Raw genomic sequence first — 56,587 nt, 5'->3', positions numbered from 1 at the left:
GACGCTGAGCTCCTGGACATGACCGCCCGGCCTGGCATCGACGCCCTGTCGCAGCAATTGCCGGACGAGATCGGCGGGAATGAACTTGCGGAACGACGACAGGCCGCCGGCCATTTCGGCGATGGCGCCGGACAGGCTGGCGATCTCGCGCAGCCGCGACGGATGGCGGCGCACCTGCTCGAGCGCGAAGGCCTCGACGTGGCGCAGTTCGGCCACCACGCGCCCGAGCGGCGCGGCGATCACGGCACGCGCCAGCGCGGCGGAGACCAGCGCCGCGAGCACGGCGCCGATGCCGAGACCGATGATCACGCGCCGCAGCGCCGCGTCGACCGGGCCGAGAAACTCCGCTTCCGGAATCACCGTGACCAGCGACCAGCCGGGAAACGGCAGCGCCGTGCGCGCCACCTCGAAGGCGCCGTCGCCCGATTGCACGCGGCCGCGCCAGGCGTCGCCGCCGTCGCGCGAGGACCGCATCGCCTGCTGCGCGATCGGCAGCAGCGGCTGGCGGCCCTGCCCGGCATTGACCTCGTCGGCGGTCTCGTCAGGCGCCGCGACCAAGCCGCCGTCATGCGTCAGGATGAACGCGCTGCCGGTACGTCCGACCTGAAGCTGGGCGAGAAAGCGCGCGATGCGCGCGTGCTCGATGATGATGGCGAGCACGCCCTGCCGCTCCTGATAGACGTCGATCGGGCCGGCCAGCGCGATCGCCGGGCGTTCTCCGCTCGGGTGATGATCGACGCTGAACCAGCGCGGCTCGTCCGCGGCGAGGCTCTCCTTGAACCAGGGCTGGTCGGCGACCTTGAAACGGGTCGGCTCGAAGCGGCGTGACGCGAACTCGATGTCGCCGGGCACGACGTCGTATTCATCGACGCGGCGCTGGCCGGGGTGATCGGTCAGCGAGATCTCCATCATCTCCAGGCGCCGGTCGCCGAGCTTGTGGGCAGCGAAGAACGAGCCGTCGGGCCAGCCGAACGCCGCCGATGAGATCGTCGCCTGCGACTGCAGCTGCGACAGGAACACGAATTCGCGCTTGTCCGCCTCGCGGGTGTCGAGCACGTTCTGCAGGAACAGCGTGCGGATGGCGGTGTGCGCCGCGCGCGCCTCGCTGACGATCGCGCTCACCTCCTTGCGCACGGCGCTCGCGATCTGCGCATTGATGGTGCTGGCGAGCTGACGGCTGATCGCCTCCGAGGTGCGCCACCACAACAGGCTAGAGGCCAGCGCCGTCAGCAGGATCGCGGTCAGCACCAGCGCCGACACGACGAAGCGGATGCTGACGGTCAACCGCTCGCCGGCGGCGTCTCGGCGCGGCACTCGGCTGTTTTCGCTCGCCATCATCGCAGGTCGATCTCCGATCGGACCGATCGGCGCGCGGGGCTGCGCCCGACGGGGAGCCGCCAGACTGCGCTCTCATGACGTGCGCCACCAATGCCGGCTGGCTAAGTCGATGATGCCTGCAAAGCATTGGCACTTCGAACCCGCCTGCGTTCGACTGGACGCAGCTCCGAAGCACGCAATACCGCTCACAGGGTCGTGAGCGGAATCGCCGCGTAACATTCTCGTGGCTGCGGGCGAAGGAGAGATGCGCATCGCCAAGCGAGCGATGCAGAACACGAGAGGAATCGTCATGCCCGCCAAGAGAACCGTCACCACGCTGGCGCTCGCCGGCGCCGTCAGCACCGCGCTCGCAAGCCTCGCAATGGCTGGGCCACTGACCAAGGCCGAAGCGGAAGCCGCAATGGCCGCCAAGAAGGAGAAATGCTTCGGCGTTGCCCTGAAGGGCCAGAACGATTGCGCCGCCGGTCCCGGCACGACCTGCCAGGGCACCTCCACGATCGACTTCCAGGGCAACGCGTGGAAATTCGTCCAGGGCGGCACCTGCACCAGCATCGACGTGCCCGGCGGCCGCAAGGGCTCGCTGAAGCCGATCTGATCGCTCTCGTTCACCCCAAGCGGAAAGCGGAGACGCAGCATGCGCACCGATGCCCCCCCTGCACCGTGCCCCACCATGCCGCTTCGCTTTCCGCCACCTCTCGGCGGCGTCGCCGGGACCAGCTTCAAGCCGTCGCACCTGACCGCCATCCTGGCCGAGGCGCCGCAGCGCGGCTTCTTCGAGGTCCATGCCGAGAACTACATGGGCGCCGGCGGGCCGCCGCATCGTCAGCTCGAGGCGATCCGCAGGGATCATCCGCTGTCGATCCACGGCGTCTGCATGTCGATCGGCGGCCCGCAGCCGCTCGATCGCGACCACCTCGCGCGCTTCCGCAAGCTCGTCGCCCGCTATCAGCCAAGCCTCGTCTCCGAGCATCTGGCATGGTCGACGCACGATACGACGTTCTTCAACGACCTGCTGCCGTTGCCCTACACGACCGCCACGTTGGCACGGGTCTGCGACCATATCGACGAGGTGCAGGCCGCGATTCGCCGGCCGATCCTGCTGGAAAATCCGTCGACCTACGTCGCCTTCCACGACTCGACGATGAGCGAGACCGACTTCATCCGCGCCATCGTCCGCCGCACCGGCTGCGGGCTCCTGCTCGACCTCAACAACGTGTTCGTCTCCGCGATCAATCATGGCTTCTCGCCACAGGACTATCTGGCCGACTTTCCGCTCGCCGCTGTCGGCGAGATTCATCTCGCCGGTCACGCCGTGCAGGCCGACGATGAAGGTGAGCCGCTGCTGATCGACAGCCATGACGGCCCCGTCGCCTACGATGTGTGGGCCCTGTTCGCCAGCGTGATCGCGCGCAACGGTCCGACGCCGACGCTGATCGAATGGGACAGCAACATTCCGGACTGGCCGGTGCTGAAGGCAGAGGCCACGGCCGCGCAGACGATTCTCGATGACCACGCTCCCGGCTGCTCGCAGGAGGTGCGCGATGCCGCAGCCTGAGCAGGTTTCCGGCTACGCCGCCCAGTTCGCCGCGGCGCTGCTGACGCCGGATCGCGCGACGCCTGTCGCCGTCAGGGGTCCGCTGGCCAAGGCGGCCGGGCGTCGGTTCAACGTCTACCGCAACAACGTCACGGTCAGCCTGATCGAGTCGCTCATCGCGATCTATCCGGCGGTGCAGCGCATCACCGGCCCCGACTTCTTCCGCGCGATGGCGCGGGCGCATGTGCGCGAAACGCCGCCGGCGTCGCCGCTGCTCTTTGACTATGGACGCGACTTCCCCGCCTTCATTGCAGGGTACGAGCACGCCCGAACGATGCCGTTCCTGACGGACGTCGCACAGATCGAGCGGGCCTGGCTCGACGCCTATCACGCGGCAGACGCCGCGCCGCTCGACGGCGCCACGCTGGCGACGGTGCCGCCCGAGCGGCTGCCCATGCTGCGCTTCGCCGCTCATCCCGCCACCCGCATCGTGCGCTCGGATTTCGCGGCGGTCACGATCTTCTCGGCCAACCGCGGCGATGCCCCGGTGCCGCGCATTGATGGCTCGGTTCCGGAGGACGCGCTGATCACGCGGCCCGCGCTCGACGTCGTCGTGCGTCACCTGCCACGAGGCGGCGCGATCTTCGCGAGCCTGCTGGTCGCGCGGCAGCCGCTCGACGTCGCTGCGGAAGCCGCGTTCGAGGCCGCGCCGGAGTTCGATCTCGCCGCCAACGTAGCCGGCCTGATCGAGGCCGGCGCCTTCACGGACATCACTTTCGAGGACGCATGATGACGACGGACCACTCCATGGCGCCGACCCCGACGCTGTCGTTGCCTTCCCTCGTCGGCCAGGCCGTGCGGCTGCTGCAGAGCGCGACCCCGCTCACCCTGGTCCAGCTCGTCACTCGCATTGCGCTCGCCGTGCCGTTCTGGCGCTCGGGCATTCTCAAATGGGACGGCTTTCTCAGGCTGAGCGACACCGCCGTGACCCTGTTCAGCGACGAGTTCATGCTGCATCTACCCGGCGGGCCATATCACTTTCCCATGCCGACGGTGATGGCGTTCCTGTCGGGCTGCGGCGAGGTCGGCTTCCCCGTCCTGCTCATTCTCGGCCTCGGCACCCGCTTCGCGGCGCTCGGCCTGCTGTTCATGACGTGCATCGTCGAGCTCACAGTGCCCGACGGCTGGCCGATCCATCTGACCTGGGCGGCGATGGCGCTGGGCCTCATCGCCCATGGCGGCGGAAAGATCTCGCTCGATCACGTTCTCGGCGGGCTGTTCGGCGGCGCGCACCAGGGCAGCGCCAGCCGTGGCATGTAGTAGCCGCGCCACTCGCAGACCTCCTCGGGCCCCCTGCGCTTGAGCGCCATCTTGACCGGCTCGGCCTGGCTCATGCCGACATGGAGCGCGAGCAGCGCCGCGCCGATCGGATAGGCGAAGCGGGAGAAGCGCAGGTCCGACAGACGATCGAGCAGGACCATGCCGGCGATGATGATCAGGGGATCGGTGAAGACGAAGTACTCGACCTTCAGCCCGCGGCGGACGCCGAGCGTGTCGATGCCGATGGCCGCCAGCATCAGGAGGACGGCCTGGATGGCCGCCTGCCGCTCACCGCGGCGCCAGGCGATGACGATGCCGGGGATGACCAGCCAGGTCAGGAACACCGCGGGGCGGGCCGACGATTGCAGCACGAAGGTGTAGCGCCGGATGACCCCCAGCACCCCCGATAGCAGCAGGCCGACTGCCCCGGCGAGGCTGCCGGCGGCCTCGGGCGCGTCGACATAGGTGATCATCTTCTCGAGAGGATTGAGCACGACCACGACATCGTTGATGTCGTAGCTCAGCTTCAGTGCCAGCACGCCGAGGCTTGTGCCGGCCACCGCCGCCAGCAGTGCCGCGACAGTCTCGGCCGCGCTCACCCGCCACCGCCACGCGAAGCCGACCATGCAGGCCGCGACCACGCCGAGCAGCGCGAACTGATAGATGCCGAAGCGGCCGAACAGTATCGGCTTGAGCCCGGCAGCCGTTGCATTGACAGGATCGAAGCCGGCGGCGATCAGCGGCCAGGCGGCGATCGCGGCGACGATTGCCGCCACGGCTGCAACCATGACGGCCGCCCACGCGCGCGAGCTTTGCCAGAACGCCACGCTTGCGCTCGCCGCCGTCCCGAACGGCAACACCAGCACAGGAATGGCGGCGATCAGCAGGATCGCATGCACCTTGTTCTCCAGGCCGAGCATGCAGAGCAGCGCGGCGAGTCCGACGGCGAGCGGCCGCGCCAGGCTGGCGCGGCGCGCCACAGCGATCAGGATCATCAGCGCGAGGATGCAGAACGACGCCGCGATCATCTCGCTGCGCAGGATGCGCAGATGCATCTGCACGCCGCCGGAGAAGGCGAAGGCGGTGACGGCGAGCATGGCGATGCGCCAATCGGACACCAGCCGGCGCGCGGCCCAGGCAAAGGCGAGGATGATGCCGGCGGCCGTCAGCAGCGCGGCGACGCGTCCGGCATGGACGGCGCTGGTCATCGCCGCGTCGAAAGCGGCGCGGTCGGCGGGGATCGCCGACAACGTCCAGGCGTCGAGCAGGCCGAGCCGGTGCAGCAGCGCGAACCAGGTCTCGACCGAGAGGATGGTGAGATAGGCCGGGTGGTCGAAGAACACCTGCGCGCCGCCGTCGTTCATGGCGAACGCGCTGTAGATCACCATGAAGTCCATGTCGGCATTGCGCCAATAGACGGTGAAATAGCCGGCGGTCAGGAACGACACGAGCGAGAGCAGCAGCGCGACCGCAACGCCGCCGCGCCAGCCGAACGGGGTGAGGCGGTCGAGCGCGTCGCGGCGCGGCATGTCCTTTGTCGCACAGTTCTGGCCGGCATCTTGGGAAGGGCCGTCACCGCGGATCACAAGCAGCTCCGGCGGGAACTCCAATGAAGCGCATCGGCGCCACCTCGCAGGCGTGGTCCGCGCGCGCACGCCATCCTCAGATCGCCTTGATCTTGAAGAACGCGAACACGACCATCTTCAGCAGCATCCAGCCGTGGCGAAAGCGGGAGATCTGGGTTTCGCCATAGCTGCGCGCGGCGTAGCGGATCGGCAGGTCGATCGATTTCAGGTTGAGCTTCGAGGCGCCGAAGATCAGGTCGAAATCGCCGAACGGATCGAAATCGCCGAAATAGGCCTTGCCGGCCTTGAGCCTGACATAGTCGCTGCGGCGGAGCACCTTGGTGCCGCAGAGCGTATCGGTGTAACGCTGATTCAGGAGCCACGAGAACAGGTAGGAGAAGGTCTTGTTGGCGATGAGGTTGAGGAAGCGCATCGCGCCCTCGTCCATCGGATAGACCAGGCGCGAGCCGTTGATGAACTCGCCTTTGCCGGAACGCAGCGCCTCGAAGAATTTCGGCAATTGCTCCGGCGGCATGGTGAGGTCGGCATCGAGGATCATCAGCACGTCGCCGCGCGCGGCGTCGAACGCGGTGAACACCGCGTCGGCCTTGCCCTTGCCGGGCTGGCGCATCAGCTTGATGTCGTGATCGGGGAACGCCGCGCGCACCCGCTCCATCTCCTCATAGGTGCCGTCCTGGCTGTGGCCCTCGATGAAGATGATCTCGATGTCGTTGCAGAACGTGGCGATGCGCCGGACCGCCGGCTCGATGTTGCCGCGCTCGTTGCGCGCCGGGATCACCACCGTCGCCGAGCGGACGTCGTCGCTGACGCAGCGCATCGATCGCGATACCAGATAATGTCGCAGCGCCAGCGCGCGCAGGCCCGGCAGCACGCTGAGGAAGCGATTGGCGAAGCGGCCGAGGCCGTAGAGCCGGAGCGGCGACAGCACGCGCTGCTCCGATTTGACGGGATCGAAATCGGCCAGGTGCGCCAGGCTGCGCAGGTCGGCCGGCGACAGCACGTTCTGCTCCGGCTGCGGCATCCGCAGGCCCAGTGCTTCCGCAGCCTTCAGCAGCGGATACCAGAGGTGCGAGAAGTAGCCGATGACGAGTCGCGTCTCGCGCGTGCACAACGGGTGCAACTGCGCGATGAACTGCTGGCAGTCGTCGAGCGAGCCGATGGTGTCGAGCACCAGGATGACATCGAACGGGCCGGTGGCGGCGGCGAGCGTGGCCGGATCCTCCGCGTCGCCCAGAATGAAGGTCAGCTCGGGATGCCGGCTGCGAGCGATCGCGATCTGCTTTTCGCTGAAGTCGATGCCGACGCCGTAGGACGGCGCGAGCGAGGCCAGCGTATCGCCGAGGCCGCAGCCGATCTCCAGCACGCGGCTGCCCGGCGGAATCAGGAAGCGCAGATAGCACGCATCCTCGCCGTGAAAGAACGCCGCCTTGTCGCGCCAGTCGGCGCGCGCATCGGCGAAATGGTTGGCATGGTCGAGGATGGCCGCCTTGCGCGGCGACAGCGCCTTCGTTGCCGGCGACAGGGTTGCGGCAACCTGCGGCCGCTCGCGTTCGTCCTGCCGGACCGCCTCGTCCAACTCCGCCACCTGATACCACCCCCGCTAGGAACTACGTCCTTCTAGGCCAGCCCGGTTGGGCGGAGTCAAGGCGGTGGCAGAGAAGTCCTCCGCTCTGTTGGCATCGTGACGCCCCGGCTCTGACGCGCGACGGAAACGAGCAGACATCCGCCGGCCACAATGAGGCCCGCGCGATCGTTCGCGCCGCATGCGTCCGATCTTTGCTTCTCATTCGCGCTCGCAACTAAGCGGGCGCGGGAAGACCGGCGACGCGGGACCGTCGTCGCGAGATTGGCGCCGGCGCCAGCGGCTGGAGCGCCGGCGCGCCGGCCTGCGCGGGGGCACGGAAGCACCTGACGAGTCCGCAGTCGCGGCTCCCCCCTCCTATCAACACAGCGATGCACCGCGATCGAGACATGCCGCCGCGCTCACCGCCCGCAGCAGAACTTGTATTTCTTGCCGCTACCGCACGGGCATGGATCATTGCGGCCGACCTTCGCGGTGGCAGCCGCCCGCTTCGGCTCCGTGACGACGGCGCGCGCGTCACCCTCGACGAAGCGCCAGGCGCCGTCGTCGTCGCGGCGAAACTGCGAGACCTCATGATGCTCGATGAGCTTGCCGTCCTCGCGATAGCTGGCGACGAAGCTGACGACGCCATCGGCGTCGCCGGGCTGGCCGCGGGCCGACGAGACGATGCGCAGGCCGAGCCAGCTCGCGCGCGTCGCCCAATTCTTCGCCGCGACAGGGTCGAACGCAGCACGCCTGTCGGACGCGAGCGTCGCTTCGATGTAGCCGATGTCGCCGCGCGTATAGGCCGTGTAGCGCGAGCGCATCAGCGCCTCGGCGGTTGGCGGCATCGCGTCGCCAAGCAGATAAGGACCGCAACAGCGGTCGAAGGGAAGCTGTGATCCGCAGGGACATGGCATGAGGTGACGTGGGTGCTCCGATCCCGAAATGACATCATAGTGCGATCGAGAAGCGCCGGCACCTCTTCGTTCGATCAGTGAACAGAAGTATGCCTCACGCGGCGGTTGTGACTCCAAAGACGCAGGTCGCCAGCGTTCACCACTGCCGCTGCCGCCACACGCGCCGCGCGGTTTCGAAACCGGCGAATCCGTGTTAACCATTGGTTTAGAACATGGGTGTTGGGCGCACGGCTGACCGGCCCGGCCCCGCGCGGACCAGAACCTTCCGGGCGCCGCCTCATTACGTGGCGCTTGTGACCGCAAGCCCTCCGCATCATCGGCGGACCAGGGCGCGGGAGACGCCAACGATTTCTTCGCGCGACGCCAGCCCGGCCGCAAGAACGAAGGCCCGCTTCGAGGCGGGCCGCTGCCCGATTCCCGATCAGACGTGCACCCGATGCCGGCGCGCTCAGCGCTGCGTGCAAACGCAGCGTCGCGCCCATCACCACCGATTGGAGCAGCCCCGATGGCTGATGAGTCCGTAGTCGCATCCATCATTCCCTGGCAGCAGCCGAAGACGGCCAAGCCGCGTCCGAAGCGCGCCAAGGTCGTCAAGCCACGCCCGCGGCCCCGGACCGACAAGGCCGAGAAGGCCAAGATGGCGGCGCTCGACGACGAGATGCTCGCGTCCGAGACGCTGATCATGCCGGATTTCCTGGACTACGTGAACGAGCCGGCGAAAGCTCCGGCCGTTGCCGAGGCGTCCCGCACGGGAGCGGCTGCCAGCGCGGCCGCCGCGGCGATCCCGGCCGCAACGCCGCCGGCCACGATACCGCCGCGCGAAGCGTCGACCGCGGGCGAGGTCGTGCCGGCCGCCGCGCCGATCACGCCGGCGAAGCCCGCGCGCGCTGGCATCACCGCCTCCTCGGTCCTGCTGCAACTTGCCGCACTGGCGCTCGCCGCGGTCGGCATGGCCATGAACGGCTGGTTCGCCCACTCGCTCGGCTCGAACAGCACCGCGGGCTATATGTTCCTTGCTGTCGGCGTGACCGCCGACCTCGTCGCGCTGGTGATGCCGACCTGCGCCGCTCGGCTGTGGCAGGCGCGCCACCGCGCCTCGGCACTGACCGGCTGGGCGGTGTGGCTGATGACCTTCGTGTTCGCGGTCACCGCCGGCATCGGCTTCGCCTCCACCAACATCAGCGACGTCACCTTGGCGCGCGCCTCGCGCGTGACGCCCGCGGTGCAGGCGGCGCAGACCGCGCTCGCCGACGCCATGACCGCGCGCGACCGCGAGTGCAAGGGCGGCGTCGGCAAGTTCTGCCGCGAGCGCGAGGCCGCCGTTGCCGAGCGCCGGCTGGCGCTGGACGCGGCGATGTCCACGGTCAGCCAGACCGCCGATCCGCAGACCGAGGCCGCGATCAAGCTGGTGGCGTGGGTGTCGCGCGGCGTGGTGAAGCCCTCCGCCGACGACTTCGTCATGCTCCGCCTGATCCTGCTGGCGCTCCTGCCGCAGATCGGCGGCATCCTGCTGATGGTCGGGCGAAGGGTGTGAGAGTTCTTGTCGCCGCCGGCGATTGTTTCGCCGGGGTCGGCTCAGCGCCTGCTGCGGCCGCGTGAACGCGGCGGACGATGCGCGGCGCGCCACGCGCTCTCGAGCACGCTGCGCAGGCGAGCGGCGTCGACGTCGGCGAGCGACACGGTGGTCCAGCCCTGATCACCCCATTTGTTGGGGACCCGGCGAAACACGCCGGGCTGCAGGCCGGCATGGTGCTCCTGCTCGTCGGGCGAGAGCAGGACATTGGCGGATGCGCCATCGGCGGCGAGGGTCGCGAAGGTCCGGTGCAGCTTGAACGCGGTGCGATCGAAGTGAGGCGCCTCGGTCGCTCCGGCGAACGACAGAGCGAGGCTGCGAAATTCGTCACCGGTCATCTCGACGCGCCTCTTGCGATCGTATTCGAAGGATATGACTAGCACCGGCCAGCGCGGTCCGCCATGCGGTGTCCCCGCCGCCCTGCACGCGAACGTGAAGACCGCCACCCCAAGCCCTTGATGCACGTCAAAACTAAACGCCATCGTTTCTATATGGCTTGTCGCAGGATGCGATCAAAGGAGAGCAAGACATGGCGGCACAGAGCACGATGCAGGTTTACTTGAACTGGGCCAGGGAGCGCCTCCATGAGATGGATGCAGCGCTGGAGTCGCTCGGCGTCAAGGCAGCCGAGGCCGAAGCAGCATCCAAAGTGAAGACCGACGAGATCATGGCGGACCTGAAGAAGCGCCGCAGCGATCTCGAGGCCCTGCTCAAGACGCAAGCCGAGGCCGGCGAAGCCGCGCTGGCCAGCGCGAAGACGGAACTGGACGCGCACTGGGCCGGATTCGAGGCGCAGATGAGTGCCTATTTCGAAGCGGCCGGCAGGCAGGCCGCGCAGCAGCAGGCGACCTTCAAGGACATTGCCGCCGCCCAGGCCAAGGCTTGGCGCGAGTCGGCCGACAGGTTTCGCGAGGCCGCGACCAAGGTGACGACGGCCGGCACCACCGATCTCGACGCCGTGCTGAAGCAGCTCAAATCCGACGCGTCGGCGGCCGGCGCTCATCTCGAGAAGCTGAAACAGACCGGCAGCGAGTCCTGGTCGGTGCTCAGTGCCGCCCTGAGCGAATCCCGCAAGGCGTTCGATCAGGCCAATCAGGCGGCCTGGAATGCGTTGAAGGGGCCGGGCGCGAAGAGCTGAGGGCAAGCCCGCAACAGCGACAAGGCAACGACCGTTGGGGACTGAGTTCAGTTCCCGTTCGGTCGATTCCGTTGCGGGGCGCCGCTCACGCCCGGACTGATCGCGAGCGTGGTGCCGGCGGCACCTCCGGCCTCATAGGCGGCCGTCGACACCATCCGGCTCGTGCTGCGCGCCGACCGCAGCTTCAGGTCGAGCTTGTCGAACTCGGCATCGACCACCGAGGTCTTGAGCACGACCAGGCCGCGGCCGGTGGTTTCGTTGGCCTGATCGCGGCTCGCCTTCATTGCCGCGAGGCGGTCGGCGATCGACACCACCATGCCGAGGGCGAAGGAGGCATTGGCGAGATGCCGGTCCTGATGCCGGAACCGGCGGTACTCGGCCGAGGTCTTGTAGCGGCCGAGCTCGGCGCGCACGGCGTTGTCGATCAATTCCGCCAGATAATGCGCAACCTCGACATCCGCCGGGAGACCGAAGAACACGTAGCTCGCTTCGCCGGCCGGGTTCTTCTCGCGCCAGACCCGGCAATCGCAGAAATGCGCGATCGCGCCGATGCAGTCGTCCAGCGGAATGCGCTTCTTGCGATGGGTTTCGTAGACCTTGCGCTCGCACGCCGACGCCCGCAGCTCGAGGTCGGACAGCGACAGGTCGTGGCGATCGAGCAGTTCAGCGACCTTGGCGGCCGCGGACAGCGCCTCGTCCTCCGTGCAGCCATTGGCGATGGTTTTCGCGCGCAATGCCTGGATGCGGGCCTTGAGCCTGTCGAGGGCGACAGGATCAGCGGCGGGACGATCGAATGTCTGGCTCACCGGTCAGGCTCCAAAGAAGGCGCGGCAGGATTGCGCCGTGGACACGAGCACCCACCAACAGACGCCGACGATCGACGTCGTGTGATCCCTCGTTCTCATCAATGCGCAAAGCGTCGTGCGTCCCAGGCCAGTGACATCGCAGGCGTCATTCATGGTGCTGGTGAGCCGTTGGAGGACCGCAATCGACTTGGCTCGTCATTGGCAGATGGAGCAACCGGGGACATTCGCAGACAGCACTCATCGACTGTATCTCACGGGCCTCGCGCCTTGAAAAGCCTGGCGGGGGGGATGCCGAGGACCGGCGTTACGGCCGGGATTGCAGTGCGCGCAGCGCGAGCGTCCGACGCAGCAAATTGAGACTGGTGGTGAAACGCAGAGTGGTTCCAGCGTGGCGGATGCGCCGGTGCGATGGCACTATCGGAGAGCGTGCACGGGCGCATCCACGGGGAGAAGGGAGCATGCGATGAAGCAGATCAAGGGTCCCGCCATCTTTCTCGCCCAGTTCGCCGGAGGTACTGCGCCTTTCAATTCGCTGGATTCGATCTGCGGATGGGCGGCCTCGCTCGGCTATGAGGGGGTTCAGATCCCCAGTTGGGACGGCCGGCTCTTCGACCTCCATAGGGCGTCCGAGTCGCAGGACTATGCCGACGAGGTGAAGGGCATTGCGGCGCGCCACGGATTGGCGATCACCGAGCTCTCGACGCATCTCCAAGGCCAGCTCGTTGCCGTTCACCCGGCCTATGATGCGGCCTTCGACGGGTTCGCGGCGCCCGAGGTTCGCGGCAATCCGCAAGCGCGGACCGATTGGGCCATAGATCAGGTCAAGCGGGCGATCCAGGCTTCACGGCGGCTCGGGCTCACCGCGCATGCGACGTTTTCCGGCGCCTTGGCGTGGCCCTACATCTATCCATGGCCGCAGCGTCCACCTGGACTCGTCGAAGCTGCGTTCGACGAACTCGCGCGGCGCTGGCGCCCCCTCCTCGACCATGCGGAGGAACATGGGGTCGATCTCGCCTATGAGATCCATCCTGGCGAGGACCTGCACGACGGCGTCTCCTACGAGATGTTCCTGCAGCGGGTGGGCAATCACAAGCGCGCCAATCTGCTGTACGATCCCTCGCACTTCGTTCTGCAGCAGCTCGATTATCTCGCCTACATCGATATCTATCACGAGCGCATCAAGGCGTTTCACGTCAAGGACGCCGAGTTCAATCCGACCGGACGCCAGGGCGTCTATGGCGGATTCCAGAGCTGGGCCGATCGGGCCGGCCGCTTCCGCTCGCTCGGGGACGGCCAGGTCGATTTCGGCGCGATCTTCTCGAAGCTGACGCAATACGGCTATGGCAGCTGGACCGTGCTGGAATGGGAGTGCGCCATCAAGCATCCCGAACAGGGTGCGCGCGAGGGCGCCGAGTTCATCAGGAGCCATATCATCGAGGTCACAGAGAAGGCTTTTGATGATTTCGCCGGCTCCGGCACCGACGACATGGCGAACCGCAAGATGCTGGGCCTGTCCTGAGGGAGGAACAGATGGCCATCGACGCAAGCCATGAAGCCGGTCGACAGGCGCGCATCCGGCTGGGAATGGTCGGCGGCGGACAAGGGGCCTTCATCGGCGCCGTCCACCGCATCGCCGCACGCATCGACGACCAGTTCGAGCTGGTGGCCGGCGCGCTCGCATCCGATTCCACCCGCGCCAAGGCCTCGGCCAAGGAGATCGGGCTTGCCGAGGATCGCGCCTATGGCTCGTTCGAAGAGATGGCCAGGGCCGAAGCGGCGCGCACTGACGGCATCGAGGCGGTCGCGATCGTCACGCCGAACCACGTGCACGCCCCGGTCGCGAAAGCCTTCCTTCAGGCCGGCATCCATGTGATATGCGACAAGCCGCTGACGACGACCTTGGCCGAGGCCGAAGAGCTGGTGGCCCTAGTCCGATCGACGGGCAAGGTGTTCGTGGTGACGCACAACTACACCGGCTATCCGATGGTGCGGCAGGCGCGGGCGATGGTCGCGAGCGGCGAGCTCGGCGACATCAGGCTGGTGCACGCCGAATATCTCCAGGACTGGCTGACCGAGCGGCTGGAGCAGAGCGATCACAAGCAGGCGGCGTGGCGCACCGACCCCGCCCGCTCCGGCCCGGGCGGCTGCATCGGCGACATCGGGACGCACGCCTACAACCTCGCCTGCTTCGTCAGCGGGCTCGAGCTCGATGAGCTGCTCGCGCAGCTGTCGACCTTCGTCCCGGGGCGTCGTCTCGACGACGACGTCCAGATCCTCCTCAGATGGAAAGGCGGCGCGAGGGGCATGCTGTGGGCGAGCCAGGTGGCGGTCGGTCATGAGAACGGCCTGACCTTGCGCGTCTCCGGCAGCAAGGGCGGCCTCGAATGGGCGCAGGAGAATCCAAACCAGCTCTGGTTCACGCCTTACGGACGGCCCAAGCAGCTCCTGACCCGCGGCGGGGCGGGCACGCTCGGCGCGGCCGCGCGCGTCACCCGCATCCCCTCCGGCCACCCCGAGGGCTATCTCGAAGGCTTTGCCACCATCTACGCCGAGGCCGCCCACGCCATCCGCGCGGCCAGGGTCGGCGAGAAGCCGGATCGCGATGTGCTCTTCCCGACCATCGAGGACGGCCTGGCCGGCGTGAAGTTCATCGATGCAGCCGTCAGATCATCGGCCGCCCAGGGCGCGTGGATCCGGATGAGTTGACGCCGACACGCCGTCCCGAAGCTTCTGGCGTTATAGGCGCTCGAACGCCAGCCGGAAGACTGCAACGGACATCTGCGAACGTTTTGCTGGCGGAGAGGGAGGGATTCGAACCCCCGATAGGCTTGCACCTATGCCGCATTTCGAGTGCGGTGCATTCAACCACTCTGCCACCTCTCCAGGCGCAAATCAGGGGCGAGCCCCCGGGTCGGGCGCCGTTCTAGGGCACGATGCGGGGAGTGACAAGGCAGCCGGTCGAAATTTTCCGGGGGCTCGCGCAGGCGCGCCATTGCGGTCCGCTCGGGGAAGCGGACCGCACGCGGCGGCTGAACGGCTGCACCGCTCGCCCCGCGCTCCGACGGCCCCAGACTGACGCGGGCCGTCGAACCCGATGGTCTGCGCAGCGCCCGTCAGCGGAACAGGTCGAAATGGTAGTTCAAGCCGACCCGCACGGAGTGAATCTTGGCCGCCCGCCAGTCCGGCAGGTCGTCGTGCTTGAGGTCAGTGTAGAGATATTCGAGCTTCGCCGACCATTTCGGCTGGAACGCCCATTCGGCGCCAGCGCCCGCGGTCCAGCCCATCTTCATCTTGTGGATCGGCCCGTCCTTCAACTCGCCCGCCGCAAGACCCGCCGTACCATACAGCCACAGGCGCTGGTCGAGCACCGCGATGCCGGCGCGTGCGCGGCCGGAGGTGAGCCAGGGCATGCTGACGGCCGGATTGACGACGTCGCCCTTGCGCGAGAGGCCGGTGAATTCGAGATCGTTCTCGATGCCGACCACGAACATCGGCGAGATCTGGTAGTTGTAGCCGGCCTGCCCGCCGCCGATCACGCCGGACAGCTTGCCGCCATTGCCGCCGGCGGCGTTCGTGAAGGAGTCGTTTCCGGTGAAGGCGCCGCCGACATTGGCGCCGGCATAGAAGCCGGTCCAGGAGAACGGCGCCGGTGCGGCCGCATAGGCCGGCGCCTTGTAGGAAGTCGCCGCCAGGTCCGCCGCCTCCGCCCCGCCGCAGCCCAGCGCCGCCAGCGCCATGGCGGCCATCCCGTATCTTGCGCGTCCGATCATCATGTCCTCACACTCCATCCGGCGCGAGATTGCGCCGTCAAAATCCCACCGCATTTGGGACATTAATCTATAAACCGACTAGTCGGTTTGTAAATAGACCTGCGTGATATCGATGGCGATTTCTGCCTGCGGTCGGCGCGGCGGCCGGCGACGGGAGGTCAGGGACAAAGGTGGGACCGCCGTACGCTGACACATACCGGCGGTCCCGTGTCGCTACATCTTGGGGAAACCGACGGAAGAGACGGGGGTCAATCCGGCCGGCCTGAGCGACACCGGCGACCCTGGGCCATCTGCGCGTGCATCGCAATGCGAACCGTTCCTTAACCTAACCAGTCAAGGTTACCGGGTTCCATCCCATCCGACTGGTTGTACGGCGGTTTTCCGCACGTCCTGGCGCCGGGAGACACCCCTGCTGCAGCGCAACATTGCCATCCCGTCAGGCCCTGGCAGACACGGTGCGGCCGCGTCAATGCTCAATCCTTCTTCTTCTTGGCCGCCTTCTTGTCGTCGGCCTTGTCCTCCTTGGACTTGTCGTCCTTGTCCTTGCGGCCGTTCTCCTTGCGGCGGTTGGTGAAGCGGGCATTGCCCAGGCCGGTGCCGATGGTCAGCACGCCCCAGCGCTCGAACTCCTGCATGAACGGCACCTCGGAGAGCCCCTGCACGACGCCGTCATTGTGCATCAGCACCGCGGTGTCGTGGTCGCCGATCATCGGGATCGCCTCGACCAGGCTGGCCGGCAGGTTGAACTTGCTGCTCTCCCAATTGCCCGGCAGGTTCTGCGCGCCCTTTTCGATCGAGCCGTCCTCGTTGATGACGCCGGGACAGGCGATGCCGATGAAAGGCGCAAGCTTGAGGCCCTCGGTGTCAGCCTCCTCGATCAGCCCCTTCAGCATCTTGGCGAGCCGCTTGACCGCACCTTCCCGCGTGGGCTCGTCATCGGCATGGCGCCAGAGATCGGACTTCCACACCGACGCTTTCGACAGATCCGGCGACTTCTTCCAGGCGGTCTCGACGACGCCGCAGCGGATGTTGGTGCCGCCGATGTCGACGGCGAGGATGCTGTCATGGGCCTCGAAGATCCACGACGGCGCCAGATGCAGTGCGCCGATCAGGCCGGCATCGTCGGGATGATAGCGGATCGGCTCCAGCTCGACGCCAAAGCCCTCGTCCTTGAGGATGATCTCGGTGCGCGCGATCGCCAGCTCGCCGAGCCGGGAATCGCGAAAACCGCCGCCGACCACGATGCATTCGGTCTTGGCCCAGGCCTTGGTGCGCAGGAAGCGGCGGGTGACATGGGCAAGCTCCTGGGCGAACTCCTCGATCGCCGAATGCACCACGGCCGAGGCCTCGGTGTCGTCGCCGACCAGGATCGCGTCCAGCGTCTTCTTGCTGATGGTCTCGCTGTCCTCGTCGCCGAACGGGTCCTTGCCGGACTTGCGCAACGGCTTGCGCCAGCGCTCCAGGATCTTGCGGAAGGCGCCCTTGGAGGCGCGGTCGCCGAGGAAGCCGTCCTCGTCCTTGAGCTCGATGTTGAAGCTGTCGATCTCGACCGACGGCAGCCGCGCGGCGCCGTGGCGGGCGATGCCCGTGGTGGTCATGACGTCGTCGGCCATGTGATCCTGCCCTGTTGTACGTTGGGCTCGAACAACGGCGGAGGGAACAGTTGGTTGCGGGTCCGGTGCGCCGGGTCGAGCGAATAGCGGCCGGGGGGGCCGGGCATCCGTCCGGCCGGCAACCGTCCATTCACCTTGACTCGCCGGCTCACCCCGCTATAAGCGCCCGATCGACCGGCGCGGGCGTTCCTGCGCCGTTTGTCGTTGCGCTCTTTTCGGAGGCGTCAAAGCCTCGGACGTAACTGCCGGCCCCGATCGGGCCGGACTCCATGAACCATAACGACTGAACAAGAAGCCGACCCGGGGCCATCGCGCTCTGAGGCCGGGACCGAACACGAAGGATGAGAACGATGTTCGCAGTCATCAAAACCGGCGGCAAGCAATACCGCGTCGCCCCGGATGATGTGCTCGAGATTGGCAAGATCGACGGTGAGCCCGGGACGATCGTGCAGCTGAACGAGGTGCTGGTGGTCGGCGGCGATACGCCGGTGCTGGGCATCCCTGCGGTGGCCGGCGCGTCCGTGGCCGTCGAGGTGCTGGACCATAAGCGCGGTCCCAAGGTCATCGCGTTCAAGAAGCGCCGCCGCAAGAATTCCCGCCGCAAGCGCGGCTACCGTGACGAGCTGACCTTGATCCGCGTCTCGGAGATCCTGACCGACAACGCCAAGCCGACCAAGGGCCCACGCCCGAAGAAGGCCAAGGCGGAAGCCCCGGCGGCCGACGCCGCGGAGTAAGCGTGCCGGCGCGCGTCTCGCGCGCCGCACCGGCTTGATCCTCATCGCGCGTGGATTTTTTGTCCGCGCAGGTTGCAAATGTGAATGATCCCTTAGCGGAATCGCGCTAAAGGTGATCGCAAGAGATCGGAGACGAGCGATGGCTCACAAAAAGGCAGGCGGTTCATCCCGCAACGGACGCGACTCCAAGGGCAAGCGCCTCGGCATCAAGGCGTTCGGCGGCGAGCGCGTGATTCCCGGCAACATCATTGCGCGTCAGCGCGGCACGACCTGGCATCCCGGCCTCAACGTCGGCATGGGCACGGATCACACGATCTTCGCGAAAATCGACGGCGTCGTCGAATTCCATGCCCGCGCTAACCGCACGTTCATTTCGGTGCGTCCGGTAGCCGCCGAGGCTGCTGAATAGAATACGGTGGAACGATACGCGTCCGCCGGGTCCTGATGAACCGGCGGAGCGCCAGATGGCTCCAGGGGAGGCGGGACAACCGGCCTCCCCTTTTCATTTTCGCTGATCCGAAACTGATCCCGAAGCGTCGATGGAGCCCGACATGCTGCAGGACATCACCACCCCCACCTTGCGCGAGGCGAGACCTTGCGTCCTCGAGACCCCCCGGCTGACGCTGCGGGCGCCGGTGCTCGCGGACGTGACAGCCATCGCCCGGCTCGCCGACGACCGTGTTATCGCCGAGAATACCCGCCGCCTGCCGCATCCCTATTCGGAGGTCGATGCCGCTCGCTTCGTTCGCGGGCTGGAGCAGACGGGTGAGACCGCCTTCCTGATCGAGCACCTCGACACGCCGATCGGGATGGTCGGGATCAATCGACCAGCAACAGGCCGCGCCGAGCTCGGCTACTGGCTGGGCGTTGCGCATCGGGGCCGCGGCTTCGGCACCGAAGCCGCGCGCGCCGCGATCGACCATTTCTTCGAGACGAGCGAGGACAATGTGCTGATCGGGCACGCCCGCGTCAGCAACCCAGCCTCGCGCAACATCCTCGAAAAGTGCGGCTTCCAATGGACCGGCGTCGAGCTGCACCGCTTCGAGGTGATCGGCTCCTCGGCGCCCATCGACGCCTTCCGCCTGACCCGTGGGGTCTGGTCGTCGCCGAAGGCCTGGGCCAATGCGGGGCGGCGGATTTAGCCGAGGCGACCGCTCCATCACTCGTGTCGTCCCGGCCTCGAGCCGAGACCCATAGCCACCGAAATCGGTGGTGGGATCACGCTGGAGCCACAGCCTTCTCCACCACAGGCCGCACGGAGTCTGGGTCCCGGCTCGAGGCCGGGACGACGGCGGTGAACGCCGCTACACCGGGGGATTCACCGCACCCTGTCCCTGCCCCAGGCTGCGTTCGCGCAAGTAGATGTACAGCCCCGCGCCGATGATGATGATGGCGCCGATGATGGTCGCGGGATGGGGCACGTCGCCAAACACGACGAAGCCGAACAGCACGGCCCAGACGATCATCGTGTACTGATAAGGCACGACGACCGAAGCCGGGGCCAGCTTCAGCGAGCGGTTGACGCAGAAGAGAGCGGTCACCGAGATGAGACCGGCGGCGGCGAACAGCACCAGGCTGCCGGGAGTCGGCGTCACCCAGCCGAACGAGGACATCGCGGCGCCGAGCAGGAAGGTGCCGACGAACTGCGACGACGCCATCACGATGTCGGGCGTCGCGCGCAGCGAACGCGTGATCAGCATCAGCACCGCGAACGACAGACTGCCGCCGAGTGCGATCAAGGCCGGCAGGCTGAAGGTCTGCGCCGAGGGCCGCAGCGCGATCAGCACGCCGCAGAAGCCGATCAGGATCGCGGTCCAGCGCCGCCAGCCGACATGCTCGCGCAGCACCAGCGCCGACAGCGCGGTGACGAAGATCGGCCCCGCGAGATAATAGGTGATGACGTCGGCGAGCGGCAGATAGACGGTGGCGAGGAAGAACGCCGCCACCTCCAACGTCGACAGGATCACGCGCACCAGCTGCAGCCAGGGACGCTCGAGCTGCAGGAACGCGGCGCGGTTGCGCCAGATGAACGGTGCGAGCAAGAGCAGGGCCGCACAGGCGCGCAGCCACAGCAGCTGGCCGACGGCATAGGTCGAGACCAGGAACTTGCCCAAGGCATCGCCGAACGAGAACATCGCGATCGACAGCAGCATCAGGCCGATGCCGGCGAGCCGCGCCGAGCGCTCATCGTTGGCGGTGGAGATTCGGGACAGCACGCTCATGACGAGGCTGCCTTATCAGCCCGACCGCGGTGGCTCCAGCCCTTCCGCCGAAAGCGTGACGCAGCCCTGCCGCAACCCCTGCGCAACGCTTGTCCAAGTCGTGCGCAGCGCGGCTTTACCGCTCGAAATTAAGGCTTCGGGCCGAATTAAACCCATTCCGCGGTTGCCGTGGGGACCCGCCTCGCCTACGTAGGGCGCATCATGAAATTCCTCGATGAAGCCAAGGTCTATGTGCGCTCCGGCGACGGCGGCAACGGTTGCGTTGCGTTCCGGCGCGAGAAGTTCATCGAGTTCGGTGGGCCGAACGGCGGCAATGGCGGCCGCGGCGGCGACGTGATCATCGAGGCTGTCGATGGACTCAACACCCTGATCGACTACCGCTACCAGCAGCATTTCAAGGCCCAGAAGGGCGAGAACGGCATGGGCAAGGACCGCCATGGCGCCGGCGGCAAGTCCGTGGTGCTCAAGGTTCCCGTCGGCACCCAAATCTTCGACGAGGACCGCGAGACGCTGATCCACGACTTTACCGCGGTCGGCGAACGGTTCGTGCTGGCCGAGGGCGGCAATGGCGGCTTCGGCAACGCGCACTTCAAGTCACCGACCAACCGGGCGCCGCGCAACGCCAATCCCGGCCAGCCCGGCGAGGAGCGCTGGATCTGGCTGCGCATGAAGCTGATCGCCGATGCCGGCCTGGTCGGGCTGCCGAATGCCGGCAAGTCGACCTTCCTGTCCAAGGTCTCGGCCGCCAAGCCGAAGATCGCCGATTATCCGTTCACCACCCTGCATCCGCAGCTCGGCGTCGTGAATTCCGACGGCCGCGAATTCGTGCTGGCCGACATTCCCGGCCTGATCGAGGGCGCGCATGAGGGCGCCGGCCTCGGCGACCGTTTCCTCGGCCATGTCGAGCGCTGCCGTGTGCTGCTGCATCTGGTCGATGCCACCTGCGAGCACGCCGGCAAGGCCTACAAGACCGTGCGGCACGAGCTCGAGGCCTATGGCGGCGAGCTGACCGACAAGATCGAGATCGTCGCGCTGAACAAGATCGACGCGGTCGACCCGGACGAGCTGAAGAAGCAGAGAGACCGGCTGAAGCGCGCCGCCAAGAAGACGCCGCTGCTGATCTCCGGCGCCACGGGCGAAGGCGTCAAGGAAGCCCTGCGCAAGCTCGCCGACGTCGTTGGGGAGTCGCCGGTCTCCAACAAGGCCAAGAACGCGGTCGAGAATGCTGCGACCGAGGAGCCGTGGGCGGCGCCACCGCCGCCGCAGGGCTGAGGCTCGAACCGAACCTTGCGCTGCGGACTGAGCCCGGCGCATATGTCGCAGCACCAAATTCGTATCTTACCTCTGAAGGACTGCCGACCGGCATTCGCTCAAGGTTGTTTGCAAGCGATCGCCTAGAGATCGGTGCACTCCCTCCCCCCTTGTGGGGAGGGTTGGGGAGGGGGGTGCCCCGGCGGCGGTCTTGCCGTGTGGACCCCCACCCCCGACCCCTCCCCGCAAAAGGGAGGGGAGCGCACCACCTTTCGTGGCGCCAGCTCCACTCGATCTTGAGAGTCCGCCCATGGCAGCTGACTTGACCGAATTCACCATGGCACCCCGTCTCGAAAATTTCCGCCGCATCGTCGTCAAGGTCGGCTCGTCGCTGCTGGTCGATTCCGAGGCCGGCGAAGTCCGCGCCTCCTGGCTGACGGCGCTGGCCGCCGACATCGCCCGGCTGCATGGCCGCGGCTGCGAGCTGCTGGTGGTGTCGTCGGGCTCGATCGCGCTCGGCCGCAGCCGGCTGAAGCTGCCGCGGGGACCATTGAAGCTGGAGGAGAGCCAGGCGGCGGCCGCGGTCGGCCAGATCGCGCTGGCGCGGATCTGGTCGGAGGTGCTCGGCGCCCATGGCATCGGCGCCGGCCAGATCCTGGTGACCCTGCAGGACACCGAGGAGCGCCGCCGCTATCTCAACGCGCGCTCGACGATCGCCAAACTGCTGGAATGGCGCGCGGTGCCTGTCATCAACGAGAACGATACGGTCGCCACCGCCGAAATCCGCTACGGGGACAATGACCGTCTCGCCGCCCGCGTCGCCACCATGGCCAGCGCCGACCTGCTGGTGCTGCTGTCGGACATCGACGGCCTCTACACCGCGCCGCCCGCGCAGGATCCCAACGCCCGGCTGATCCCCGTGGTCGAGAGCATCACCGCCGACATCGAGGCGATGGCCGGCAGCGCGGCATCCGAACTGTCCCGCGGCGGCATGAAGACCAAGATCGAGGCCGCGAAGATCGCGACCACCGGCGGCACCCACATGCTGATCGCCTCCGGCAAGATCGAGCATCCGCTGGCGGCGATCGCCAATGGCGGCCGCTGCACCTGGTTCCTGACCCCGGCCAATCCGGTCACCTCGCGAAAACGCTGGATCGCCGGCTCGCTGGAGCCGAAGGGCACGCTGACGATCGACGCCGGTGCGGTCAACGCCCTGCGCGCCGGCAAGAGCCTGCTGCCGGCCGGCGTGATCAAGGTCGAGGGACAGTTTGCCCGCGGCGACGCGGTGGTGGTGCGCGGGCCCGACACCCACGAGATCGGCCGCGGCCTCATCGCCTACGACGCCGATGACGCCGAGCGCATCAAGGGCCGCTCCTCGCCTGATGTCGCAATCATTCTCGGCGTGTCGGGACGAGCGGAGATGATCCATCGCGACGATCTGGTGATCGGCCCGGCGGGCGTGGGGCCGGCCTAGAGCCCCGCCGCCGACGTTCGCAAATGGCCGCTTTCCGTGCTACTGGAGAGCCTTAATTCAAGGTTGAACCGCCCATGACCGCGCCTCTCAAGGCTATCGACGGCAGCGCCGATCTGCCCCAGCTGATGAACGATCTCGCCAAGCGCGCCCGTGCGGCGGCGCGTGTGCTGTCGCTGGCGCCGGCCGAGCAGAAGAACCGCGCGCTGGAGGCGATGGAGCGGCGGATCCGCGCCCGCGCCGACGCCATCATCGCCGCCAATGCCGAGGACGTCGCCGACGCCAAAGCGGCCGGCATGACCTCGTCCTTCCTTGATCGCCTGACATTGACCCCGGCCCGCGTCGCCGCGATGGCCGACGGCATCGCCGTGGTACGTGGCGTCGCCGATCCGGTCGGCGTGGTCACCGAGAGCTGGCAGCGGCCGAACGGCATGACCATCGAGCGCGTGCGGGTGCCGCTGGGCGTGATCGCCGTGATCTTCGAGAGCCGCCCCAACGTCGCGGCCGACGCCGGCGTGCTCTGCCTGAAGTCCGGCAATGCCGTGATCCTGCGCGGCGGCTCGGACTCGTTCCGCTCCTGTCGCGCCATCCATGAATGCCTGGTGGAGGGCCTGCGCGAGGCGGGCCTGCCGGAGGCCGCGATCACGCTGGTGCCGACGCGCGACCGCGCGGCCGTCGGGCTGCTGCTGTCGGGCCTGAACGGTGGTGTCGACGTGATCGTGCCGCGTGGCGGCAAGAGCCTGGTCGCGCGCGTCGAGGCCGAGGCGCGCGTGCCGGTGTTCGCGCATCTCGAAGGCGTGAACCACGTCTATGTCGATGGCGCCGCCGACCTGGAGATGGCCAAGTCGATCGTGCTGAACGCCAAGATGCGCCGCACCGGCGTGTGCGGCGCGGCCGAGACCTTGCTGATCGATCGCGCCTCGCAGGACAAGATCAAGCCGCTGGTCGACCTGCTGATCGGCGCCGGCTGCGAGGTGCGTGGCGACGATGCCGTGCGCGCGGCCGATGTGCGGGTGAAGCCGGCCAGCAACGAGGATTGGGACACCGAATATCTCGACGCCATCATCGCCGCGAGGGTCGTCGACGGCGTCGATGGCGCGATCGCTCACATCCACGCGCATGGCTCGCATCATACCGATGCGATCGTCACCGACGACAATGCGGCCGCCGACAAGTTCCTCAACGAGGTCGACTCGGCGATCGTGCTGCACAACGCCTCGACCCAGTTCGCCGACGGCGGCGAATTTGGTTTTGGCGCCGAGATCGGCATCGCCACCGGCAAATTCCATGCGCGCGGCCCAGTCGGCGTCGAGCAGCTCACCAGCTTCAAATACCGGATCCACGGCACCGGGCAGACGCGGCCATGACGGCCGCATCTTGTGGTTGAGTCGCACGAGCAGCAGGGGGCAGCCGTGACCGACACCACAGCCATGCGCCTTGCGATCCGCCAGGCGCTGCCGCCCTACAGTGACGGCATGCGCATCGGCCTGCTCGGCGGCTCGTTCAATCCGCCCCACCAGGCGCACCGCGCGATCAGCCTGTTCGCGCTGAAGCGGCTGCAGCTCGACCGTGTCTGGTGGCTGGTCACGCCGGGGAATCCGCTCAAGAACAATGGCGGGCTGCATGCGCTGGCCGAACGCGCCGAAGCGGCGCGCAAGGTCGCCGCCGATCCGCGCATCGAGATCAGCTGTCTCGAATCCGTCATCGGCACCCGCTACACTGCCGACACGATCGATTATCTGCGCCGGCGCGCCTCCCGCCTGCGCTTCGTGTGGATCATGGGCGCCGACAATCTCGCGCAGTTCCATCGCTGGCAGAAGTGGCAGCACATCGCGGCCCAGGTGCCGATGGCCGTGGTCGATCGTCCGCCCCGCAGCTTCCGTGCCCTGAACGCGCCCGCCGCACGCGCCCTGGCGCGGTATCGCATACCGGAAGCGCAAGCCAGCCGTCTGGCCGACCGCACCGCTCCAGCCTGGGTCTACCTCACTGGTCTGAAGCTCAGCCTGTCCTCGACGGGGCTGAGGAACCCGGACGGCAGTTGGAAGTCGTTCTGAATGGCCGCGCGTTCGCCATCGCGCGGCATCGGATATGCATGGAACTTTCCGTCCCCGCTACGGTCCGAAGCGGGACGGCGTCGACGCTGTCGGGCCGGACGACCGGGGTACTGGATTGTTGAAACCATTAACCCCACATGCCTAGTATGGTCAGCAGGCCGGGTTGGATTCGGCCTGCGATACAGCGAAAGGAATGGTCCCTGACCACATCTGTATTGTCCCAGTCGGCCTTACCCAAGACGAAGGCAACGACTACCAAGTCGGCGACAGCCAAGTCAGCGCGTAAGACGTCGACCCAAGATGCGGCCTTGCAGGCGCAACCCGACGCCGACAAGACCCTGCGCACGATCCTCTCCCGCCTCGAAGACATGAAGGCGGAGGAGACGATCACGATCGATCTTCACGGCAAATCGGCCTATTCCGACTACATGGTCATCACCACGGGCCGCTCGAACCGGCACGTCGGGTCGATCGCGGAAAACGTCGCCAAGGGCCTGAAGGAAGCCGGCACCAAGAAACTCCACATCGAGGGCCTGCCCAATTGCGATTGGGTGCTGATCGATTCCGGCGACGTGATCGTGCACGTGTTCCGACCCGAGGTTCGCGAGTTCTACAATCTCGAGCGATTGTGGACTCAAGGGCCGAACCCGGCCAAGGCGGTCTAGGCGGCCCCACGCCGCGGCGGATGCGAATCGTGGCGCGCACGTGCTAGTCCGTGCGCATGCGCCTGATCGTGGTCGCCATCGGCCGGTTGAAGCAGGGTCCCGAGCGGGAGCTCGCGGAGCGCTACCGCGAGCGTTTCGACGACATCGGCCGAAAGCTCGGCTTTCGCGGCCTCGACATCCATGAAATCCCGGAAAGCCGCGCGCGCGATGCGGCGACACGCATGACCGAGGAGGCCGCCGCGATATCGGCGGCGGTCCCGGACAAGTCCGTGCTCGTCTGTCTCGACGAGCGTGGCCGGAACGTCGACAGCACAACCTTTGCGGGTTATCTTGGGCGCTGGCGGGACGAAGGCATTCCGGCTGCCGTCTTCGCAATCGGCGGCGCCGACGGACTTTCGCCCGATTTGCGGCGCAGAGCCAAGCTCGGGGTTGCGTTTGGCGCCGCCACCTGGCCGCACCAGATCGTCCGCGTCCTGCTGCTCGAGCAGATTTACCGTACTGCTACGATCCTTGCCGGTCACCCCTATCACCGCGCTTGAACAAGGGACGATGGGAGCACAATAAGGACCTCGATGTTCGCTGCGCGGCCCCTCTCCTGCTCCCCAAGACCTGTCCGCGGCGGCCAGTCCTGCCGTGCGTCGCTCATCGCGCTCGTTGTGGTGTTCTCCGGATGTCCGGCGCTGGCGCAGAGCGGACTCCGGCCCTCCATCCCTGGTACGGCATCACCGACGCCGGCCACCCCGGAGCAGTTGAAGCAGCGCGAACAGGAGCTCGAGGCCGCCCGCGCGGCCCAGAAGGCCGCCGCTGAGGCCCAGGAGCGGCTGAAGGCCGACATCGCCGCGCTCGGCGAGGATCGCGGCAAGCTCAACCAGCAACTGATCGACGTCGCGGCGCAGGTGCGGAGCGTCGAAGTGCGCGTTGCCGAGGCCGAAACGCGGCTGCGCGGGCTCGACGGCCGCGAGCAGGATCTGCGGACGTCGCTGGAAACGCGGCGGACCGAGATCATCGAGGTTCTTGCCGCACTGCAGCGCGCCGGCCGCCGCACCCCGCCGGCCCTGCTCGTCCGTCCCGAGGATGCGCTGCAATCCCTGCGGACCGCGATGCTGCTGGGCTCGGTGATCCCCGAGATGCGAAGCCGAGCCGAAAAGCTCTCGACCGATCTCGGCGAGCTCGTCGCCATCCGCAAGACGATCGCCAGCGAACGCGACAAGCTCGCCGGCGACCGCGACAGGCTGCGCACCGATCAGACCCGTCTCGCGGCCCTGGTGGAGGAACGCCAGCGCAAGCAGAGCTCGGCCGAGAAGGACATGGAAGCCGAAAGCGCGCGCGCCGCCGTGCTGGCCCAGCAGATCGACTCGCTGCAGGGGCTGATCACGACGATGGAGCTGGACCTCAAGAGCGCGGCCAAGGCTGCCTCGACGGCGAGCCTGCAGGGGGTGCCGGTCAACAGCAAGCCGGACGCGAATGCGCTGCGCAACCCAGGCCGCAAGGCGCCCGCGATCGCGTTCGCCTCGACCAAGGGCATGCTGGCGTTTCCGGTCAACGGCACCAAGATCCGCGAATTTGGCGCATCGGACGGTGCCGGCGGCTCGGATAAAGGCATTTCTTTGGCAACCCGGCCAGGGGCTCAGGTCACAACCCCGTGTGATGGCTGGGTTGTGTATGCGGGTCCCTTCCGTAGCTACGGACAACTCTTGATCCTCAACGCCGGTGGCGGGTATCATGTCCTGATCGCCGGGATGGAGCGCATTTCCGTCAACATCGGGCAGTTTGTTCAGACGGGAGAGCCGGTCGCGATCATGGGTAACAGCTCCCAGGTTGCCTCCATTCTCGCTACCAACGCGAGTCAACCAGTGCTCTATGTCGAGTTCCGTAAGGACGGCACTCCAATCGATCCAGGCCCATGGTGGGCCGCAAATGAAGGCGAAAAGGTACGCGGATGATGCGTAAGACTTCGGTAATTCTCCTGAGCGCGGCCACCGGTGCGGCATTGACCCTGTTCGTCTCGCAACCGCGCGCGGTGTTGATGGGATCGACGGCGCGCGCCGCGACCGCCGATACCTATCGCCAGCTCAACCTGTTCGGCGACGTGTTCGAGCGGGTGCGCAGCGATTATGTCGAGAAGCCCGACGATTCGAAGCTGGTCGAGTCCGCGATCAGCGGCATGCTCTCGGGCCTCGATCCGCATTCGAGCTACATGGATGCGAAGAGCTTCCGCGACATGCAGGTGCAGACCCGCGGCGAGTTCGGCGGCCTCGGCATCGAGGTGACGATGGAAGACGGCCTGATCAAGGTGGTGTCGCCGATCGACGATACGCCGGCCTCGAAGGCAGGCATCCAGGCCAACGACATCATCACCAATCTCGACGACGAAGCCGTGCAGGGCTTGACCCTCAACCAGGCGGTCGAGAAGATGCGCGGCCCGGTCGGCACCAAGATCAAGCTGAAGGTCGTGCGCAAGGGCGCCGACAATCCGCTGGACGTGACGCTGACCCGCGACAACATCCGCGTCCGTTCGGTGCGCTCGCGCACCGAGAGCGACGACATCGCCTATATCCGCATCACCACCTTCAACGAGCAGACCACCGAGGGCCTGAAGAAGAGCATCGCCGACCTGCAGAACCAGATCGGCGACAAGCTGAAGGGCTACATCATCGACCTGCGCAACAACCCGGGCGGCCTGCTCGAGGAGGCGGTCACCGTCTCCGACGCGTTCCTGGAGCGCGGCGAGATCGTCTCGACCCGCGGCCGCAATGCCGAGGAGACGCAGCGCCGCGCGGCACATGCCGGCGACCTCACCAAGGGCAAGCCGGTCATCGTGCTGATCAATGGCGGCTCGGCGTCGGCGTCGGAGATCGTGGCCGGCGCGCTGCAGGACCACAAGCGCGCGACGCTGGTCGGCACTCGCTCGTTCGGCAAGGGCTCGGTGCAGACCATCATCCCGCTCGGCGCCGGCAACGGCGCGCTGCGGCTGACCACCGCGCGCTACTACACGCCGTCGGGCAAATCGATCCAGGCCAAGGGCATCGTGCCCGACATCGAGGTGCTGCAGGACGTGCCGGATGAGCTGAAATCGCGCACCGACACCAAGGGCGAGGCGTCGCTGCGCGGCCATCTCAAGAACGACGGCGACGAGAAGACCGGCTCGCAGTCCTACGTGCCGCCGGACACCAAGGACGACAAGGCGCTCAAAATGGCTGCCGACCTGCTCCATGGCATCAAGAACAGCGCCAACACCCCGGCGCCGACCGAAAAGGCCGCGGCCGACAAGCCGGCCAAGGCGGCGAACTGAGGCCGCCGCCGGAGCGGCGGCCGACAGACGCGAAGTGGGTTTGAAGGGCGGCCTCCAGGCCGCCCTTTGTTTTTTGGACGGCTTCTCGTTTGCGGCTCCGCCGATCTACGGGCTTTCGGACACTGGCCCTGCGTCCGAATCCCTGCCGTGGTATCGTCGACCCGATTGATTCGGGAATTTCGATGACAGAGACGGCCGACGAACTGAGCGCCCCGCTCGGACAGACGGAAAAGCGTCGCAGGCGCCGCGTTCGGCTTCCCTTCACGGCCCTGCAGGCCCTTGCGATGCTGCTGGGGCTGTTCCTGGTCGCGTTTGCCGGCTTTGCGATGTTCAACGACAATCCGCTCGGTGGCGAGCCGGTCGCCCGCGTCGCGATCAACGAGGGCGCAAAGCCCGCCGACGACAAGGCTACCGCCAAGCCGGATGGCAAGCCAGACGCAAAGGCCGACCACGGCGCGGCCCCCGCGGCCAAGCAGGAGGGCGGCGAGCGCAAGACGGTCACCATCATCGACGGCTCCAGCGGCGCCCGCCAGGAGGTCGCGATCGGTGCCGGTGGCGAGACGGCAGAGCCTGGATCGGCCACGCCGGCTGCGAGCCAGATGCCCGGCGTCGACCCGCGGCTGCTGGAGAAGTCGCGCTACGGCATGATCCCAGTGATGGCCGACGGGCTGAAGCCGTTCACCGCCTATGCGGCCGAGGCTGACCGCGCCAAGGCGGCGCGCATGCCGGCCGTCGCGATCGTGATCGGCGGTCTCGGCGTCGGCGCCGCCAAGACGGCGGACGCGATCATGAAGCTGCCGCCCGCGGTCACCCTGGCCTTCACGCCCTATGGCTCCGATCCGACCAAACTCGCCGAGCGCGCCCGGGCGCAGCGCCACGAGATCCTGCTGCAGGTCCCGATGGAGCCCTACGACTATCCCGACAACGATCCGGGTCCGCAGACGCTGCTCGCCACACTCGGACCGGACCAGAACATCGACCGGTTGTTCTGGCACATGAGCCGGCTGCAGGGTTACGTCGGCATCGGCAACTTCATGGGTGCGCGCTTCGTCGCAACGGAAGCGGCGATGCAGCCGATCGTGAACGAGGCCGCCAAGCGCGGCCTGGCCCTGTTCGACGATGGCGCAGCCCCGCGCAGCGTGGCGGCGTCACTCGCCACGGGGCTCGCGATGCCGTTCGCGAAGGGCGACGTCACCATCGACGCGGTGCCGACCCCGGTCGAGATCGACAATGCGCTCGCCAAGCTCGAAAGCCTGGCCAAGGAACGTGGCGTCGCCGTCGGGACCGCCTCGGCGCTGCCAGTCTCGATCGACCGCATCGCCACCTGGATCAAGGGGCTCGACCGCAAGGGCATTCTGCTGGTGCCATTGACAACCGCGATGCTGAAATCAAAATCGAACTGAACGAACGTGCGCCGGCCCGACTGGCGACGTGACAGCGTGAGGCCTGCGCAGCGAGGCGCAGGGTCCCCGCAGGAAGGCCGAGACCGGAATGACGCGCTACGAGGACCTGCCTTACCGCACCTGCGTCGGCATTATGCTGATCAATTCGGAGGGGCTGGTTTTCATCGGTCGCCGCGCCGGCGGGATCGAGCATGTCGACGACACCCATGTCTGGCAGATGCCGCAGGGCGGCGTCGATCCCGGCGAGGATGCCTGGGAGGCGGCCAAGCGCGAGCTGTATGAAGAGACCAGCGTGCGCTCCGTCGAGAAGCTGGCCGAGGTCGGCGACTGGCTGACCTACGACATTCCGCGCACGGTCGCGGGCCGCGCCTGGAAGGGGCGCTATCGCGGCCAGCGCCAGAAATGGTTCGCGCTGCGCTTCACCGGATCCGATGCCGAGATCGACGTCGAGCGGCCCGGCGGCGGCCACCACAAGGCGGAATTCGTCAGCTGGCGCTGGGAGCCGATGAAGAACCTGCCGGGGCTGATCGTGCCGTTCAAGCGACCGGTCTATGAGCGCGTGGTCCAGGAATTCGCTCCGCTCGCCGGCGATTGAATCACGATCCGCGCCCTCGACGCGATACCCGACAGCCGCTAGTCCGCATCTGCGCACGGGCTGCAGGGAATCTCTGCAGGTGCGTCGCGACGATGCCGCCATGGTGCGCTGCTATGCGAACGACAGCTCATGGATTCGAGGATGACCGAGACCAGACCCTATCGTCCGAACGTCGGGATCGCCCTGCTCAATGCCGAAGGGCTCGTGTTCCTGGGGCGCCGATTCCGCGACGACGGACCGGAGATCGTCCTTCCCGGCCTCGAATGGCAAATGCCGCAGGGCGGCGTCGACCCCGGCGAGGATCTGCAGGCGGCGGCGCGGCGCGAGCTGTGGGAGGAGACCGGCATCCGCGACGCCGATATCCTGGCCGAGACCGACTGGCTGACCTACGAATTTCCGCCATTCGAGGATCCCAACCACCGGCTCGCGCGCTTTCGCGGCCAGCGCCAGAAGTGGTTCGCGATGCGCTTCACCGGCCGGGAGGCCGACATCGATCCGGTGACGCCGCGCAACGGCCAGCCGGCCGAGTTCGACGCCTGGCGCTGGGAGCAGCTCGCGCGCGTGCCGGACTTGGTGGTGCCGTTCCGCCGCGAGGTCTATCGTGCGGTGGCGGAGGCCTTTGCGCATCTCACCGAAGCTGGCGACTGATCCACGTCGAAGAGTGAGGCTCTGCGTCATTCCGATCTCGCGCTCAGCGCGCCTCGGAACAGCGATGTCGAGAGAGTTCGCCGGCTCAATTGTCCTCGACCGTGAACGGCCCGATCGCAATCACCCGGCAGTCGCTGTCGCGCGTGGCGCAGTCGGCCAGCGCGCCGCCGATCGCCGTCTCCTCACGGTCGCCATTGAGGCTGAAGCCGGGGTGGCCGGCCGTTCCGACCGCGACTGCATTCCAGCCCGACGTCGCGGCCTCGAGGCGCCGCGCCACCTCCTCGCGCGCCTCCGGGGCGATCGCCTGATGGATGGCCGCGTGGAAGAAGCCGGTGGCTTTCATCACGGTCGGTATCGGCACCACGAAGGCATCGTCGAGCGCAACGATGATGCAGGCGGTTCCCGCCTGAGCGCCGCAGGCTTCCAGATTGCGCCGAACCACGTCGTCGACGAGGTCGCCGCCGACGCTGTAGAAGAACTGGCCACCGGGCCCGAGCGCGATCGCCTTGGTCCGTCGCGCCGTCCCGTAGTTCGCTTCGAGCCGGGCGCGGCCGGTATCACGCACCAGCGGCATCTCGGCCGCGCTGAAGGCGCGTTCGGTCAGCGGGTCGTGGCGCACCCAGGGCTGCGGCGGCAACGGCGGCTTGCTGTGCACGTAGACGACATTGTCACCAACGGCGTAGAGCTCGCATTTGCGCGGTCCGTTCGCGTTGTCCGCGCGCTGCTGGCACTGCTCCAGCGCGGCCGACTTCGCCGCGTCGTCGCTCGCCTGCCCGGTGACGTAGGCGCTGACGCCGTTGATCGTGGTCGCGAACGCCTTGTGCTCGGGCGCCGGCACGTAGTCGCGCGCCAGCGCAATGCGAGTCCGCTCGCTCACGAACGGCACGGCTTCAGGTGCAAACTTCTCGGCAGCGACAGAGGATGAAGGCGAGGGCGACTGTTGCGGCTGCGGCGAGTCGGCCGGCTGCATGGCGACGGATGACTGCGTCGGCGCGGGGGATGGAGATGAAGACGGGACCGAGGACGGCGAAGCCGGCGTGGCCGACAGCCGGGCCAACGCTTCCGCCGCCGCCTTGGCGGCATCGCGCTGCGCGGGATGCGGATCGCGATAATCCAGGTAGAGCTCGGTCCCGACCCCGACCGCGCCGAGCGCAACCAGGGCGGCCGTAATTCGCCAGATCATGCGGAGCCCGCCGCCGCGGGCGGCTTTCTTTTCTTCCGGCGGCGCGTAGGTGCCGTCCTCGCGGCGCATCGCCACGCGAAAGGCGTGCACCGGGGTGGGGATGTTCTTGACCTCCCGCGCGCCCATGTCGGCGAACTGCACCGACAGCTTGTTGGCAACCTGCTCATGGACGGCGCGCGAGATGCAGATGCCGCCGACGTCGGCGAGGCCCTCGAGGCGCGCTGCAATGTTGACGCCGTCGCCGAGCAGATCGCCGTCGCGCTCGACGACGTCGCCGATGGTGATGCCGATGCGATAGCTCATCTGCCGGCTCGGCGGATAGGCCATGTTGCGCGTGCGCAGGCTCTCCTGGATGTCGATCGCGCAACGCACCGCTTCGACCGCGCTGGGGAATTCCGCGAGCACCGCATCGCCGGCGGTGTTGAAGATGCGGCCGCCGGCGCGCGCGATGAAGTCGTCAACGACCTCGCGATAGGCCGCCAGTCGCCGTAGCGTTTCTTCTTCATCCTCCGCGACCAGGCGCGAATAGCCGGCGATATCGGCGGCGAAAATCGCCGCGATCTTGCGTTTCAAGACGATCTGTCCTGCCATGTCACCGCGCCCGCTGGATCGGCCGGGAGCATGCCGTCAGATCGGTGAGCATGCAACCGACCCCTTGAAGTAGTCATCGACCGGCGCACGACGTTCGAGCCCCAAACGAAAATGGCCGGGCAGAGCCCGGCCATGAACGTTCATTCATACGTCGTGCGGTTGGATCAATGCAGCGCGGTCGTATTGAGCTGCTGCTGGATCGTCTTGAAGTGATCGAGCCGCTCGATCGCGCGATCGAGCTCGTTGCCCTGCTTCTCGTTCAGCTTGGATTCCATGCCGGCGATCTCGGCCGCGAAGGCGGTCTGGTCGAGCTCCTTCAGCGACGTGGCGACGTCGGCGAGAACCGTCAGACCTTTGTCCGAGATCTCGGCAAGACCGCCGAGCACGATGATCTTCTGCTGCGATCCGCCTGATGTCACTGTCAGGATGCCCGGCCGCAGCGTCGCCACGAACGGCGCGTGGCCCGCGAGCACGCCGAAATCACCCTCCTGGCCGGGAACGTCGACCTGGTCGACCTCACCCGAGAAGGCGATCTTTTCCGGCGAGACGAGATCGAAATGGAAAGTAGCCATGAGGAAACCTGCGAGTAGCGAATAGCGAATGGCGAGTAGTGAATGGAGAAGGGAGCAGCGGATAACCCTATTCGCTACTCCCTATTCGCCATTCGCCCTTAGGCGGCTTCCGCCGCCAGCTTCTTGCCCTTCTCGACCGCCTCGTCGATGTTGCCGACCATGTAGAAGGCGGCCTCCGGCAGGTGGTCGTACTTGCCTTCACACAGGCCCTTGAAGCCCTTGATGGTGTCGGCGAGGTCGACGAACTTGCCCGGCGATCCCGTGAAGATTTCGGCGACGTGGAACGGCTGCGACAGGAAGCGCTCGATCTTGCGGGCGCGGGCCACCGTCAGCTTGTCCTCTTCCGAGAGCTCGTCCATGCCCAGGATGGCGATGATGTCCTGCAGCGACTTGTAGCGCTGGAGGATCTGCTGGACCATGCGCGCGGTTTGATAGTGCTCCTCGCCGACGACCAGCGGGGACAGCATGCGCGACGTGGAGTCGAGCGGGTCCACCGCCGGGTAGATGCCCTTTTCCGAGATCGCGCGGTTGAGCACGGTGGTCGCGTCCAAGTGCGCGAACGACGTCGCCGGCGCCGGGTCGGTCAAGTCGTCGGCCGGCACGTAGATCGCCTGCACCGAGGTGATCGAGCCCTTGTTGGTGGTGGTGATACGCTCCTGCAGCGCGCCCATGTCGGTGGCGAGCGTCGGCTGATAACCCACCGCCGACGGGATACGGCCGAGCAGCGCCGACACTTCCGAGCCCGCCTGCGTGAAGCGGAAGATGTTGTCGACGAAGAACAGCACGTCCTGGCCCTGGTCGCGGAAGTGCTCGGCGACGGTGAGGCCGGTCAGGCCGACGCGGGCGCGGGCGCCGGGCGGCTCGTTCATCTGACCGAACACCAGCGCGCACTTCGACTTGACGCTCGGATCCGGATTGTGCGGATCGGCGTTGACCTTGGACTCGATGAACTCGTGATAGAGGTCGTTGCCCTCGCGGGTGCGCTCGCCGACGCCGGCGAACACCGAGTAACCGCCGTGCGCCTTGGCGACGTTGTTGATCAGCTCCTGGATCAGCACGGTCTTGCCGACGCCGGCGCCGCCGAACAGGCCGATCTTGCCGCCCTTGGCATAGGGCGCCAGGAGGTCGACGACCTTGATGCCGGTGACGAGAATTTCAGCTTCCGTCGACTGGTCGGTGTAGCTCGGCGCGTCCGCGTGGATCGGGCGCAGGCCTTCCGCCTTGACGGGGCCGGCTTCGTCGATCGGCTCGCCGATCACGTTCATGATGCGGCCGAGCGTGCCCTCGCCGACCGGCACCCGGATCGGCGAGCCGGTGTCGGTCACCTCCTGGCCGCGCACCAGACCTTCGGTGGTGTCCATCGCGATCGTGCGGACGGTGGATTCACCGAGATGCTGGGCGACCTCGAGCACAAGGCGGTTGCCGGCGTTCTTGGTTTCGAGCGAATTGAGAATGGCCGGCAGGTGACCTTCGAACTGCACGTCGACGACGGCGCCGATGACCTGGGTGATGCGACCGATCTGGTTGGCTGCGGTAGCCATTGAGTGTCTCTCCTTACGATCCGTATACGAAACCACGGTCGGCTCGACCGGGATATGTTCCTGGGTTGCGCTTCAAAGAGGCGCGACGCGATCTGGCTAGACCGCCTCGGCGCCCGAAATGATTTCGATCAGTTCCTTGGTGATCATCGCCTGACGCGTGCGGTTGTAGATCAGCGTCTGCTTGCGGATCATCTCGCCGGCGTTGCGCGTGGCATTGTCCATCGCCGACATCTGCGCACCGTAGAACGAGGCGTTGTTTTCGAGCAGCGCGCGGAAGATCTGCACGGCGAGATTGCGCGGCAGCAGCCCGGCGAGGATCTCGTCCTCCTCCGGCTCGTATTCGTAAGGCGCCAGCGGCGCAGCATTGGCAGGCCGCGCCTCGACCACCAGCGGAATGATCTGCTGTGCCGTCGGGATCTGCGCGATCACCGAGCGGAAGCGCGAATAGAACAGCGTGCAGACGTCGAACTCGCCGGCCTCGAAGCGGGCGATCACCTTCTTGGCGATCTCGTCGGCATTGGCAAAACCGATCTGGCGAACCGAGCGCAGATCCATGTGCTCGACGATCTGCTTGTCGAACTGACGGCGCAGTTGCTCGTAGCCCTTGCGGCCGACGCAGAAGAATTTCACTTCCTTGCCCTGGTTCATCAGGGCTAGCGCACGCTCGCGCGCCAGACGCACGATCGAGGAGTTGAACGCGCCGGACAGGCCGCGCTCGCCGGTGCAGACCAGCAGCAGATGCACCTGGTCGCGCCCGGTGCCCGCGAGCAGGCTCGGGCCGCCGGCGGAGGCGATGGTGGCGCTCGCGATGTTGGAGATCACGGCGTCCATCTTCTCGGCATAGGGACGCGCCGCTTCGGCCGCCTGCTGCGCGCGGCGCAGCTTGGAGGCGGCGACCATCTGCATGGCCTTGGTGATCTTCTGCGTCGCCTTGGTCGAGGCGATGCGGACCCGCATGTCTTTCAGTGACGCCATTGTTCGTCTAGCTCACCCCGGCGGCCGATCCCCTGGAGACCCGACCGCTCAACCCTGAGATTGGTCATGCCCGGCCTGATGCTGGGCATGAGATGTCACGTTGTCCACCCCGAAGGCGTGGATGGCCGGCCGGAGCCGGCCACGACCTCTAGCGATCAGGCGAAGGTCTTGGCGAAGCCTTCGACCACCGCCTTCAGCTTGGCGGCGCTGTCGTCGGACAGATCCTTGCTGTCGCGGATCGCGTTCAGGAGGTCGGCATTCTTGCCGCGCAGCAGCGACAGGAGGCCGTCCTCGAAGGCGCGCACCTTGCCGAGCGGAAGCGCGTCGAGATAGCCGTTGGTGCCGGCCCAGATCACGCAGACCTGCTCTTCCATCTTCAGCGGCGAGAACTGCGGCTGCTTCAGGAGCTCGGTCAGGCGCGAACCACGGTTCAGCAGGCGCTGGGTCGAGGCGTCGAGGTCGGAGCCGAACTGCGCGAACGCGGCCATCTCGCGGTACTGCGCCAGCTCGCCCTTGATCTTGCCGGCGACCTTCTTCATCGCCTTGGTCTGCGCCGAGGAGCCGACGCGCGACACCGACAGACCGACGTTCACCGCAGGACGAATGCCCTGGAAGAACAAATCGGTCTCCAGGAAGATCTGGCCGTCGGTGATCGAGATGACGTTGGTCGGAATGTAGGCCGACACGTCGTTGGCCTGCGTCTCGATGACCGGCAGCGCGGTCAGCGAGCCCAGACCATGGTCCTTGCCGAGCTTCGCAGCGCGCTCCAGCAGGCGGGAGTGCAGGTAGAACACGTCGCCCGGATAGGCTTCGCGGCCCGGCGGGCGGCGCAGCAGCAGCGACATCTGGCGATAGGCGACGGCCTGCTTGGACAGATCGTCATAGATGATGACGGCGTGCATGCCGTTGTCGCGGAAGTACTCGCCCATCGTGCAGCCGGTGAACGGCGCGAGATACTGCATCGGGGCCGGATCCGAGGCGGTCGCGGCGACGACGATCGAGTATTCCAGCGCGCCCTGCTCCTCGAGCACCTTGACGAACTGGGCGACGGTCGAGCGCTTCTGGCCGACGGCGACGTAGACGCAGTACAGCTTCTGGCTCTCGGGAGCGCCAGCGACGTTCAGCGGCTTCTGGTTCAGGATGGTGTCGAGCGCGATCGCGGTCTTGCCGGTCTGGCGATCGCCGATGATCAGCTCGCGCTGGCCGCGGCCGACCGGGATCAGGGCGTCGATTGCCTTCAGGCCGGTGGCCATCGGCTCGTTGACCGACTTGCGCGGAATGATGCCGGGCGCCTTGACGTCCACGCGCTTGCGCTCGGTGAACTGGATCGGACCCTTGCCGTCGATCGGGTTGCCGAGCGCGTCGACGACGCGGCCAAGCAGGCCCTTGCCGACCGGCGCGTCCACGATGGCGCGGGTGCGCTTGACGGTCTGGCCTTCCTTGATCTCGCGGTCGGCGCCGAAGATGACGACGCCGACGTTGTCGGTCTCGAGGTTCAGCGCCATGCCGCGGGTGCCGTTCTCGAACTCGACCATCTCACCGGCCTGGACGTTGTCGAGACCGTAGACGCGGGCGATACCGTCGCCGACGGACAGCACCTGTCCGACTTCGGTGACTTCGGCTTCCTGCCCGAAATTCTTGATCTGGTCCTTGAGGATCGCGGAAATTTCCGCGGCGCGGATGTCCATCAGCCTGCCTCTTTCATCGCGTGCTTGATCGAGTTGAGTTTGGTGCGAAGCGAACTATCGATCATGCGGCTGCCGAGCTTGACGACGAGCCCGCCGATAATCGCTGGATCGACTTTCACGTTGAGCGCGACGTCCTTGCCGGTCACCGTCTTCAGTGAGGCCTTCAAGGCGTCGAGATTCTTGTCCGAGAGCGGCTCGGCGACGACGACGTCGGCCGTGGCCTCTCCCTTATACTTGGCGACCAGCCCGTTGAAGGCGCGGATCACGTCGGCGACCGCGAACAGGCGGCGGTTGGTGGTCAGCACACGCAGCACGTTGGCGGCGACGCCGGCGATGCCGGCCTTGTCCAGCACCGCATTGAGCGCCTTGAGCTGCACGTCCGCACCGAACACCGGGCTGCGGACCAGGCGCTTGAGGTCGGCGCTCTCATCGAGAAGGGCATTGAACTTGTCGAGATCGGCCTTGACCGCATCGACGGACTTTTCGTCACGGGCCAGTTCAAACAGGGCCGTCGCGTAACGACCGGACACACCGGATACGGAGGGATCTTCAGCAGCCACAGACGTGCTCTTTTTATATGCGCCCAACCCACAAGAGGGACACCGGCGCGCCGCTGCGGCGCAAACCAGTTAAGCCCTTGGAATTCAAGCAGGACTTTGATTTTCGATCGCCGCGAGAGCAGCTTGATCACGAAAAGCGGCGCTTTGCTAACATAGCGTACGCGCAGCCGCAACAAGCGGTGGCCCGCTATTCGGCACCTTGTTGCCGCGCTGCGGTCGGAGCCCGGGACGGACCCGGAAACGGCGCGATCGCCGCCGGCGATGCACCCCGAACCCAGTACCGACGATCCGCGTATTCGTTCCGCCTATTGCTGCATGGCCGCTATGTCCGTTTGGCCTTGACTGCCGCCTTGGCGGCTCCAGCGGCGATCGGCCGGATCGATATCAATTACTTGGCAACATCTTCACAACCTCAATGACGACTTAACACGACAGTACTTGAAAGTATTAATTAGTTAATGAAGCGTTAAACGGGCGGATTACGGAATTTTCGGTGATGAAGATCACCAGTCCCAAGATATTCCGATCCGAGCGGAACAATTTCTACTGCCCCATTCGTGCCTCATTGCGACATCAAACGGCGCGCGCCTCAACACCTGACGGGGGTCCACTGGCTGCAGAACGCAGCAATACTGTTTCGAGGGACAGATCCAGATGCTGAAACTGAAGAACCTCTCGGCTGGCAAGATCGCCGGCTCGCGCACCGCGCTCGCTGTTGCCGTGACGCTGATCGTCGGCGGCAGCGCCACCGAAGCCTCGGCCCGGTCCAGGCACCACCATCACCACGCGCGCCACCACCATCATCATATGGCGCGCCAGGCCGCCCAGCCCGCGGCAGACTCGTTTTCGAACGGCTGGTCGAACAACTCGTCCTGGATGAACGCCAACGCATCGGTCGCGCCGTCATCCGGCACGGGCCGCACCTTCTCCGGCATGGCATCGTACTACGGCAACGAGTCCGGCAGCCGCACCGCGTCCGGCCAGCGCATGAACGCCAACGCCATGACCTGCGCCCACCGCTCGCTGCCGTTCGGCACCAAGCTGCGCGTCACCCATGGCGGCGCCAGCGTCATCGTCACCGTCAATGATCGCGGCCCGTTCATCCGCGGCCGTGTGCTCGACCTCTCGACCGGCGCCGCCCGCGCCATCGGCCTGACCCGCGCCGGCGTCGGCCGCGTCACCGCCGAGGTCGTGTCGTAAGCCACCGATCTATCCGCGCGTCATTGCGAGCGCAGCGAAGCAATCCAGGAGCCTTGTCGGGACTCTGGATTGCTTCGTCGCTGCGCTCCTCGCAATGACGGTGGAGAGAGCGGTGCCAACCGCTACAAGAAGCTCTGCGGGTCGACGTCGACCTCGAGCTTGAGATTGCCGCGTGGCTTCTCGGCATGTGCCAGCCAGTGGCGCAGATAATCCGACAGATCGAAATTGCGCGCCGACTTGAGCAGCAGCCGGAAGCGGTAGCGGCCCTTGATCACCGCGAGCGGCGCCTCGGCCGGGCCGAGCAGCAGCACCCCCTCCTCACGCGGCGCTGACGCCACCAGCCGGCGCGCGAAGCCTTCCGCAGTCGGCCTGTCCCCTGCCGAAATGATCAGGCTCGCCAGCCGGCCGAACGGCGGGTAACCCGTGCGCTCGCGAACGTCGATTTCGCTGGTGTAGAAGGCCTCGCGGTCGCAGGCGATCAGCGCCTTCATGACGGGATGCTCGGGCTGGTGCGTCTGCAGATAGCCCCTCCCCCTGCCCTGCTCGCGGCCGGCACGGCCGATCACCTGGTTGAGGAGCTGCCAGGTGCGCTCGGCGGCGCGCGGATCGCCGTTGCCGAGGCCGAGATCGGCGTCGACCACGCCGACCAGATTGAGCCGAGGGAAGTTGTGGCCCTTGGCCACGAGCTGGGTGCCGATGATGAGGTCGACGCGGCCTTCCGCGATCTCCGTGAGTTCGGCGCGCATGGTCTCGATCGAGGTGATCAGGTCGCTCGACAGCACCATGCTGCGCGCGTCGGGAAACAGCGCGGCCGCCTCCTCCTGCAGCCGCTCGACGCCCGGGCCGACCGCGACCAGCGATTCCTCGGCGGCGCAATGCGGACAGGCCGGCGGCCGGGCCATCGAGAACCCGCAATGGTGGCAGACCAGGCGCTGGCGAAAACGATGGTCGACCAGCCAAGCGTCGCAGATGGTGCAAGCAAAACGGTGGCCGCAGGCGCGGCACAAGGTCAGCGGCGCATAGCCGCGGCGATTGAGAAACAGCAGCGCCTGCTCGCCGCGCTCGATCGCGGTGCGGATCTCGCCCGCCAACCGCGGCGAGATGTAGCGGCCGCGCGGCGGCGGCTCGCGCCTGAGATCGATCGCCTCGATGTGCGGCATGTGCTGGCCGCCGAAGCGCGACGGCAGCGCGACGCGCTGGTAGCGGCCCTTGCGCGCATTGACCTCGGTCTCGACCGAGGGCGTCGCTGACGCCAGCACGACCGGGAATTTGGCGATGTGGCCGCGCACCACCGCCATGTCGCGGGCGTGGTAGTGCGCGCCCTCGTCCTGCTTGTAGGCCTGGTCGTGCTCCTCATCGACGACGATCAGGCCGAGATCGGCGTAGGGCAGAAACAGCGCCGAGCGCGCGCCGACCACGACCGGCGCCTCGCCGGCGGCGATGGCCGCCCAGTTGCGCTGGCGCGTGCGCGGCGTCAGCTCGGAATGCCATTCCAGCGGGCGCACGCCGAAACGGCGCGAGAAGCGGTCGAGGAACTGCCCGGTCAGCGCGATCTCCGGCATCAGGATCAGCGACTGCCGGCCGCGGCGGACGGTCTCGGCCACCGCCTCGAAATACACCTCGGTCTTGCCGGAGCCGGTGACGCCATCGAGCAGCGCGACCTGAAAGCCGCCATTGGCAGCCAGCGCCCGCATCGCCTCGACGCCGGCCAACTGTGCATCGAAGAACTCGGGCTGGGCGAAGGACGGGTCCGGCGTCGGCGGCGGCAAGGCCCGCGGCATCGCCTCGACCGTCAGCGTCCCCTCGTCGACCAGGCCGTCGATCACGCTGCCGGAGACGCCGATCTCGCGGACGAGGTCGGACTTTCCGTGCAGCAGGCCATCCGACACCGCCTCGATCACCCGCCGCCGCGCTGGCGTCAGCCGCTTTGGCGGCTCGCCGACCAGCCGGACGCCGAGGCGAACGCGCTCCGGCCCGAGATGCTCGCCCATGCGAAGGCACATCCGCAGCACCATGCCGCGCGGCGACAGCGTGTAATTGGCGACCCAGTCGACCAGCGACCGCAGCTCCGGCTTGAGCGGCGGCACGTCGAGCTTCTCGCTGACGTCCTTCAGCCTGTTGTGCAGTCGCGGATCGGGATTGGCGTTCTCCGCCCACACCACCGCCAGCACCTCGCGCGGCCCCAGCGGCACGCCGACGACATCGCCGGGCTTCAGCGCCATGCCGCGCGGCACGCGGTAGGAATACGTGTGGTCGAGCGCGACCGGAACCAGCACGTCGACCACGCCGGCCGTGCTGACTGCACCTGGAAAGAGATCGGTCGGGCGGTCCATGAGGGCGGAGATAGCCTTGCTCGGGCTGAAGCGAAAGCCGCCCGGCAAAGTTAGCGAACGGTAAAGGACGAGGATGCGATATATATAGATGAACCGACGGGTTGAGACCGAGCTTCTCGCCGCGAGCGCCGCTGCGCTCCCTCGCCCCGCTCTTGCGGGGAGAGGGCTGGGATGAGGGGCAGACGCACGGGACGTGTTCGCCGTGAGACCTGTACCCCCTCACCCGGATTGCATCTGACGATGCAATCCGACCTCCCCCCCCCCGCAGGCGGGGAGAGGCGCAGACCGCATTCGCGGCGGCCGACAAGCTCGCAGGACCTCGTCCCATCGCTGGGCACGCACGCATGGCAAAGCAGACGCGACCACCTGAAACGGATGCCGACGATGCGCCGGAGCTCTCCGACCTGATCGGCGCCGATGACGGCGTGGTGCGCGCGATGATGCAGTGGCTGGCGCATCTGCGCAGCGAGCGCCGGCTGTCCCCGAAGACGGTCGAGGCCTACGCCCGCGACCTGCGGCAATGCCTGCAATTCCTCTGCACCCATTGGGGTGAGCCGGTGACATTGGCGCGCTTTGCGGTGCTGGAAGCCGCCGACATCCGGGCCTTCATGGCGATGCGGCGCGCCGACGACATCGCCGGACGCTCCCTGATGCGGACGCTGGCAGGCTTGCGCTCGTTCGGTCGTTTCCTGGAGCGCGAGGGCAAAGGCAAGGTCGGCGCCCTCTCGGGAATCCGCGCGCCAAAGATCGCCAAGAGCCTGCCGAAGCCGCTGCCGATGGACGCCGCCAAGCGCCTCGCCGATGCCGACGAGCGTGCCGGCGAGACCCGCGAGACCTGGGTGCTGGCGCGCGACGCCGCGGTCATGGCGCTGCTGTATGGCTCCGGCCTGCGCATCTCAGAGGCGCTCGGATTGAAACGCCGCGAGGTGCCGCGGCCGGGCGAAGGCGACGTGCTGGTCGTGACCGGCAAGGGCAACAAGACGCGCATGGTGCCGGTGCTGCAGAACGTGCTGCAGCTGATCGACGAGTACGCCAGGCTCTGCCCCTACCCGCTTCCGGGAGCTGGGCCGATGTTCGTCGGCGCCAAGGGCGGTCCGTTGAGCCCGCGCATCATTCAGCTCGCGATGGAGCGGCTGCGCGGCGCGCTCGGCCTGCCCGACAGCGCCACGCCGCACGCGCTGCGCCACTCCTTCGCCACGCACCTGCTGTCGCGCGGCGGCGATCTGCGCGCGATCCAGGAGCTGCTCGGCCACGCCTCGTTGTCGACCACGCAGATCTATACCGGCATCGATTCTGAACGGCTGCTGCAGGTCTACGCGTCGGCGCATCCGCGGCGCTGACACCGTTCCGTCACATCGTTTCCCTTGCGCGACCACCGTGGTTCCGGCAATCGTCTCCCTCGCTTGATCCGGAGGGGAACAGATGAGCGCACATGAGAGCATGGAGCATGCGGAGCACGCCGAGCATGCCTCCGGCGAGAACAAGAAGATCGCGCTGCTGATCGCCGTCATCGCGCTGTTCCTGGCGCTGTCGGAAACGCTCGGCAAGGGCGCGCAGACCGAATCGATCAGCAAGAACGTCGAGGCATCCAACCTCTGGGCCTTCTTCCAGGCCAAGACCGTGCGCCGCACCGTGGTGCAGACCGCGGCCGAGCAGGGCAAGCTGAACCTGCCGGCGCTGCCGGACGAGGCGGCCAAGGCGGCGTTGCAGAAGCAGATCGATGACTGGCAGAAGAATGCCGCGCGCTATCGTTCGGAGCCGGAGACCGGCGAAGGCAGCGAGCAGCTCGCTGAACGCGCCAAGCACGCCGAGCACGAGCGCGACGAGGCGACGGCGAAATATCACCACTACGAATTGGCGTCGGCCGCTTTTCAGATCGGCATCGTGCTGGCGTCGGCGACGATCATTACGGGAATGATCGTGCTGGCCTGGGCCTCCGGTGGGCTCGCACTGATCGGGATCGCCATGACGCTGCTCGGCCTGTTCCAGCCGCATCTCTTGCATCTGCATTAGCGGTCGCGTTTTCGACCAGTTGAGCCACAAGCACCGTCATTCCGGGGCAAGGCCGCAGGCCTTGAACCCGGAATCTCGAACTTGGCTGGCGTTCATTTTCAACAATCTCGAGATTCCGGGTTCAATCGCCCGCGCGCTGACGCGCACTGACGACTGCCCCGGAATGACGACGGATGTGACGAAGCAAACCACGTGGCAGGATGACGTTCCAGATCAGCGCGCCTGCACGCTGCGGCGGAAGCGCAGGATCTGGCGAACCACGCGGGCCGACCAGCCGCGGGTATTGCCCCGAAGCAACTCGCCGACGACCTCACGGACACGCTGCTTGATCGGCTCGACGAGGGCCGAGGCTTTGCTGCGCAGCGTGAGCACGGCCTCATACAGCCAGGCGAACCAGCCCATCTGCAGCAGCTTGCTGCGCGTGACGTCGAAGATGAATGCGGTGACACCGACACCGACGATCTTGCCGGACACGATCGTGGCCAGCGCGAGCTTCCACTGATGGTGCATCAGCAGCCACATGCCAAGCAGCTTGAGCGGAAACAACAGCACGACCGGCACGACGAAGACGATCAAGGTCAGCGCCGGAGACAGCGTCTCGATCCGCGCGGCAAGCCAGTGCTTCAAGCTCCGCAGCGGAATCGCGGCGACGATGCGCGCCACGACCGGCTCGAGATGGTCCCACAGCCAGGCCTCGATCAGGAAGATGATCGCAAGCAGAACCCAGAACGGCTGAAGCAGGCGGCGCAGCATCGGACTCCATCTCCGCCGGGCCCCGAGGGTTGAGGCCGCTATGACGATAGGACCTCGCGCCTTGCCGTTCGGTTCAGCGTCATAAGCGGGGCGTTTTGTCGCACCCACCTAAGGCGCCTCCGGGCGTCCATCACATATGGATGGCCCGCTTACCCACCGCAAGCGCGGCTTCCTTGACGGCCTCCGAGCGCGTTGGATGCGCGTGGCAGGTGCGCGCAAGATCCTCGGCAGAGCCACCGAACTCCATCAATACGGCGGCCTCGTGAATTATTTCCCCGGCTTCGCGGCCGATGATATGGGCGCCGAGCACGCGATCGGTCTTCGCATCGGCGAGGATCTTCACGAAACCGTCAGTGGTCTGGTTGACCTTGGAACGGCCGTTCGCGGTAAACGGAAACTTGCCGACGGTATAGGCGACGCCGGCCTGCTTCAGCTCGTCCTCGGTCTTGCCGACGGAGGCCACTTCGGGCGTGGTGTAGACCACGCCCGGAATGACGTCGTAGTTCACGTGGCCGGCCTGGCCCGCGAGAATCTCCGCGACAGCGACGCCCTCGTCTTCGGCCTTGTGCGCGAGCATCGGGCCCGCGACGACGTCGCCGATGGCGTAGACGCCGGGCACGCTGGTCGCGAAATGATGATCGATCTGGACGCGGCCGCGATTATCGATGATGACGCCCGCTTCCTGCAGACCGAGTCCCTCGGTGTAGGGCACGCGGCCGATCGCCACCAGCACGACATCGGCTTCGATCTTTTCAGCGGCTCCGCCCGCTGCGGGCTCGATGGTCGCCGACAGCGTCGCGCCCGACGTGTCGACGCCGGTGACCTTGGCGCCGAGCTTGAACGCAAAGCCCTGCTTCTCGAGGATGCGCTGAAATTGTTTTGCGATCTCGCCGTCCATGCCGGGCAGGATGCGGTCGAGGAATTCGACCACGGTGACCTTGGCGCCGAGGCGGCGCCACACCGAGCCGAGCTCAAGGCCGATCACGCCGGCGCCGACGACGAGCAGGCTCGACGGCACCTTGTCCAGCGACAGCGCGCCGGTCGAGGACACGATGCGCTTCTCGTCGATCTCGATGCCCTTGAGGCGCGCGATGTCCGAGCCGGTGGCGATGACGATGTTCTTGGTCTCGACGGTCTGCGCAGCACCGTCATTGCCGGTGACCTGCAGCTTGCCGGTGCCGAGGATCTTGCCCTTGCCCACGAGCACGTCGATCTTGTTCTTCTTCATCAGGAACTCGACGCCCTTGACGTTGCCGTCGATGCCCTGCTGCTTGAAGTTCATCATCGCCGGCAGATCGATCTCCGGCGCCGGCACCTTGATGCCCATCTTGGCGAAGGAGTGCCCGGCCTCCTCGAACAATTCAGACGCGTGCAGGAGCGCCTTCGACGGCATGCAGCCGACATTGAGACAGGTGCCGCCGAGGGTGGCGTTCTTCTCGACCACGGCCACCTTCATGCCGAGCTGCGCCGCGCGGATGGCGCAGACATAACCACCGGGGCCGGTGCCGATGACGACGAGATCGTAGTTAGCCATGATCGAATGTTCCGTAAGCTTTGTAGTCAGAGATGATGACGGTCGTCAGCGTCCGCCCGACACGTCGAGAATGGCCGAAGTGACATAGGAAGCCTCGTCGGACAGCAGCCAGACGATGGCATTGGCGATTTCCTCCGCGGTGCCGACGCGCTTCATCGGCACCATCGGCGCGAGGCGATGGGCGCGATCGGGCTCGCCGCCGGAGGCGTGAATGTCGGTATCGATCAGGCCGGGGCGAATGGCGGCGACGCGGATGCCCTCGCTCGCGACCTCGTGGGCCAGACCGATGGTGAAGGAATCGATCGCACCCTTCGAGGCGGCGTAGTCGACATAGGTGTTCGGCGAGCCGAGCTTGGCGGCGACCGACGACAGGTTGATGATGACGCCACCCTGGCCGCCATGCCGCGTCGACATCCGCTTCACGGCCTCGCGGGCGCAGAGGATGCTGCCGGTGACGTTGACCGCCATCAGCCGCTCGATGCGCTCCGCGCTCATCTCGTCGACGCGCGAGGTCGGGCCGACGATGCCGGCATTGTTGATGAGCGCGCCGAGCGTGCCGAACTTGTCGGCGGCCTTGAACAGCGCGAGGATGTCGTGCTCGCGGCCGACGTCGCATTTCACCGCGATCGCCTTGCCGTTCTTGGCCTCGATCGCGGCGACCGTGCTCTGCGCTGCCGCCTCGTTCGAGGCGTAGCCGACCACGATCTTGAAGCCGCGCGCCGCGGCGGCAAGGGCAGTGGCGCGGCCGATGCCGCGGCTGCCGCCGGTGATCACTGCAACCCTGTCGGTCATGCTGGCCCCCGTTAGGTCTGAGGCGCGCTGCCAGGCGCGCCTCAATTCGTCAAGTCGTCGTTCGCCTCAGAGATCCAGCACCAGCCGCGCCGGATCTTCCAGGCTCTCCTTGACGCGCACCAGGAAGGTCACGGCTTCCTTGCCGTCAATGACACGATGGTCGTAGGACAGCGCCAGATACATCATCGGCCGGACCTCTATCTTGCCGCCGACGACCACCGGCCGTTCCTGGATCTTGTGCATGCCGAGAATGCCGGACTGCGGCGCGTTCAGGATCGGGGTCGACATCAGCGAGCCGTAGATGCCGCCATTGGTGATCGTGAAGGTGCCGCCCTGCATCTCGTCGATCTTGAGCTGACCGTCGCGGGCGCGGCGGCCGAAATCGGCGATGCCCTTCTCGATGTCGGCGATCGACTTGTGGTCGCAGTCGCGCACGACCGGCACGACCAGTCCCTTGTCGGTGCCGACGGCGACGCCGATGTGGTAGTAGTTCTTGTAGATGAGATCGCTGCCGTCGATCTCGGCGTTCACGGCCGGGATGTCCTTCAGCGCCTGCACGACGGCCTTGGTGAAGAAGCCCATGAAGCCGAGCTTCGAGCCGTGCTTCTTCTCGAACACATCCTTGTACTGGCTGCGCAGCGCCATGACGTTGGTCATGTCGACCTCGTTGAAGGTCGTCAGCATCGCTGCGGTGTTCTGCACGTCCTTGAGGCGGCGCGCGATGGTCTGGCGCAGCCGGGTCATCTTCACGCGCTCCTCGCGCGCGGCGTCATCCGCCGGCGACGGCGCACGCACTTGCACGGAAGCCGCCGGCTGATTGACCGGGGTCGGGGCGGAGGCGGCGCGCTCGATCGCCGCCAGCATGTCGCCCTTGGTGACGCGGCCATCCTTGCCAGAGCCCGGCACTGTGGTGGCATCGACTCCGCTCTCGGCGGAGAGCTTGCGCACCGACGGGGCCTGCGGCGTATCGGCGGGCAGCGCCTTGGCCGGCGCTGGAGCGGCAGCAGGGGCAGCCGCGGCGGGCTTCGCCGGAGCCGCGGCGGGAGCAGCAGCGGCCGACTTCGTAGCGGCCGCGCCATCGGTGATCTGGCCGAGCAGCGCGCCGACAGCGACGGTCTCGCCATCCTTGGCGATGATCTCACCGAGCGTGCCGGCCGATGGCGCGGGCACCTCGATCGTCACCTTGTCGGTCTCGAGCTCGACGAGGGGCTCGTCGACCGCCACGGCGTCGCCGGCCTTCTTGAACCAGCGGCCGATGGTGGCTTCGGTGACGGATTCACCCAGCGTCGGAACGCGAATTTCAGTCATGGTCTTTGTCCTCAATAACCCGTGCGGTCATAAAGCCGGTCCGCCATCGCCTTGCGGCGGGCAAGCGATGCGGGACGGACGATCAACGCGATGTACTTGCGCCCCGCAGGTTGCGGGGCGCGTCAAAAAGGCAGGTTCAGTTCAAGGCTTCGTCGAGCAGCGCCTTCAGCTGGGCGAGATGCTTCGACATCAGGCCCGTCGCGGTCGCTGCAGAGGCGGCACGGCCGGCATAGCGCGGACGCTTGCTCTTGCCGCCGGTCTGGTTCATCACCCATTCCAGATAGGGCTCGATGAAGTGCCAGGCGCCCATGTTGCGCGGCTCTTCCTGGCACCACACCACTTCGGCGTTCTTGAAGCGGCCGAGCTCGGCGACCAGCGCCTTGAGCGGCACCGGATAGAGCTGCTCGACGCGCATCAGGTAGACGTCGTTCAGCCCGCGCTTCTCGCGCTCGTCATAGAGGTCGTAATAGACCTTGCCCGAGCACAGCACGATGCGGCGGATCTGCTCGTCCGGCACCAGCCTGGTCTTGTCGTCCGCCTGCATCTGCGCGTCATCGTACAGGATGCGGTGGAACGTCGTGCCCTTGGCGAGCTCCTCGAGCCGCGACACCGCGCGCTTGTGGCGCAGCAGCGATTTCGGCGTCATCACGATCAGCGGCTTGCGGATCTCGCGATGCAACTGTCGCCGCAGCACGTGGAAGTAGTTCGCCGGCGTAGTCGGATAGACCACCTGCATGTTGTCCTCGGCGCACATCTGCAGATAGCGCTCGAGGCGTGCCGACGAATGCTCGGGGCCCTGGCCCTCGTAGCCGTGCGGCAGCAGGCAGACCAAGCCGGACATGCGCAACCATTTACGCTCACCCGACGAGATGAACTGGTCGAACAACACCTGGGCGCCGTTGGCGAAGTCGCCGAACTGTGCCTCCCAGAGGGTCAGCGCGGTCGGCTCTGCGAGCGAGTAGCCGTATTCGAAGCCGAGCACGGCTTCTTCCGAGAGCAGCGAGTTGATGACCTCGAAGTGGCCCTGCTCTGGCGCCAGATGGTTGAACGGCGTGTAGCGGCTCTCGTCCTCCTGGTCGATCAGCACCGAATGGCGCTGCGAGAAGGTGCCTCGCTCGCTATCCTGACCGGAGAGACGAACCTTGTGGCCTTCGAGCAGCAGCGAACAGTACGCCAGCGCTTCGCCGGTCGCCCAGTCGAGCCCGATGCCGCTGTCGATCGCCTTGGCGCGGTTCTCAAGGAAGCGCTGGATCGTCCGGTGCACGCGGAAGCCGTCCGGCACCTTGGTGATCTTGCGGCCGATCTCCTTGAGGCGGTCGATCTCGACGCCGGTAACGCCGCGGCGCGCCTCCTCCTCCTGGTCGGCGGATTTGAAGCCTGCCCACTTGCCGTCGAGCCAGTCGGCCTTGTTCGGGCGATAGGACGTACCGGCCTCGAACTCGGCGTCGAGACGGGCGCGCCAGTCTCCCTTGGCCTTCTCGACCTCACCCTCGGTCATGACGCCTTCGGCGACCAGCCGCTTGGAGTAGATCTCCAGGGTCGACGCATGGGCGCCGATCTTCTTGTACATCACCGGCTGGGTGAAGGCCGGCTCGTCGCCCTCGTTGTGGCCATGCCTGCGGTAGCAGAACATGTCGATCACGACCGGCTTGTGGAACTTCTGCCGGAACTCGATCGCGACCTTGGCCGCGAACACGACGGCTTCCGGATCGTCGCCGTTGACGTGGAAGATCGGCGCGTCGATCATCTTGGCGACGTCGGACGGATAGGGCGACGAGCGCGAATAGCGCGGATAGGTCGTGAAGCCGATCTGGTTGTTGACGATGAAATGAATCGAGCCACCGGTCCGGTAGCCTTTCAGGTCGGACAGCGCGAAGCACTCCGCCACGACGCCCTGGCCGGCGAAGGCGGCATCGCCATGCATCAAGAGCGGCAGCACCGAGATGCGCATGTCCGGCGGATCGCCATGCTGGTCCTGCTTGGCGCGGACCTTGCCGAGCACCACGGGATCGACGATCTCCAGATGCGACGGATTGGCAGTCAGCGACAGATGGATGCGGTTGCCGTCGAACTCGCGGTCCGAGGAGGCGCCGAGGTGGTACTTGACGTCGCCGGAGCCTTCGACCGCGTCGGGATTGGCCGAGCCGCCCTTGAACTCGTGGAACAGCGCGCGGTGCGGCTTGCCCATCACCTGGGTCAGCACGTTGAGGCGGCCGCGGTGCGGCATGCCCAGCACGATCTCCTTCACGCCGAGATTGCCGCCGCGCTTGATGATCTGCTCCAGCGCCGGAATCAGCGACTCGCCGCCGTCGAGGCCGAAGCGCTTGGTACCGGTGAACTTGACGTCGCAGAACTTCTCGAAGCCCTCGGCCTCGATCAGTTTGGTCAGGATGGCGCGACGGCCCTCGCGGGTGAACGAGATTTCCTTGTCCGGTCCCTCGATGCGCTCCTGAATCCAGGCCTTCTGCGCGGCGTTCGTGATGTGCATGAACTCGACGCCGAGCGTCTGGCAGTAGGTGCGCTCGCAGATCGCGACGATCTCACGCAGGCTGCCGTATTCGAGGCCGAGCACGTGATCGAGGAAGATCTTGCGGTCGTAGTCGGCCTCGGTGAAGCCGTAGGAGCGTGGATCGAGTTCCTCACGGTTGCGCGGCGCCTCGATGCCGAGGGGATCGAGCTTGGCGTGGAAGTGGCCGCGCATGCGGTAGGCGCGGATCAGCATCAACGCGCGGACAGAGTCGCGGGTGGCCTGATTGACGTCGGCCACCGACAGTTCGACGCCCTTCGTCTGGGCCTTGGCGGCGATCTTCTCGCCGACCTTCTTCTCGACGACGGCCCAGTTGCCGTCCAGCGCCGAGGTCAATTCGTCGCGGGGGGAGACCGGCCAGTTGCTGCGCGCCCAGGAGGGGCCCGACGCATTCTTCTGCACGTCGGCCGGCGCGTCCTTCAGGCTCTTGAAGAACTCCTGCCACTCCGGGTCGACCGAAGCGGGGTCCTTCTCGTAGCGGGCGTAGATCTCATCGATGTAGGTGGCATTGGTGCCCTGCAGAAAAGACGACAGGGCGAAGGCGGCGTTCGCATCTTGGCGAGACATGGTGGCGTCCTGGTAATTTCGATGCGCCCAATCAAAACGGCGCAATGCCTGACCCGCGGGGGACGCGGATCAGGCTCGGGTTAGGACCGTTTACCTTATTTATTGTAAATATTCGCGCCGAAAAGCACTAAGTCCTGAATCAGGATTTCAACTTTTCGGGGCACCCCGTACCCGTGGCGAAAACTCCCAAGTCATTTCCTTCTGGTCATTGAGCATGAAATGAAGATCTCCAGGACGACCGGCAAGCTCGACCAATTCCAGATAGTAATGGTAATTCTCGTCAATTTCAGGCTCACCCGGCTTGGTGCCGGTTAGCGCGTGCCGATGGGCCGTGTAGATCCTTGCAAAATCGCTTCGGGAGTCATTCATCGGCCTTCTCCAGAACAAACCAACAGTCTGACTCGGGACCTTCGCGCGTGCAACAGTCTGATCCCCGTGGAGGACGCCGTTCAAGAAACGCCAGAATGTCAAACGAGTTTCACTGGAACTCTATTGCAAGTTGTAAAATAAGGCGTAAATTAGAAACACTTTTTACATTTTTAGAGATTCGCGATGCTGGCCCGGTTTGCCGATGGCAACGAAAGTAACTCGGGCGGCAAGCCCGTATTTGTAACGGAGTTTCCTGAAGCCGAACTCATCGGGCCTGACCGGTTGATTGTCCTTGATGGATCGGCTGAACAATCTGGCATTCAGGGAGTAATCCTCGACCCTGAGTACTTCTTTCGCCTAGCCGATATGGCAGAACAAAACCTCGAAGGTATCGGATCTGACTTCGTGTACCGTGGCCGCCATCGGACCGATCGAGAGTTACGGTATCCGGCAGTCGCTCTCAGGCGGGCTGCCTCAAAGCAGATAATTGAACGGCTGGATTACTCGCCTTGTTTAATGCTGATAGACGACGCCGAAAAGATCCGCGGTGTCCTATTACGTCCCGCCGAATATGAACTCTTGCACGCCGCCGCGGTTCTTCATCAGAAGGCGCCGATGTATCGAAGGAGGCTCGCTGCAACGAGCGATGCTTGGCAAGAATCAGAATCGCTTCCATGGTAGTCTTTAATACTCAGATGTTCGTTGAGTGCCGGGAGATCGAATGCACGGTGCTGGAGCTATGGCGGCGGGAGTTTTGGGTCAGATCGGGCCTCACGATCCGAAGTTTGCCAAGGAGGTAGCCGTTTATCTTAGTAACAGCCCCTCTCTTGAGGAAAAGGACTGTTTGCGATCGTTTTTTGCTCGGTTGAGGAATGGCCCAGTGGACGTTCACCACATACGCAGCGCATCGGTTTTGCTAGTATACGTATGTGGACACGTAATCACGTTCACGGCTGACGGCGCAAAGGTAATCGACCTCGCTGCGGCAACCATTCAATGATTATTGTGATAGCGTCTACGGCTCTGACTGTACTGGGCTTGGGACTCGAACTCTTGGGCGTGCTGCTCCTTGGCCGTCAGTTTCTCCAATTAACTACCATCGCTGCTGCGTCTTCCCTGTTGCTTGCATCAGTCTCAAAGAAGCATCAGGAGATCTTGAAAACCTCCTCCGAATTTGGCGGCGAGCGACCTGCCGCGAATGCAAGAGGATTGAGCTTTGTAGTTATTGGAATTTTGCTCCAGATGCTCGGTGCAGCCGTTGACTTGAAGGCGCGAGCAGAGGTGCATGGCGCGATCCGCGAGGGCCATGCCAAATTTGGGCCGGAGATCAAACAAAGTAGCGATCCATCCAGCGCTGTCAATGGATGGGAAAGTGATAGCTCAAAGCCCGCTCCCGACCAGGAACAACTGAAGCAATCGCCACGAACTGGCGCCGAAAGTGCTCCCCGGCCAGAGGCTCGCTGATCGGGGAACTTTTCGAGCGTTGGGCGACCGAGATCGAACCAATCAGGATTTCAACTTTTCGACAAGCGTCTTGCCAAGCCGCGCCGGAGACGGAGAGACTGTAATACCAGCAGCTTCCATCGCAGCGGTCTTCGAGCCGGCATCGCCCTTGCCGCCCGAGATGATCGCGCCGGCATGGCCCATACGGCGGCCGGGAGGGGCGGTGACGCCGGCGATGAATCCGACCATCGGTTTCTTGCGGCCGCGCTTCGCCTCGTCCTTGATGAACTGCGCCGCGTCCTCCTCGGCCGAGCCGCCGATCTCACCGATCATGATGATCGAGGTCGTCTTGGGGTCGGCCAGGAACATCTCGAGCATGTCGATGAACTCGGTGCCCTTGACCGGGTCGCCGCCGATGCCGACCGCCGTGGTCTGGCCCAGGCCCTCGGACGTCGTCTGGAACACCGCTTCATAGGTCAGCGTGCCCGAGCGCGACACGATGCCGACCGAGCCGGGCTTGAAGATGTTGGCCGGCATGATGCCGATCTTGCACTCGCCGGCGGTCATGACGCCCGGGCAGTTCGGCCCGATCAGGCGCGACTTGGATCCCACAAGCGAGCGTTTCACCCGGACCATGTCGAGCACCGGGATGCCCTCGGTGATGCAGACGATCAGCGGGACCTCGGCGTCGATCGCCTCGCAGATCGCGTCGGCCGCGCCCGGCGGCGGCACGTAGATCACGGATGCGTCGGCGCCGGTGGCCTCGCGGGCCTCCTTGACGGTGTCGAAGACCGGCAGGCCGAGATGGGTCGAGCCGCCTTTGCCCGGCGAGGTGCCGCCGACCATCTTGGTGCCGTAAGCGATCGCCGCCTCGGAGTGGAAGGTGCCGTTCTTGCCGGTGAAGCCCTGGCAGATGACCTTGGTGTTCTTGTCGATGAGGATGGACATCGTGCTTTCTCTAAAAGCGTTGCGGTGAGGAATGAGCGAGCGCCTGAAACGGCGCTCAGCCTCCCTTGACGGCCTTGACGATCTTCTGCGCGGCGTCGTCGAGATTGTCGGCGGGCAGCACGTTCAGACCGGACTCGCTGATGATCTTCTTGCCGAGATCGACATTGGTGCCCTCGAGGCGCACCACCAGCGGCACCTTCAGGCCCACTTCCTTGACCGCGGCCACGACGCCCTCGGCGATGACATCGCACTTCATGATGCCGCCGAAGATGTTGACCAGGATGCCCTTCACGTTCGGGTCGGCGGTGATGATCTTGAACGCCGCCGCGACCTTCTCCTTGCTGGCGCCGCCGCCGACGTCGAGGAAGTTGGCGGGCTCCATGCCGTACAGCTTGATGATGTCCATCGTCGCCATGGCGAGGCCGGCGCCGTTGACCATGCAGCCGATGGTGCCGTCGAGCGCGACGTAGTTGAGGTCGTACTTCGACGCCTCGATCTCCTTGGCGTCCTCCTCGGTCTCGTCGCGCAGCGCGACGACTTCCGGGTGCTTGAACAGCGCGTTGGAGTCGAACGAGACCTTGGCGTCGAGCACGCGCAGCTGGCCCTGCTTGGTGACGACCAGCGGGTTGATCTCGAGCATCGCCATGTCCTTGGCGACGAAGGCGTTGTAGAGCTGGGTGGTCAGCTTCTCGGCCTGCTTGGCGAGGTCGCCGGAGAGCTTCAGCGCCTTGGCGACGGCGCGGCCGTGATGGCCCATGACGCCGGTGGCCGGATCGACCGAGAAGGTGATGATCTTCTCAGGCGTGCTGTGGGCGACGTCCTCGATGTTGACGCCACCTTCGGTCGACACCACGAAGGCGACCTTCGAGGTCTCGCGGTCGACCAGCAGCGACAGATAGAATTCCTTGTCGATGTCCGAGCCGTCCTCGATGTAGAGGCGGTTGACCTGCTTGCCGTCCGGACCGGTCTGCACGGTCACCAGCGTGGCGCCCAGCATCTGCTTGGCGAACTCGTTGACCTCCTGGATCGACTTGGCGAGGCGGACGCCGCCCTTGTCGCCGGCAGAGGCCTCCTTGAACTTGCCCTTGCCGCGACCGCCGGCGTGGATCTGGCTCTTCACGACCCAGACCGGGCCACCTAGCGTCTTCGCCGCCGCATCCGCGTCCTCCGGACGGAGAACCGGCACGCCCTTGGAAATCGGCACGCCGAACTCGTGCAGCAGTGCCTTGGCCTGATATTCGTGAATGTTCATAAGCGCTTGCTCCCCGAACCCGCGATGGGGTGACGACCAGAATTGTTGTTAGGATTCCTGGTATACCATATACCAAACATCCTGCAACTCGATGTGGGCGAGACTACGCCCCGTGAATGACCCCTGATCAGCGGCCGAGCAGGTCGGGCGCGATCTTCTTGCAGGCGTCGACCAGGCCCTGGACGGCGGCGACCGACTTGTCGAACGCCTCGCGGTCCTTCCCGGCCAGCTCGATCTCGACGATGCGCTCGACACCCTTGGAGCCGATCACGACGGGCACGCCGACATACATGTCCTTGACGCCGAACTCGCCGTTGAGATGCGCCGCGCAGGGCAGCACGCGCTTCTTGTCGCGCAGATAGCTCTCGGCCATCGCGATCGCCGACGCCGCCGGGGCGTAGTAGGCGGAACCCGTCTTGAGCAGGTTGACGATCTCGGCGCCGCCATTGCGGGTGCGGTCGACGATCTCGTCGATGCGCGCCTGCGAGGTCCAGCCCATCTTGACGAGATCCGGCAGCGGAATGCCGGCGACGGTCGAGTACTTGGTCAGCGGCACCATGGTGTCGCCATGGCCGCCGAGCACGAAGGCAGTGACGTCCTCGACCGAGACGTTGAACTCATCAGCCAGGAAGTAGCGGAAGCGCGCGGAGTCGAGCACGCCGGCCATGCCGACGACCTTCTTCGCCGGAAGGTTCGAGGCCTTCTGCAGCGCCCAGACCATCGCGTCGAGCGGGTTGGTGATGCAGATGACGAACGCATCGGGGGCGTACTTCTTGATGCCGGCGCCGACCTGCTCCATCACCTTCAGGTTGATCGACAGCAGATCGTCGCGGCTCATGCCGGGCTTGCGCGGCACGCCGGCGGTGACGATGCACACCTTGGCGTTGTCGAGCGCCTCGTAAGAGTTGGCGCCGGTGAAGTGCGCATCGAAGCCATCGACCGGC

General features: G+C 66.2%; 52 protein-coding genes and 1 tRNA gene (2 of these 53 only partly in view). 27 read left to right on the top strand and 26 right to left on the bottom strand.

Translation table 11 applies throughout. The features are described from left to right. Positions 1-1,335, bottom strand: the 5' portion of a protein-coding gene (locus QX010_RS15605; RefSeq protein ID WP_316180461.1) for an adenylate/guanylate cyclase domain-containing protein. Its footprint begins 759 nt before the window's first position; the window shows 1,335 of its 2,094 coding nt (coding positions 1-1,335); it begins with the start codon at positions 1,333-1,335; the stop codon falls past the left edge of the window. Positions 1,336-1,627: 292 nt separating this feature from the next. Here QX010_RS15605 and QX010_RS15600 point away from each other — a divergent pair, with 292 nt between their 5' ends. From QX010_RS15600 to QX010_RS15585, 4 genes are read left to right on the top strand one after another with little or no spacing between them, the layout of a single operon-like run. After that, complete coding sequence (locus QX010_RS15600; protein ID WP_315800665.1) at positions 1,628-1,933, top strand: DUF2282 domain-containing protein; 306 nt, start codon at positions 1,628-1,630, stop codon at positions 1,931-1,933. 39 nt (positions 1,934-1,972) lie between these two features. Continuing rightward, the gene (locus QX010_RS15595; RefSeq protein ID WP_316180376.1) at positions 1,973-2,893 is read left to right on the top strand and encodes a DUF692 domain-containing protein; all 921 of its coding nucleotides are present in this window, start codon (positions 1,973-1,975) and stop codon (positions 2,891-2,893) included. Continuing rightward, positions 2,880-3,662 carry a DNA-binding domain-containing protein gene (locus QX010_RS15590; protein WP_316180373.1) on the top strand — a complete coding sequence of 261 codons (783 nt, stop codon included), beginning with the start codon at positions 2,880-2,882 and terminating at the stop codon, positions 3,660-3,662. The genes QX010_RS15595 and QX010_RS15590 overlap by 14 nt, the downstream gene beginning before the upstream one ends. Next, positions 3,662-4,192, top strand: a complete 531-nt coding sequence (locus QX010_RS15585) for a DoxX family protein (protein WP_409997873.1) — start codon at positions 3,662-3,664, stop codon at positions 4,190-4,192. Before QX010_RS15590 ends, QX010_RS15585 begins: the two co-directional genes overlap by 1 nt. Here the strand turns inward: QX010_RS15585 and QX010_RS15580 are convergent. The 3 genes from QX010_RS15580 to QX010_RS15570 all read right to left on the bottom strand — a co-directional run bounded on the left by QX010_RS15580 (position 4,132) and on the right by QX010_RS15570 (position 8,259). Continuing rightward, positions 4,132-5,721, bottom strand: coding sequence for a hypothetical protein (locus QX010_RS15580; protein WP_316180371.1), 1,590 nt, complete (start codon positions 5,719-5,721; stop codon positions 4,132-4,134). The two genes, QX010_RS15585 and QX010_RS15580, sit on opposite strands and share 61 nt — an antisense overlap. A 133-nt stretch (positions 5,722-5,854) precedes the next feature. After that, positions 5,855-7,363: a bifunctional class I SAM-dependent methyltransferase/glycosyltransferase family 2 protein gene (locus QX010_RS15575; protein WP_316180370.1), complete on the bottom strand. Its 1,509-nt coding sequence runs from the start codon at positions 7,361-7,363 to the stop codon at positions 5,855-5,857. Positions 7,364-7,761: 398 nt separating this feature from the next. Then, the gene (locus QX010_RS15570) at positions 7,762-8,259 is read right to left on the bottom strand and encodes a YchJ family protein (protein WP_316180369.1); all 498 of its coding nucleotides are present in this window, start codon (positions 8,257-8,259) and stop codon (positions 7,762-7,764) included. Positions 8,260-8,764: 505 nt separating this feature from the next. Here QX010_RS15570 and QX010_RS15565 point away from each other — a divergent pair. After that, on the top strand, positions 8,765-9,793 hold the full coding sequence (locus QX010_RS15565) for a hypothetical protein (RefSeq protein WP_316180367.1): 1,029 nt from the start codon (positions 8,765-8,767) through the stop codon (positions 9,791-9,793). 41 nt (positions 9,794-9,834) lie between these two features. On the opposite strand, the gene QX010_RS15560 is transcribed toward QX010_RS15565, so the two are convergent. Then, positions 9,835-10,170 (bottom strand): MmcQ/YjbR family DNA-binding protein, encoded by a 336-nt coding sequence (locus tag QX010_RS15560; RefSeq protein WP_316180365.1) that lies wholly within the window; start codon positions 10,168-10,170, stop codon positions 9,835-9,837. A 191-nt stretch (positions 10,171-10,361) separates the two neighbouring features. Between QX010_RS15560 and QX010_RS15555 the strand changes: the two genes are divergently transcribed. Further along, positions 10,362-10,970, top strand: a complete 609-nt coding sequence (locus tag QX010_RS15555) for a hypothetical protein (protein ID WP_316180363.1) — start codon at positions 10,362-10,364, stop codon at positions 10,968-10,970. A gap of 47 nt (positions 10,971-11,017) precedes the next feature. On the opposite strand, the gene QX010_RS15550 is transcribed toward QX010_RS15555, so the two are convergent. Beyond that, positions 11,018-11,776, bottom strand: coding sequence for a DUF2786 domain-containing protein (locus QX010_RS15550; protein ID WP_316180360.1), 759 nt, complete (start codon positions 11,774-11,776; stop codon positions 11,018-11,020). Between the two features lie 463 nt (positions 11,777-12,239). Between QX010_RS15550 and QX010_RS15545 the strand changes: the two genes are divergently transcribed. Both QX010_RS15545 and QX010_RS15540 read left to right on the top strand, forming a co-directional pair. After that, a complete protein-coding gene (locus QX010_RS15545; protein WP_316180357.1) occupies positions 12,240-13,295 on the top strand; it encodes a sugar phosphate isomerase/epimerase in 1,056 nt (351 codons plus the stop codon). Between the two features lie 11 nt (positions 13,296-13,306). Further along, on the top strand, positions 13,307-14,482 hold the full coding sequence (locus tag QX010_RS15540) for a Gfo/Idh/MocA family oxidoreductase (RefSeq protein ID WP_316180355.1): 1,176 nt from the start codon (positions 13,307-13,309) through the stop codon (positions 14,480-14,482). A gap of 87 nt (positions 14,483-14,569) precedes the next feature. Here the strand turns inward: QX010_RS15540 and QX010_RS15535 are convergent. The 3 genes from QX010_RS15535 to QX010_RS15525 all read right to left on the bottom strand — a co-directional run bounded on the left by QX010_RS15535 (position 14,570) and on the right by QX010_RS15525 (position 17,159). Beyond that, positions 14,570-14,659, bottom strand: a tRNA-Ser gene (locus tag QX010_RS15535). A 230-nt stretch (positions 14,660-14,889) separates the two neighbouring features. Then, positions 14,890-15,546, bottom strand: coding sequence for an outer membrane protein (locus tag QX010_RS15530; RefSeq protein ID WP_409997874.1), 657 nt, complete (start codon positions 15,544-15,546; stop codon positions 14,890-14,892). A 473-nt stretch (positions 15,547-16,019) separates the two neighbouring features. Then, complete coding sequence (locus tag QX010_RS15525; RefSeq protein WP_316180353.1) at positions 16,020-17,159, bottom strand: ROK family protein; 1,140 nt, start codon at positions 17,157-17,159, stop codon at positions 16,020-16,022. A gap of 350 nt (positions 17,160-17,509) precedes the next feature. On the opposite strand from QX010_RS15525, the gene rplU reads away from it, so the two are divergent. The 3 genes from rplU (at position 17,510) to QX010_RS15510 (ending at position 19,035) form a co-directional block, all read left to right on the top strand. Then, positions 17,510-17,893 carry a 50S ribosomal protein L21 gene (gene rplU, locus QX010_RS15520; RefSeq protein WP_035648644.1) on the top strand — a complete coding sequence of 128 codons (384 nt, stop codon included), beginning with the start codon at positions 17,510-17,512 and terminating at the stop codon, positions 17,891-17,893. Positions 17,894-18,032: 139 nt separating this feature from the next. Then, positions 18,033-18,302 (top strand): 50S ribosomal protein L27, encoded by a 270-nt coding sequence (gene rpmA / locus QX010_RS15515; RefSeq protein WP_315715952.1) that lies wholly within the window; start codon positions 18,033-18,035, stop codon positions 18,300-18,302. Between the two features lie 142 nt (positions 18,303-18,444). Next, positions 18,445-19,035, top strand: coding sequence for a GNAT family N-acetyltransferase (locus QX010_RS15510; protein ID WP_316180351.1), 591 nt, complete (start codon positions 18,445-18,447; stop codon positions 19,033-19,035). A 162-nt stretch (positions 19,036-19,197) separates the two neighbouring features. Here QX010_RS15510 and QX010_RS15505 read toward each other — a convergent pair whose 3' ends face one another. Continuing rightward, entirely contained in the window at positions 19,198-20,115 is a 918-nt protein-coding gene (locus QX010_RS15505) for a DMT family transporter (protein ID WP_316180349.1), read from the bottom strand. A gap of 201 nt (positions 20,116-20,316) precedes the next feature. Here QX010_RS15505 and obgE point away from each other — a divergent pair, with 201 nt between their 5' ends. From obgE to QX010_RS15450, 11 genes are all read left to right on the top strand, one after another. After that, a complete protein-coding gene (obgE, locus tag QX010_RS15500) occupies positions 20,317-21,387 on the top strand; it encodes a GTPase ObgE (protein ID WP_316180346.1) in 1,071 nt (356 codons plus the stop codon). A gap of 316 nt (positions 21,388-21,703) precedes the next feature. Continuing rightward, a complete protein-coding gene (gene proB, locus QX010_RS15495; RefSeq protein ID WP_315800923.1) occupies positions 21,704-22,840 on the top strand; it encodes a glutamate 5-kinase in 1,137 nt (378 codons plus the stop codon). A gap of 74 nt (positions 22,841-22,914) precedes the next feature. Then, positions 22,915-24,204 carry a glutamate-5-semialdehyde dehydrogenase gene (locus QX010_RS15490; protein WP_316180345.1) on the top strand — a complete coding sequence of 430 codons (1,290 nt, stop codon included), beginning with the start codon at positions 22,915-22,917 and terminating at the stop codon, positions 24,202-24,204. Between the two features lie 63 nt (positions 24,205-24,267). Further along, the gene (locus QX010_RS15485) at positions 24,268-24,891 is read left to right on the top strand and encodes a nicotinate-nucleotide adenylyltransferase (protein ID WP_316180460.1); all 624 of its coding nucleotides are present in this window, start codon (positions 24,268-24,270) and stop codon (positions 24,889-24,891) included. Positions 24,892-25,199: 308 nt separating this feature from the next. After that, positions 25,200-25,556 carry a ribosome silencing factor gene (gene rsfS / locus QX010_RS15480; protein ID WP_316180344.1) on the top strand — a complete coding sequence of 119 codons (357 nt, stop codon included), beginning with the start codon at positions 25,200-25,202 and terminating at the stop codon, positions 25,554-25,556. A gap of 56 nt (positions 25,557-25,612) precedes the next feature. Beyond that, positions 25,613-26,095: a 23S rRNA (pseudouridine(1915)-N(3))-methyltransferase RlmH gene (gene rlmH, locus QX010_RS15475; RefSeq protein WP_315800684.1), complete on the top strand. Its 483-nt coding sequence runs from the start codon at positions 25,613-25,615 to the stop codon at positions 26,093-26,095. Between the two features lie 33 nt (positions 26,096-26,128). After that, positions 26,129-27,499: a murein hydrolase activator EnvC family protein gene (locus QX010_RS15470; protein ID WP_316180342.1), complete on the top strand. Its 1,371-nt coding sequence runs from the start codon at positions 26,129-26,131 to the stop codon at positions 27,497-27,499. Continuing rightward, on the top strand, positions 27,496-28,848 hold the full coding sequence (locus QX010_RS15465) for a S41 family peptidase (protein ID WP_315715943.1): 1,353 nt from the start codon (positions 27,496-27,498) through the stop codon (positions 28,846-28,848). The genes QX010_RS15470 and QX010_RS15465 overlap by 4 nt, the downstream gene beginning before the upstream one ends. Positions 28,849-29,030: 182 nt before the next feature. After that, positions 29,031-30,251 (top strand): divergent polysaccharide deacetylase family protein, encoded by a 1,221-nt coding sequence (locus QX010_RS15460; protein WP_315800686.1) that lies wholly within the window; start codon positions 29,031-29,033, stop codon positions 30,249-30,251. A gap of 88 nt (positions 30,252-30,339) precedes the next feature. Next, entirely contained in the window at positions 30,340-30,846 is a 507-nt protein-coding gene (locus tag QX010_RS15455) for an RNA pyrophosphohydrolase (protein WP_316180339.1), read from the top strand. A 141-nt stretch (positions 30,847-30,987) separates the two neighbouring features. Next, the gene (locus QX010_RS15450; RefSeq protein ID WP_316180337.1) at positions 30,988-31,494 is read left to right on the top strand and encodes an RNA pyrophosphohydrolase; all 507 of its coding nucleotides are present in this window, start codon (positions 30,988-30,990) and stop codon (positions 31,492-31,494) included. 85 nt (positions 31,495-31,579) lie between these two features. On the opposite strand, the gene QX010_RS15445 is transcribed toward QX010_RS15450, so the two are convergent. From QX010_RS15445 to QX010_RS15420, 6 genes are all read right to left on the bottom strand, one after another. Further along, positions 31,580-33,268, bottom strand: coding sequence for an adenylate/guanylate cyclase domain-containing protein (locus QX010_RS15445; protein WP_316180336.1), 1,689 nt, complete (start codon positions 33,266-33,268; stop codon positions 31,580-31,582). 164 nt (positions 33,269-33,432) lie between these two features. Further along, positions 33,433-33,840, bottom strand: coding sequence for a F0F1 ATP synthase subunit epsilon (locus tag QX010_RS15440; protein WP_315715938.1), 408 nt, complete (start codon positions 33,838-33,840; stop codon positions 33,433-33,435). Between the two features lie 98 nt (positions 33,841-33,938). Further along, positions 33,939-35,381: a F0F1 ATP synthase subunit beta gene (gene atpD / locus QX010_RS15435; protein ID WP_172112903.1), complete on the bottom strand. Its 1,443-nt coding sequence runs from the start codon at positions 35,379-35,381 to the stop codon at positions 33,939-33,941. Positions 35,382-35,477: 96 nt separating this feature from the next. Then, the gene (locus QX010_RS15430) at positions 35,478-36,356 is read right to left on the bottom strand and encodes a F0F1 ATP synthase subunit gamma (protein WP_315800690.1); all 879 of its coding nucleotides are present in this window, start codon (positions 36,354-36,356) and stop codon (positions 35,478-35,480) included. 155 nt (positions 36,357-36,511) lie between these two features. Further along, the gene (gene atpA, locus QX010_RS15425) at positions 36,512-38,044 is read right to left on the bottom strand and encodes a F0F1 ATP synthase subunit alpha (protein ID WP_172112905.1); all 1,533 of its coding nucleotides are present in this window, start codon (positions 38,042-38,044) and stop codon (positions 36,512-36,514) included. Next, on the bottom strand, positions 38,044-38,604 hold the full coding sequence (locus tag QX010_RS15420; RefSeq protein WP_316180334.1) for a F0F1 ATP synthase subunit delta: 561 nt from the start codon (positions 38,602-38,604) through the stop codon (positions 38,044-38,046). The genes atpA and QX010_RS15420 overlap by 1 nt, the downstream gene beginning before the upstream one ends. Before the next feature lie 654 nt (positions 38,605-39,258). Here QX010_RS15420 and QX010_RS15415 point away from each other — a divergent pair. Next, positions 39,259-39,804, top strand: coding sequence for a septal ring lytic transglycosylase RlpA family protein (locus QX010_RS15415; protein WP_316180332.1), 546 nt, complete (start codon positions 39,259-39,261; stop codon positions 39,802-39,804). 122 nt (positions 39,805-39,926) lie between these two features. On the opposite strand, the gene QX010_RS15410 is transcribed toward QX010_RS15415, so the two are convergent. Further along, positions 39,927-42,137, bottom strand: coding sequence for a primosomal protein N' (locus QX010_RS15410; protein ID WP_316180330.1), 2,211 nt, complete (start codon positions 42,135-42,137; stop codon positions 39,927-39,929). Positions 42,138-42,574: 437 nt separating this feature from the next. Here QX010_RS15410 and QX010_RS15405 point away from each other — a divergent pair, with 437 nt between their 5' ends. Together QX010_RS15405 and QX010_RS15400 are read left to right on the top strand one after the other, a co-directional pair. Beyond that, positions 42,575-43,477 (top strand): tyrosine recombinase XerC, encoded by a 903-nt coding sequence (locus QX010_RS15405; RefSeq protein WP_410051389.1) that lies wholly within the window; start codon positions 42,575-42,577, stop codon positions 43,475-43,477. Positions 43,478-43,559: 82 nt separating this feature from the next. Beyond that, positions 43,560-44,150 carry a DUF4337 domain-containing protein gene (locus tag QX010_RS15400; protein WP_315800696.1) on the top strand — a complete coding sequence of 197 codons (591 nt, stop codon included), beginning with the start codon at positions 43,560-43,562 and terminating at the stop codon, positions 44,148-44,150. 213 nt (positions 44,151-44,363) lie between these two features. On the opposite strand, the gene QX010_RS15395 is transcribed toward QX010_RS15400, so the two are convergent. From QX010_RS15395 to QX010_RS15370, 6 genes are all read right to left on the bottom strand, one after another. Further along, the gene (locus tag QX010_RS15395; protein ID WP_316180326.1) at positions 44,364-44,903 is read right to left on the bottom strand and encodes a hypothetical protein; all 540 of its coding nucleotides are present in this window, start codon (positions 44,901-44,903) and stop codon (positions 44,364-44,366) included. Positions 44,904-45,033: 130 nt separating this feature from the next. Next, the gene (lpdA, locus tag QX010_RS15390; RefSeq protein WP_315800698.1) at positions 45,034-46,437 is read right to left on the bottom strand and encodes a dihydrolipoyl dehydrogenase; all 1,404 of its coding nucleotides are present in this window, start codon (positions 46,435-46,437) and stop codon (positions 45,034-45,036) included. Between the two features lie 45 nt (positions 46,438-46,482). Continuing rightward, on the bottom strand, positions 46,483-47,229 hold the full coding sequence (locus QX010_RS15385; RefSeq protein ID WP_315800699.1) for an SDR family oxidoreductase: 747 nt from the start codon (positions 47,227-47,229) through the stop codon (positions 46,483-46,485). Between the two features lie 66 nt (positions 47,230-47,295). Beyond that, on the bottom strand, positions 47,296-48,537 hold the full coding sequence (gene odhB, locus QX010_RS15380; RefSeq protein ID WP_316180324.1) for a 2-oxoglutarate dehydrogenase complex dihydrolipoyllysine-residue succinyltransferase: 1,242 nt from the start codon (positions 48,535-48,537) through the stop codon (positions 47,296-47,298). Between the two features lie 136 nt (positions 48,538-48,673). Then, on the bottom strand, positions 48,674-51,631 hold the full coding sequence (locus QX010_RS15375) for a 2-oxoglutarate dehydrogenase E1 component (RefSeq protein ID WP_316180323.1): 2,958 nt from the start codon (positions 51,629-51,631) through the stop codon (positions 48,674-48,676). Between the two features lie 147 nt (positions 51,632-51,778). After that, positions 51,779-52,000, bottom strand: coding sequence for a hypothetical protein (locus QX010_RS15370; protein WP_316180321.1), 222 nt, complete (start codon positions 51,998-52,000; stop codon positions 51,779-51,781). A gap of 183 nt (positions 52,001-52,183) precedes the next feature. Between QX010_RS15370 and QX010_RS15365 the strand changes: the two genes are divergently transcribed. Continuing rightward, positions 52,184-52,681: a hypothetical protein gene (locus QX010_RS15365; protein ID WP_316180319.1), complete on the top strand. Its 498-nt coding sequence runs from the start codon at positions 52,184-52,186 to the stop codon at positions 52,679-52,681. A 372-nt stretch (positions 52,682-53,053) separates the two neighbouring features. Further along, positions 53,054-53,464, top strand: a complete 411-nt coding sequence (locus QX010_RS15360) for a hypothetical protein (RefSeq protein ID WP_316180317.1) — start codon at positions 53,054-53,056, stop codon at positions 53,462-53,464. A gap of 42 nt (positions 53,465-53,506) precedes the next feature. Here QX010_RS15360 and sucD read toward each other — a convergent pair whose 3' ends face one another. The 3 genes from sucD to mdh all read right to left on the bottom strand — a co-directional run. After that, complete coding sequence (gene sucD / locus QX010_RS15355; protein ID WP_172112915.1) at positions 53,507-54,391, bottom strand: succinate--CoA ligase subunit alpha; 885 nt, start codon at positions 54,389-54,391, stop codon at positions 53,507-53,509. Between the two features lie 55 nt (positions 54,392-54,446). After that, positions 54,447-55,643, bottom strand: a complete 1,197-nt coding sequence (gene sucC / locus QX010_RS15350; protein ID WP_315800702.1) for an ADP-forming succinate--CoA ligase subunit beta — start codon at positions 55,641-55,643, stop codon at positions 54,447-54,449. A gap of 127 nt (positions 55,644-55,770) precedes the next feature. After that, positions 55,771-56,587: the 3' portion of a malate dehydrogenase gene (gene mdh, locus QX010_RS15345; RefSeq protein WP_315800703.1), read on the bottom strand. It continues 152 nt past the right edge of the window; only the last 817 of its 969 coding nucleotides appear in the window; its start codon lies beyond the right edge, outside the window; its stop codon occupies positions 55,771-55,773.

The sequence above is a fragment of the Bradyrhizobium sp. SZCCHNRI1009 genome, assembly GCF_032487575.1.
Taxonomy (GTDB): Bacteria; Pseudomonadota; Alphaproteobacteria; order Rhizobiales; family Xanthobacteraceae; genus Bradyrhizobium.
Note: the sequence above shows the minus strand (reverse complement) of the source record. Positions and strands in the feature narration are given on the sequence as shown.

Excerpts from the sequence above, each read along its gene's own strand:
- QX010_RS15530 (WP_409997874.1), bottom strand. The coding sequence starts at position 15,546 with ATGATCGGACGCGCAAGATACGGGATGGCCGCCATGGCGCTGGCGGCG.
- QX010_RS15490 (WP_316180345.1), top strand. The coding sequence starts at position 22,915 with ATGACCGCGCCTCTCAAGGCTATCGACGGCAGCGCCGATCTGCCCCAG.
- QX010_RS15440 (WP_315715938.1), bottom strand. The coding sequence starts at position 33,840 with ATGGCTACTTTCCATTTCGATCTCGTCTCGCCGGAAAAGATCGCCTTC.
- atpD (WP_172112903.1), bottom strand. The coding sequence starts at position 35,381 with ATGGCTACCGCAGCCAACCAGATCGGTCGCATCACCCAGGTCATCGGC.
- QX010_RS15445 (WP_316180336.1), bottom strand. The coding sequence starts at position 33,268 with ATGGCAGGACAGATCGTCTTGAAACGCAAGATCGCGGCGATTTTCGCC.
- QX010_RS15510 (WP_316180351.1), top strand. The coding sequence starts at position 18,445 with ATGCTGCAGGACATCACCACCCCCACCTTGCGCGAGGCGAGACCTTGC.
- QX010_RS15545 (WP_316180357.1), top strand. The coding sequence starts at position 12,240 with ATGAAGCAGATCAAGGGTCCCGCCATCTTTCTCGCCCAGTTCGCCGGA.
- QX010_RS15570 (WP_316180369.1), bottom strand. The coding sequence starts at position 8,259 with ATGCCATGTCCCTGCGGATCACAGCTTCCCTTCGACCGCTGTTGCGGT.
- QX010_RS15595 (WP_316180376.1), top strand. The coding sequence starts at position 1,973 with ATGCGCACCGATGCCCCCCCTGCACCGTGCCCCACCATGCCGCTTCGC.
- QX010_RS15485 (WP_316180460.1), top strand. The coding sequence starts at position 24,268 with ATGCGCCTTGCGATCCGCCAGGCGCTGCCGCCCTACAGTGACGGCATG.
- rlmH (WP_315800684.1), top strand. The coding sequence starts at position 25,613 with ATGCGCCTGATCGTGGTCGCCATCGGCCGGTTGAAGCAGGGTCCCGAG.
- QX010_RS15365 (WP_316180319.1), top strand. The coding sequence starts at position 52,184 with ATGCTGGCCCGGTTTGCCGATGGCAACGAAAGTAACTCGGGCGGCAAG.
- QX010_RS15375 (WP_316180323.1), bottom strand. The coding sequence starts at position 51,631 with ATGTCTCGCCAAGATGCGAACGCCGCCTTCGCCCTGTCGTCTTTTCTG.
- QX010_RS15450 (WP_316180337.1), top strand. The coding sequence starts at position 30,988 with ATGACCGAGACCAGACCCTATCGTCCGAACGTCGGGATCGCCCTGCTC.
- QX010_RS15385 (WP_315800699.1), bottom strand. The coding sequence starts at position 47,229 with ATGACCGACAGGGTTGCAGTGATCACCGGCGGCAGCCGCGGCATCGGC.
- sucC (WP_315800702.1), bottom strand. The coding sequence starts at position 55,643 with ATGAACATTCACGAATATCAGGCCAAGGCACTGCTGCACGAGTTCGGC.
- QX010_RS15470 (WP_316180342.1), top strand. The coding sequence starts at position 26,129 with ATGTTCGCTGCGCGGCCCCTCTCCTGCTCCCCAAGACCTGTCCGCGGC.
- atpA (WP_172112905.1), bottom strand. The coding sequence starts at position 38,044 with ATGGACATCCGCGCCGCGGAAATTTCCGCGATCCTCAAGGACCAGATC.
- QX010_RS15395 (WP_316180326.1), bottom strand. The coding sequence starts at position 44,903 with ATGCTGCGCCGCCTGCTTCAGCCGTTCTGGGTTCTGCTTGCGATCATC.
- QX010_RS15555 (WP_316180363.1), top strand. The coding sequence starts at position 10,362 with ATGGCGGCACAGAGCACGATGCAGGTTTACTTGAACTGGGCCAGGGAG.
- rpmA (WP_315715952.1), top strand. The coding sequence starts at position 18,033 with ATGGCTCACAAAAAGGCAGGCGGTTCATCCCGCAACGGACGCGACTCC.
- odhB (WP_316180324.1), bottom strand. The coding sequence starts at position 48,537 with ATGACTGAAATTCGCGTTCCGACGCTGGGTGAATCCGTCACCGAAGCC.
- obgE (WP_316180346.1), top strand. The coding sequence starts at position 20,317 with ATGAAATTCCTCGATGAAGCCAAGGTCTATGTGCGCTCCGGCGACGGC.
- sucD (WP_172112915.1), bottom strand. The coding sequence starts at position 54,391 with ATGTCCATCCTCATCGACAAGAACACCAAGGTCATCTGCCAGGGCTTC.
- proB (WP_315800923.1), top strand. The coding sequence starts at position 21,704 with ATGGCACCCCGTCTCGAAAATTTCCGCCGCATCGTCGTCAAGGTCGGC.
- lpdA (WP_315800698.1), bottom strand. The coding sequence starts at position 46,437 with ATGGCTAACTACGATCTCGTCGTCATCGGCACCGGCCCCGGTGGTTAT.
- QX010_RS15405 (WP_410051389.1), top strand. The coding sequence starts at position 42,575 with ATGATGCAGTGGCTGGCGCATCTGCGCAGCGAGCGCCGGCTGTCCCCG.
- QX010_RS15525 (WP_316180353.1), bottom strand. The coding sequence starts at position 17,159 with ATGGCCGACGACGTCATGACCACCACGGGCATCGCCCGCCACGGCGCC.
- QX010_RS15400 (WP_315800696.1), top strand. The coding sequence starts at position 43,560 with ATGAGCGCACATGAGAGCATGGAGCATGCGGAGCACGCCGAGCATGCC.
- QX010_RS15565 (WP_316180367.1), top strand. The coding sequence starts at position 8,765 with ATGGCTGATGAGTCCGTAGTCGCATCCATCATTCCCTGGCAGCAGCCG.
- QX010_RS15585 (WP_409997873.1), top strand. The coding sequence starts at position 3,662 with ATGACGACGGACCACTCCATGGCGCCGACCCCGACGCTGTCGTTGCCT.
- QX010_RS15370 (WP_316180321.1), bottom strand. The coding sequence starts at position 52,000 with ATGAATGACTCCCGAAGCGATTTTGCAAGGATCTACACGGCCCATCGG.
- QX010_RS15410 (WP_316180330.1), bottom strand. The coding sequence starts at position 42,137 with ATGGACCGCCCGACCGATCTCTTTCCAGGTGCAGTCAGCACGGCCGGC.
- QX010_RS15455 (WP_316180339.1), top strand. The coding sequence starts at position 30,340 with ATGACGCGCTACGAGGACCTGCCTTACCGCACCTGCGTCGGCATTATG.
- QX010_RS15540 (WP_316180355.1), top strand. The coding sequence starts at position 13,307 with ATGGCCATCGACGCAAGCCATGAAGCCGGTCGACAGGCGCGCATCCGG.
- QX010_RS15430 (WP_315800690.1), bottom strand. The coding sequence starts at position 36,356 with ATGGCGTCACTGAAAGACATGCGGGTCCGCATCGCCTCGACCAAGGCG.
- QX010_RS15580 (WP_316180371.1), bottom strand. The coding sequence starts at position 5,721 with ATGCCGCGCCGCGACGCGCTCGACCGCCTCACCCCGTTCGGCTGGCGC.
- QX010_RS15460 (WP_315800686.1), top strand. The coding sequence starts at position 29,031 with ATGACAGAGACGGCCGACGAACTGAGCGCCCCGCTCGGACAGACGGAA.
- QX010_RS15505 (WP_316180349.1), bottom strand. The coding sequence starts at position 20,115 with ATGAGCGTGCTGTCCCGAATCTCCACCGCCAACGATGAGCGCTCGGCG.
- rplU (WP_035648644.1), top strand. The coding sequence starts at position 17,510 with ATGTTCGCAGTCATCAAAACCGGCGGCAAGCAATACCGCGTCGCCCCG.
- QX010_RS15560 (WP_316180365.1), bottom strand. The coding sequence starts at position 10,170 with ATGACCGGTGACGAATTTCGCAGCCTCGCTCTGTCGTTCGCCGGAGCG.
- QX010_RS15590 (WP_316180373.1), top strand. The coding sequence starts at position 2,880 with ATGCCGCAGCCTGAGCAGGTTTCCGGCTACGCCGCCCAGTTCGCCGCG.
- QX010_RS15465 (WP_315715943.1), top strand. The coding sequence starts at position 27,496 with ATGATGCGTAAGACTTCGGTAATTCTCCTGAGCGCGGCCACCGGTGCG.
- QX010_RS15600 (WP_315800665.1), top strand. The coding sequence starts at position 1,628 with ATGCCCGCCAAGAGAACCGTCACCACGCTGGCGCTCGCCGGCGCCGTC.
- QX010_RS15415 (WP_316180332.1), top strand. The coding sequence starts at position 39,259 with ATGCTGAAACTGAAGAACCTCTCGGCTGGCAAGATCGCCGGCTCGCGC.